This is a genomic window from Borrelia parkeri, from assembly GCF_023035815.1.
In the GTDB taxonomy this organism is placed as follows: domain Bacteria; phylum Spirochaetota; class Spirochaetia; order Borreliales; family Borreliaceae; genus Borrelia; species Borrelia parkeri.
This window is the reverse complement of record NZ_CP073159.1, coordinates 807,402-865,072: the sequence shown is the minus strand read 5'-3', so window position 1 is coordinate 865,072 and position 57,671 is coordinate 807,402. Positions and strand designations below refer to the sequence as shown.

Sequence of the window (57,671 nt, the reverse complement as noted above, 5' to 3'; positions counted from 1 at the left end):
AATGCTTAATATTGTAAATTTCTCTTGCAAAATCCCTAATGATTATATTTCTATCATTTGCACCTTGATTGCCAACACTATTCTTAAGAAAAGCATCCCTTTTAGCAATAGTATCTATAACCAAATAATTATCAAAAAAAAAGAGCAATACTGAGATAAAAACACTAAGCATAATTATTGATCTTAAGATTCTAGAAATAGAAATACCACAACTAAAAAGTCCTATTATTTCGTTTCTCATAGAAAGATTACCAATAAGATTAGAAACGGCAAAAAGAAAAGACAAAGCCAAACCATCTGAAAAACACTTTGGCAAATAAAGATAATAAATATAAACAATATCACTAATACTAAGATTATGATCAAGATAATTAAAAAGATTAGTAAATAAATCGATAAGCACAATTAAGATCACAAAAAGAAAATTCATAAACAAAAAAGTCAATGATATATTATTCACAAAAAGCTTATCTACTTTCATTTCTTTAAAAGTCTCAAAAAAAGTATCAAACCTGCAAAAATTAACATCACATTTGGTAAGACAGTAATAAGAAAAGGATTTGGGGAATACTGAACAGTATAAACTTTTCCACCAATAAACATTACCCAATAGAAAACACAAATAAGAATTGAAATCACAAGTTCAAGAATAATAGAATATTTTTTATTTGAGTACATGCCCATACCAAAAGCCAAAAAGATAAAAAATAAAACAGACAATGGTAAACTAATTTTTTGATAAAATTCCAAACAATAAAGAGCATAACTTCTCTTAACAATTAGATCTTCATAAGGGCTATAATTCAAACTTAAATTATGCATATAACTTAAGTTTTCAAGAACAGATTCTTCATCTAAAAAACTATTCTTATCATATAAATAATTCAAATAAATATTTGAAAAATTTAAATACAAAAGATCTTCCTCTAAATCATTTTTCATATTTAATTCTTTAACTAACTTATCTTGCTTAACAATAAGTTTCATGACATCTCTAATACTCATCTGCGATGGTGCCACATAACTTAATAACCAACTATCACTAAACGTTACTTGATCAATTGAATATTTCATCCGATCAGCATAAAAATAGTCATAAAACCCACTCTCATCCTCTGTTAAGGCAATTGATAAAACATCATTCAAAATAAAATATACCTGATAATTTTCTTTTTGAATATTAAGTTCCCTTGCCATCAATATTCTGTCATAACCTTTAAGTCTAGTATTATCAAAAAAAGTAACATTTTTATACCCTGTTTCAGATTTTTCTCCTGATACAAATATTAAATCTCCATATTGTTTGCTTGAATAAGGCTTTAATATCAAATGAGGTATTTCTTCTTTGATTTCATTAAAAATTTTCAATCTACCAATAGAACCAAGAGGAAGTAAAAAATCATTCGTAATAAATGAAATCAATGCAATAACTATCCCTAATTTAAAAAATGGAATTAATAAATCAAAAATAGATATTCCAATTGATCTAAAAGCCAATATTTCATTATTAAGTTTAAATCTATAAATGGTAAGTATCACTGAGAGTAAAGCCGCAAAGGGAGGTGAAAGAGCAATTATCATAGGAAGTGAATATATAACAAAAATAAAAGCCTTTAAAAACGGAACATAATTTTGAAGAAGTATTCTCATAAAAAAAAGTATTTGGTTTATGAAAAATACAAAGAAAAAAAACAAAAAAGTAATTAAAAAATACTTAAAAAATTCAATAATTATGTAAGATTCATAATTGTTTTTTAATACTCTCATTTACAAAAACCAAACCATTATTTAAAGTCCCAAGTACAACATAATCATCAAAATTTAAAATTTTTACTAAATTTAAACTAATAAGTCCATCACTAGGGCCTAAATAATCCCAACTATCATTTACTGTATCATAAATTAATAAACCATGTTCAAAAGTTGCAAATAACAACTTATTATCCCTAATCTCCATATCAAGAAAATACCCAATGCTAGGATCATTGTTAACATTATATTTTACATATGTATTATTATCTAAACTCAATCTAAAAAGACCACCTCCATAAGTTCCAACGTAATAACCACCATCATGCTTCTTTATAAAATTAATATTTCTCTCACTATCTATTTTGCTAAAAAAACTTAAATGTTTAATTTTATTAAAATTAGTTAGATCAATGCTATAAATAGCCTTATCCATTGTTCCTACCAATAACAAATTTTTCTGCTCATCTAAATACAGTGATGAAATCTTATTAGAACCAAGTTTAATATAAATCCAATCACCTGCATCGGAGTAAAACCATAGTCCAGCATCTAGAGTACCAACAAAAATTCCATCTTTAGCACCCAGTAAAACTTGTATACTATTTAAGTTAACATTTAAAGGTATTTTAACTTTTTTAATAGCCCCTTCCAAATCATCAATATAATAAAGAGCATTATTTCCACCAACGTATATAACTCCTTTATGCTCTGCAAATCCTTTAAGTCCATTTAAAACAATACTTTTTTTATCTTTAATATAAACCTTATATTTATTACTCTTAATATCATATCTTAAAAGACCACCAAATATGTTTGAAACAAAAATATTACTCCCTAAAACAAACATATCAAAAATACTATTATCTAAAAATCCTAAAGTTTCTAGATTTAAATAATTTATTCCAAATTTATTATTCAAGAAATTATAAATTCCTAGATCATAGCCTGACTTAAGAGAAGTTTTATCAATATCCTTTAATGCAGAGATTGCACCTACTTTATCCTTAACAAAATATTTTAATTCAGCAATCCTAAGACTAGCATGAGAATTTTGATAATTTTTTAAAAAATTATCAAAATGATATTCAGCTAGATCATAAGCGCCTATGTTATAATTCATATAACCAAAAAATAAATTTGCTTTAGCAATTAATTCTTTATCATAATTTTTCTCATCAGCTACTATTTTATTCAAGTAGTAACTGGTCATACCAAAATTTTTTTGGGCATAACTCTCTCTAGCACTTTTAAAATAAGAATTATCCTCTTTTAAAAAAGAATCACTTAAGAAAAAAGATTCATCATCTTTAAGACCCAATAAATGACTTCTTCTATTAAAATCTAACTCATCAATATCAAATTCATCAACATTCAATTTTTGAATATCATCGACAAAATTAGGAGATAAATCAACATTTTTACTAGTCAAACATGAAAAAAACAAAAATAAGCTCACAAAAATAAGCTTATTTTTAAAAATATTACTTATATAATATACAAATCTCATAACATTTACTAATCTCTAACTAATTCAAGTTCAATCTTACCAAACTTATCAATATCAGATATTTTAACCTTAACCATTTGTCCTTCCTCTAATCTTGGAGGACGCATAGCAAATGTATTCCTACTATCTCTACCATATCTAGAATGTCTACCACTGCCATATCTGGAATGCCTCATATCACCATATCTATCATCCCTTGATTTTGGTCGATTACTTAAAAATCCTTCTTTGGTAGGAGTAAGCTCAATAAAGGCCCCAAAACTATTAATCTTTTTAACAATCCCTTCATAAATCTCACCAATTTTAGGTTCTCTTACAATACTCTCTATCCTTGCCTTAGCTTTTTGCATCTTTAAGCTATCAGTCCCAAAAAGAGTAATTCTACCATCTTGCTCAATTTGCACCCTAACCTCAAACTCATCTGTAATCGCTTTAACTGTCTTACCAGTAGACCCAATAACAAGAGAAATTTTATCAATATCAATTTGCAACTGAATAATCTTAGGAGCATTAACAGATATATCATCTCTTGATCTTGAAATTACAGAATCCATAATAGATAAAATATGCATTCTTCCAATTCTTGCCTGTGCAAGAGCATCCTTCATCAACTGCTTTGTAACATTTGAAATCTTAATGTCCATCTGAAAACCAGTAATTCCATTCTTTGTTCCTGCAACCTTAAAGTCCATATCGCCCAAATGATCTTCTTCTCCAAGAATATCACTTAAGATAACATACTTATCCCCCTCACTAACAAGTCCCATAGCTATTCCTGCAACTTGCTCCTTAACAGGAACACCAGCGGCCATTAAAGACATACTCCCAGAGCATACTGTAGCCATCGATGAGGATCCATTTGACTCTAATATCTCAGATACTACTCTAATAGTATATGGAAAATCATCTTTCTTAGGTAACATAGCTTCCAGAGACCTTTGAGCTAAATGACCATGCCCAATCTCACGTCTGCCAGTCATAAGTCTACCTGTCTCACCAACAGAAAATGGAGGAAAATTATAATGAAGCATAAAATTAAGACGCTTATCGCCATCAATATCATCCATTATCTGTTCATCAATACTTGTACCTAAAGTCGTTACAGCCAATGCCTGGGTCTCACCTCTTGTAAAAAGAGCAGAACCATGTGTTCTTTTTAAAAGATCAACTTCGGCAACAATATCTCTTATCTGTGTAGAATTACGCCCATCAGTCCTAAGATTATTTTCCAGGATTGATCTCCTAACGATTTCTTGCTCAAAATCATCAAGAGCTTTATAAAAAAGAGTTTCATTCTCTTCATCTACCTGACTTACAGAAGAAAAATGTTCATAGGCTTTTTGCTTAACTAATTTTATAGCCTTATCTCTATTAAGCTTTCCCTTCACAAAACAAGCATCTTTAAGTTCAGAGTAAATAAAATCTTTAAGTTCAGCCTTAAATTCAAATACCCTTTCTTCATAAGCAAGTGGTAATTTTTCTCTCTCACCTACTATAAGTATAAATTCCTTTTGAAGATTACAAATTTGTTTAATATATTCATAAGCTTTATCTATTGCAGCAAGCAACACTTCCTCGCTAACCTCATTAGCACCACCTTCAACCATTGTAATACCATCCAAACTACCCGCAACAACAATATCTAGAATAGAATCTTGTATCTCATCAAAAGAAGGATTTACTATAAACTCATTATTTAAATAAGCTATTCTAACAGCCGCAATTGGACCATTAAACGGAATATCTGACAAAAAAACTGCCGCAAAAGCAGCATTCATCCCAACAATATCAGGAGGATTCATCTGATCTGTAGACAAAGTCGTTGGAACAACCTGAATTTCTCTACCAAACCTCTTATCAAAAAGTGGCCTCATAGGTCTATCTATTAATCTAGAAACAAGTACTTCCTTGTCTTTTGGTTTACCTTCTCTTTTAATAAATCCTCCAGGAATCTTTCCAGCAGCATAATATTTTTCATTATATTCAACAGATAAAGGAACAAAATCCAAATTCTCACGAGCTGAATCTGAACAACATACCGTAGCAAGAACAGTAGAACCACCATAAGTAGCAAGAACCGCACCATTTGCTTGCTTGGCCAATAAGCCTGTTTCTAAAATTAAATCTTCCCTTCCTACTTTCAACTTCAAAATTTTTCTCAAAATTAACCCCTTATTACTTTCTAAGTCCAAGTTTAGCTATTAAGGTTCTATAAGCTTCCAAATTTTTCTTCTGATAATATCTTAACAAATTTCTTCTCTGCCCAACCAACTTTAATAAACCTCTCTTAGAGCTATGATCTTTTTTATTGATCCTTAAATGCTCTGTTAAATACCTTATTCTATCTGTAATTAACGCTATTTGCACTTCAACTGAACCTGTATCATTTGGATTTTTACCAAACTCTGTAATTATTTTTTGTTTTTGTTCTTTACTAATCATAAAAGTGACTCCTATACCATCATAGCAAAGCCTAAAATAGACCTTTTTGCTATAATTAAATCTTCAAAGTAAATTATAATATTTTTTTATTCAAATAACAAAAACAAAACGAAGACTTTTTTACCAAGTTGCATAAAATACCAATCAAATCAATTAAGCTAATTCTCAATCGTGATTTCAGCATACTCAACCCTCTCTTTAAAAGATTTTCTATTTTACTGTTACTTGTAAAAAGTACTGCAATAAAAACTAATAGTCTTATTCTTAAAAAGATTTATACTACTAATTATTTTCCGAAAATCAAATATCAAAAAATAATAACATACTTATATTTATTCAAACCAATACCACAAACTACTGCTAATATCTCTTCATTGCTAGACTTCAAAATCTTAAACTCACCAACACTAATTATAACATTGATATAAACACCATTTTTGACAAGCTTAATCATACTATTATCAACATAAAATTTTTCAAAAAGCCCTAAAGATTCTAAACTCATTAAAGAATTGCTAGTGAAATCTTCACAAAAACAAGCACTATCTAATCTAAAATCCCCAATCTTAATTCTATCAAGGCTTTTAACATAAGCATACGACCCTAAAGACAATGCCAAATCTCTTGCTATACTTCTAACATAAGTTCCCTTAGAGCATTTTATTTGTAGCTTCAAAATACGAGAATCAACATTATAATTTAAGATCTGAATATCATATATATTGACTTTCCTAGACTTAAGATTGAAAGACTCTCCACTAAGAGCTAACTTATAAGCTCTCTTTCCTTTAACATGCACTGAAGAAAACTTAGGTGGAATTTGATAAATCTCACCTACTAAAGACTTAATGCCAAGAGTTAATTCCTCTAAACTTGGAATATAATTTGTAGTATTTACTACTCTACCATTAGGATCAAGAGTATCTGTTTCAATTCCAAACTCAAACTCTGATATATATTCTTTATCTAAAGATATAATATAATTTGCAAGTTTAGTGTATTTGCCAACTAAAACAACCAAAAGACCACTTGCAAACTTATCAAGAGTACCTGTATGTCCAACTCGGCTTGTAGAAAAATATCTCTTTAAAGGACAGAGGGTATTACAAGACGTTATTCCAATTCTTTTATTTAATAAAATAATCCCATTCATTTAATTTTATTGTTCTTCACTAAAACTTAAATTTTCAATTATCTTATTAACATAAAAAGCCTTAGAAATAGTATCATCTCTTAAAAAATTCAATTTTGGAGTATTCCTAACTCTAATACGTTTAATAATTTCTCTTTGAACAAATCCCTTAGCATTATTTAATGCTTTAATAGCATTATCAAGTGATGCACCTTCTTTAATAGAACCAATAAATACTTTGGCATTTATTAAATCGTTTGAAATTTCAACTCTCACAACAGTTAAAAATTCATGAACCCTAGGGTCTTTAATTCCTTTTGATACTATTAAATTACTAATCTCTTGAACTAATAAACTCTCAAGTTTTGATTTTCTTATCGCTTTGTCCATACATAAAAACAATAAAGCAGATGCTTAAGATTCAAAGCGTCTCTTCACTTTCTTAATCTCAAATGCCTCAATTATATCTCCTTCCCTAATATCAAAATAATTATCAATCATAATTCCACATTCATATTGTGCATTAACTTCTTTAACATCTTCTTTAGCTCGCCTTAATGAAGAAATTTTACCAGAATGCACCTGGAATCCTTCTCTCATAACATTAGTTATGGCATCCCGTTTTATGCATCCTTGTGAAACATAACATCCAGCCACTACCCCAACCTTAGAAATATTAAAAACAGCACGGACTTCAGCAAATCCAATAAATTTTTGTTCAATGTCTGGTTCTAACATGCCTTCAAGAACTGATTTAATATCATTAATTGCATCATAAATTATATTATATTTTCTAATTTCAACTTTTTCTTGATCGGCTAACAATTGTGCTTTTGCTGCAGGGCGTACGTGAAAACCAATAATAATGGCTTCACTTGCTGATGCAAAACTAATATCAGTCTCAGTTATTGCTCCTACTGATGAATGGATAACTCTTACTCTAATTTCATTATTAGTTAATTTTTCAAGGGCATGCTTTAAAGCCTCAACAGAACCCTGCACATCCGCTTTTAAAATTATCTTAAGTTCCTTAAGTGCTCCATCTTTAATCGAATCATAAAGATTTGACACAGTAACTTTTTTTACATTCTTAGCATCTTCATATTTTTTAAGATCTTGTCTTTTAGAACTAATTAATTTGGATTCTTTTTCTGTTTTTGTAACCTGGAATGGATCACCAGCCTGAGGAATTGATGAAAAACCCAAAACATTAACAGCTTTTGCAGGACCAACGCTCTTAACAGCTATTCCTCTCTCATTAATTAATGCTCTTACCTTACCATGATAGACTCCTCCAACAAAAGAATCTCCTATAGAAAGAGTTCCATCCTCAATTATCACAGAACAAACTACTCCTCTACCTAAGTCAACTCTAGCATCAAGTACTCTACCAATAGCCCTTTTAGTTGGATTTGCCTTCAATGACATTACTTCAGATTGCAGAATAATCATATCAAGCAGTTCTGTAATACCAATATTTTTAAGAGCCGAAATTGCAACAAAAATTGTATTTCCACCCCAATCTTCAGGAACCAAATCATACTCTGAAAGCTGATGTTTAACTCTATCCAGATTTGAATCTGGCAAATCAATCTTATTAATTGCAACAATAATGGGCACTTCTGCGTCCTTTGCATGATTAATAGCCTCAACAGTCTGCGGCATTACTCCATCCACAGCAGAAACAACAAGCACAACAATATCTGTAACCTGTGCCCCTCGACACCTCATCATAGTAAAAGCTTCATGTCCTGGAGTATCTAAAAATGTTATTTCATGATCATTATAATTAATAGTATAAGCACCAATATGTTGTGTAATTCCTCCAAACTCTGTTTGATTTATATCAATATTTTGCAACACTGATAGAAGTTTAGTTTTTCCATGATCAACATGTCCCATTATTGTAATAATAGGAGGTTTTGCAACCCTTTTGCTCTCATCATCTTCTTCTGCTTCTATAACTGTTTCATCATAGATTGACACAACATTAACTTTAGAGCCATATTCTTCAACCAAAATAGTAGCGGTATCAGAATCAATCTTCTCATTAATAGTTGCCATTACACCTAAAGTCATTAACTTAGCAATTAAATCTGAGGATTTTAAATTCATTTTCCTTGCAAGTTCAGCAACAGTAATAGTTCCCATAATATCAATTGACTTAGGAATTGGATTTGCTAGATTTTCTTTCTTCTTTTTTTGAAGCTGCTCAAACACTTTTTGTTCTATTGTTTTGCTCTCAATTTCTTCCTTTTTCCTCTTGTAACCTTTTTGACTTTCTTGTTGCTGCTTCTTCTTCTCACCAAGTTTCCTATTAAGACCCTTATTATCAGAATCAGAAGGTGAAATTGCAACACTAGAGATAACCTTAGTTCTTATTACTCGTCTAAATGTCTGAGGACCACTACTACCATGAGTATTAGTTCTATTGAAATATCCTCTATTACCTTGTTGCTGGCTACTAGTATTATCCTTATCTACATTTAAAGAAGAACTCCTAACTCCCCTATCTTTATTACCATACGAATATCCTCTATTATCTCTATTATGAGCATTGTTCCTATTGAAATAGCCCCTATTACCTTGTTGCTGGCTACTAGTATTATCCTTATCTACATTTAAAGAAGAACTCCTAACTCCCCTATCTTTATTACCATACGAATATCCTCTATTATCTCTATTATGAGCATTGTTCCTATTGAAATAGCCCCTATTACCTTGTTGCTGGCTACTAGTATTATCCTTATCTACATTTAAAGAAGAACTCCTAACTCCCCTATCTTTACTACCATACGAATATCCTCTATTAGAATGCTGATTTCCTCTTGAATTTGAGAAGTCCACAAAATTATCTTTGGATTTATTCAAACTTTTATCAGTATGGGCTACAACCTTTACTACTTTCTTTCGTAATTTAACAACTTTAATCTTTTTTTCATCTTCAATGCGATCATCATCAATATTTTCTGACAAACTATTACTCCTCTTCAAATTCAAAGCTAAGCCCTATCTTACAACCTGGACAAAAAGTCATATTTTCATTAATAACAGCCCCACACTCAGGACAAAGCAACTCTTCTTCATCTTTCATGCCTTCAATAGATCCATCATCATTAGAAATTATTACCATCCCTTCCTTTAGTATCTTATTTATTTCTTCTTGCTTTTCATAAGCTATTCCCAACTCAAAAAGCTTTTCCTCACTAGCATCCAAAAAACTATCAATATCATCAAAACCTGCTTCAACCAATTTATCAACAATATCATTATCAAGAATTTTAAGTTCACTAATTTTGTTTATTTCCTCAAATTCATCTTCTTGAACATTATCCTGAATAATTTTATCAAACATTTCAAAAGAATCTTGTTTAAACTCTCCACTTGCTTTCATTTCAGCAAATTGACTACTAGTTTTAACATCAATTGCCCAATCAAGCAGTCTATTTGCAAGTCTAACATTCTGTCCCATTTTACCTATTGCAAGCGAAAGCTGTTCATCGCTAACAACCACCAAAGCTTTATGCAAATCCTCATCAACAATATATACATTATCTATTTTAGCAGGGGTTAAGGCATCTCTAATAAATTCTTTAATATCCTTAGAATAAGGAATAATATCTATTTTCTCACCTTCAAGTTCCTTAATTATTGATTGAATCCTAACACCTTTTTGCCCAATACAAGGACCTACAGGATCAATATCTTCTTTCTCAGAATAAACAGCAACCTTAGTTCTATAACCTGGATCTCTTACTATCTTATGAATCTTAATAAGACCTTCCTCAATCTCAGGAATCTCAAGAGTAAGAAGTTCCTCAATAAATTTAGGATGAGTCCTTGATAAGACTACCTCTATTCCATTTTTTCCCTTCTTTACACTGTAAACAAGAACTCGAACTTTATCATTAAGCCCATAAACTTCCCTTGGAGATTGATATTTCTTAGGAATAACACCATCTGTACTCCCAAGATTCACATAAAGATCTCCATTCCTATTTTGCTGAACATACCCAATAACAATTTTATGCAATTTGTGTTTAAATTCTAAATAAAGTTCATTATCTTCGATTCCCTGCAAATCGCTCTTAGTTCTCTGCTTAGCAACTTGAATTGAAAGTCTATCAAAAATCTTTGGATCAATCTCAATATATGCATATCCATCTTCCATTACTTCACATTCTTGAGCATCGTCTTTCAATATCTCAAGTATATCGTCTTGAACTTCCTCTACAATCCTTTTTTTAGAATAAACTATCAAATCCCCAGTATCCTCATCAAACTTAATTAAAGCATTCTCACTCGTTCCAAAATACTTCTTATAAGCTATCATTATAGATTCCCTAACCGTCTTTCGAATAGCATCTATGCTCATTCCTCGCTCATTAGCAATATTGGCAATCATTTGACCAGTGCCCTTTATCATATCCAAGACTCCTTCACGATAATTTAGCCTTCTTAACATCACTATAAAGAATTCTTATCTCTTTAGTATCTGTTTTAAAAATAAAACCGTCTGCCTCTGCTTTTAAGATAAGACCTTCTTCAAAATCATTATCTAACATTAACTTAATCTTCCTACCCTCAAAAATTTTAAATTCTCTATCACTCTTAATTTTCCTATTTATCCCAGGAGTAGAGATTTCTAAACTAAAATTATATTTAAGAACCACTTCTAAACTCAATAAAATCATTTTATGTAAATCACAAAGAGTATCAACTCCAAAATCATCACTCTTATAAAGAACTATTTGAATTCTCCCTTCATCTCTTTTCTTGAAAGTGTTAATTTCTATAATTTCAATTCCTAATTGATCTGTTACATTCTTTATTAAATTGTAAACTTCACTATTATCAATAATTTTAACCAATCATATTCCTAAAAGAATAAGGCTCTTTTTAAAAGAACCTTATTAAATAAAATAATCAATACAACCTAAGAATAACATTAACGACAATAAATGTCAAGAAAACAACAATCAACTAAACTCTCGCAATTGATAGCTTTATCACACTTAAAGCCCCATGTCTTATAAGAATATCTTTACAAAAAGTCATAGAGGCTCCTGTTGTTACAATATCATCAATAAGTACAACCCTTTTAAACTTAATATTTCTATACCTCAAATTTAATTTAACTTTATTCTCCAAATTACTATGCCTTAAATCTCCACGCAATAGCTTTTGACTCTTGCCTAATCCTCGCTTAAAAACATTGATATAATTTATTTCACTATTACTTAACAAGTTTCCAATATATTCCATGTGATCAAAACCATAAAAAATTTTTCTTTTAAAACTGCAAGGAATACTAACAACAAGGTCAAAATCAATACTCATCAAAAAATGTAAAATCCCATTTGCAAAAAACCGACCAAGAAATCTTTGTCCATCTCTCTTGTAAGTAAGAACCAAGTTCTTATATTCATTTTTATAGTCAAAAAAATACCAAATATCATCTCTCAGCTTAACATCGAAATGAAAAAATTTAATACAATCTTTGCAAAGAGCATTTAAGTAAACATAATTTTTATGACAACAAGAACAAAAGGGAAGAAATATGCTTTTTAAAATACCCCAATTCCACACTTATATGCCCCTATGTCTTAGTCTTTAAAATTATTTCAATTAGTAAATTCATTGCTTGAAAAGGAGTAATATTATTGACATCTATTTTAGAAATAAAATTTTTAAGTTCTAAATAATCATTAAGTTCTGACTCATAACTTAAATCTTCTTTCATTACTTCTTCACCATCATTAATAATAAAAGTGGCTGAAGTAAAAAATTCCGGCACATACAAATGCTCTCTACTAGTCAAACTTTTAAGAATAATATTAGCCCTCTTAATAACTTTTAAAGGTATTCCTGCTATGCGAGCAACATAAATCCCATAAGAATTAAGAGAAGGTTTTTCTTCAACCTCTCTTAAAAAAATAAGTTCATCACCTTGTCTTTCAATTTTCATTGAAAGATTAACAAAAGAATCATGCTTAATAGCTGAAAGCTCATGAAAATGGGTTGCAAATAAACTTCTAGCTTGGATATGCTCTAAAATGTATTCAACAATTGAATATGCAATAGCAAGTCCATCATTAGTACTAGTACCCCTACCAACTTCATCCATAATTATCAAGCTATTCTGAGTTGCATTTCTTAAAATATTAGCCGTTTCATTCATCTCTACTAAAAATGTAGACTCACCTTTGGAAATATTATCACTTGCCCCGATTCGACAAAAAATTTTATCTGTAACTCCTATGATGGCCTGATCAGCAGGCACAAAAGAACCAATATGTCCCATTAAAACAACTAAAGCAGTCTGACGTAAATAAGTCGATTTACCTGCCATATTAGGACCAGTAATTAAACAAAAATACTTATCATTGTCAATCTTTACGGAATTTTTAGTAAAACCCTCCACTCCCTTCATATAATGCTCAACAACAGGATGTCTGGAACACTCAAGAATAATTTCTTTATTGTTAGTTAGAGTGGGTCTTACATATTCATTTTTTTTAGCCAAATACGCAAAATTAGAGACTACATCAACATACGCAAAAAATTTAGCAATTTTCTTAATAACCACACTATGCTTAACAATTTTTGAAGCTATGTCATCAAACACTTCTTGCTCAAGAGCCAATAAATTATCCTCAGCATCATTAATATCCCTTTCAAGTTCAATAAGTTTGTTAGTTTTATATCTCTTAACAGAATTTAAAGTCTGACTTTCTATAAAATGAGATGGAACTTGTCCATAATAACTCTTTGTAACCTCAAAAAACAAACCTCGAACATTAATTCTCCTAATTTTAAGGCTATTAATTTTGCTAAAATTCCTCTCAAAATTAAGATAATCATCAACATAGTTGCTTGCATTATTTTTAATTTCTCTTAAACGATCAATCTCAAAATTATATCCATGTTGAATAAGTTCATCTGGCTCCTTTGAAATGGAGCAATCAATTAAAGAATAAATTTCTCTTATATTATTTTCATCATTATCATCAAATATCCAATAACTAAAAGAATGTTCATTAAGGAGCCTCTTTGCTGAAAAAAATGCTGTCAAAGATTCCTTAATCAATAAAAAATCTTTTTTAACATATTTTTTCATTTGAAGTCTTGAAATTACTCTCTCAATATCCCAAACATTACTAAGAATGTCTCTCAATTTCATACTTAAATTAATATTATTGTTTAAAAATTCTACATGATCTAATCTATTGTTAATTGCAACAATATCTAAAAGCGGATTTAATATATATTCTCTTAAAAGTCTCTTCCCCATGGGAGTTTTACAATCATTTAATACTGAATAAAGAGAATAGCAGGATGTTAAATCATTATTGTTTTTAACAAGTTCAAGGTTTATTTGAGTAACATCATCAAGAAACATATATTCAGAATCATTATTAATATGAATTGTGTCAATATTGATTAATAAATTTTTCAAGTTATTCTTTATATAATCTATTATTAAAAAAGATGAAATATAATAAGGCTCATCCTCTTTAAACCCAAGAGCACTCAAACTAAGAACATTAAAATGCTCTTTTAGTGATTTCATGGCAATTTCTTTGTCAAAATGCCAATGAGGAATTTTATTAACTAAAAATCGATCAAGAGCAAGCTTTTCTAAATATTCATAATAAAACACCTCTGAAACTATTATTTCTTTTGGAGAATACTTCTCAATATCCCGTCTTAACCTTTCTAAAAAATTTCCCTCATAAAGGATTATTCCAAGTCTAGATGTCGACAAATCTATATAAGAAAATGAATAATAATCTTTATAATCACTAATAGCTATCAAATAATTATTAATATCATCTTGCAAAAAATCTTCATCGATCACAACTCCAGGACTTATAACTTCAACAACTTCTCTTTCTAAAGGCCCTTTAGAATCAGTTTGCAATCCTTGCTCACAAATTGCAACCTTTTTATCAAGCAAAATCAATTTTTTTATATACTCTTTACTTGTATGACAAGGCACCCCACACATAGGAACATTTTCTCTTTTAGTCAAAGTTAATCCTAAAAGCTTGCTTCCCTCAAGAGCATCATCAAAAAACATTTCATAAAAACTACCTACTCTAAAAAACAGAATAGCGTCTTTATATTTATCTTTAATATTCAAATATTGCCTCATCATCGGCGTAACATCTTTTTTCATATAAACAATACCAAAATTATAATTGATATTATTAAAACTTTACAATATACTTAAAATTATCAAAAAGAATTAACAATGGAAAAAGATACTTCTCAAAGCAATGTCTTTTATGTGTGTAAAGACGATTCTGTTTTCATAAAATTAATTAACAGACTTACTGCATTATATTCTGTCAATTTTAAAACATTTATCAAAAATATATTCATAAATAATAACGATAAGATTAATAAATTATACATAGATTTATCGGAAACAAAATATTTAGATTCAACTTTTATGGGAGTACTAATATACATTGATAATAAGAGCAATGAACACAAAAAAACCTTTAAAATAATAAATTCTAGCAAAGAAGCACTTAAAAATTTACAATCTCTTGGTCTTGAAAAGATATTAAAAATAGAAAATAGAGAAGAAAAATTACAAAAAAGTGACATGAAAGAATATTTTTGTTTCAGTGCACATAAAAATACAATATTTAAATCAATGTTAAAATCACATATTTTACTCTCAAGCCTCAACAGAGACAACAAAAAAGAATTTTGCACTCTAATTAGAAGACTAAAAAAAGAAAACAACAACTAAAAAGCAATTTTAGCAATATACTAATGTTCACTTAAATACTTAATAATATCATCTGTTATATCAACAGTACTATTATAATAAAGAATATATGGATTATCTTTTTTCATAACCAAAGAAATACCATTAGTCTCTGCAATATATTGAATACCATTAAGTATTTTGCCCCAAAGTAATCCATCACTATTTAGACTGTTTATATTAATCTGTTTCTGTTGCTCAAGATTACTCTTAGCCAAGCTCTTAAGCTTCTTAAGCTCATCAATCTTCAAGTTATATTGATTACCATACAATTTAGCACTCTCCAAATCATGAATACTAACAGATTCATCATATATTTTTCTCAAATCTTTAATCTCAGAATTCAAGATATCTATTTTTTCTTGATAATGATTTTTCAATTGCTCAAGATTAGACTTTAATTGTGGACTTAAAAACTCAATTACAACCTTCTCAAAATCTACAATACCCACTTTTGTAACATTAACTGAAAAAAGATTTAATGGAAAAAAACATGCAAACAAAAACACTATAAAAGCCATAAAAATCCTCCCTACAAAAAGCTAACTAAATTATATCAGTATCTCATATCAATGGCTAAGAAAAATTTAAATCCTCCAAAATAATTATAATATCTATTAACACCTTCATTATTAAAATGAAATGGATAAGCTATTACAAAAGATAAAGGCATTTGAGGCAATACACTTCTAATTCCAAAACCCCAACTAAAAATAAAATTACTAAAAGGAACAAATAAAGAATTTTCTTGACCTTCTAGAGAATATGAAGCCATGTCTAAAAACAAAATATCCCAAACCAAAATATTCTTAATCAAAGGCATTGATAACTGAAGAGTATTTACAAACGAACTATAAATATTACTCAAAGTTCCCCATCCTCTTGCAATCATAAAGTTTTCACTAATAACTATAAGGTGATGTGGTTGAACTTCTATCTCAAAACCATTTCCAAGTGGTGGTAAAATATTTGAATAAACACTCCGCAGAGTTAAAATTAAATCAAAAAATGGGGTGAAAACATCCTGATAGCCTAAAAGAGAAAAATATCTCTCAAAAGTTGTTGTGGATTTTGAAAAATGACTCTGTCCAAACAAAAATCCACCAAAAAGATCAAATTGCTGCTTAAGCAAAAAACCATTATTAGATAAAGACTGAGAATTTCTTGTATCCCATGCAACGCTAATACCAAAAGAATTTTCAAATCTAATAGTATTATAATTATCCCTTAAATAATAATTTGAAGGTCTGTTAACATTATCATCATAATACACATATTTCAAGGCAGTTTGTGCAGTTCCAACAACTGATTGCTTTCCAAGATAATTAGAAAAAGTATAACCAGTAAACCCACTAATACTAAATTTAGCTAAAGAATAATTCATAACATTAAAATCCGAAAAATTTTTAGAATTATTATATGATTCCCAACTTACAAACGGATCTGGAACTTCTTTTTTGTCCGTAAATATAGGTCCATTAATATCCTGATACGCTGTATTTATAGAATGTGAAAAATCAAAAAATCCTCCAATAGTCCATCTAGTCTGCATAAACCAATTATCTTCAAACATCAACCTAAAACTTTGCTCTGAAAAAGCAAGATTAAGCCTTGCAGAAAGAGAATACCCTTTACCTAAAAAATTAGATTGCTCCCACTGCCCAAAAACCGAAAATGGAAGCCAAGAATTACTCACCGCACCAAAATTCATACCAAATCTAAAACTTGCTGTCTCTCGCTCTTCAACAGCAAAATTTATCTTCATTAAACCCTCAATATTACTTGGAACAACATCGGGTATAACATTTCCAAAATAGCCAAGTCTTTGTAAATTAAGCATTCCCATCCGAAGATTTTCCAAACTAAAAATATCACCCTCAATTAGCGGAATTTCTCTAAGGATTACATGAGAAGCTGTTTTTTTATTACCTGAAACAGTAATAGATTCAATATGTGCTTTCTCTTTTTCTAATATTTTAATAGAATAATCGACAAATTCATCTCTTATCGTCTGAGAAGGCACAATCTCTGTAAAGATATAACCATCGGAATAATACTTTTCCCTAATTTTTGCAAAATCTTGCTCAAATCTTGAATCATCAAAAATATCTCCTTCCTTAAAAGTAATCAAGGATTGCAATTCTTCTAATTTAAAAACTAAATTACCAGTAATTTCAAATTTACCAAATTTAAAAACATTACCCTCTGAAATAAAATATTTTAAGAAAACTTCTCTTTCCAATTTTTTAGCATCACTGGGAATCCGTATATCTACAATACTATCTACAACTTTTGCATTAATATATCCATTGTTCTTATAATAAGACTCAAGTTTCATTTTATCTTTATCAACATTTGATTTTAAATACTTGCCATCAAAAAATAAAGATGCGGGTTTTGATACTAAATATTTTCTAAGAATACGACTCTTAAAGTTCAAATTCCCCTCAAAAGAAACTTCTTTAACAACATACTTAGGACCAGCATTAATTTTAAACACAATATCTACTAAACTATTTTTCTCTTTAATATCAAATTCAACAGTAACATCAAGATATCCAGCATCTTTGTACATTTCTTCAAATTTAAGAACACTTTTTTTAATTTTTGCAAGATTTAAAGCCTCTTTTGCATTAACACTTGATTTATCACGAAGTTCACTATTCCAAAAAACTCCACTATCATCAATAAAAGTAACAGTCTTTATTAAGGATTTTTCCTTCACAAAAAATGTAATTACAAGTTTATCATTTTCTACTCTAAACTCAGGTCTAATAAGTCCCTCAAAATAATCAAGAGCATAAAGATCAACTTGCAACCTATCAAAAAGTTCATCAGAATAAGCTTGTCCCAAATAAGCATTTAAAATCGAGCCAAAGTCATTTTCTCTTATATTCTTAAGCCCATTAAAATCAATACTTTTTATCACCTTACCCTTATAGTTCTCTTGAGAATACACTAAATTAAATACAAAAAAGAACAAAAACATAACAATAAAGACTCTAAATAACTGCACCCCACACCCCTCACATAACTCAGTATTTAAATTTCCAAAAAATAGATATTTGATTTCCTATTCCGTGACCATGTTTCATAAAATTATAATCAAAAATATAATCAACAAAGAAAAACGGTGAATCAAGTTCAAGACCAAAATTAATACTAAAATTTAAATTCTGAGATAATGGTGTTACTTCTTCTTTTAAAAATCCAAATCCCGCCTTAGCAAAAACACCATCAATAATATATTTACCCACTTTAACATTTGTTTTATCAAGAACACCTGCAAAAGTTGTTGTACTACCCAAGATACCAATAGCGTTCCTTAATATATCCGTTTTTATACTCAATAGGTCTAATTTTAATACAGAACGTATATAATCTTCAATAGGTTGTACTATCAGATCAACAAGAATATCACTAGCTAACCCAAGTGCCATTTCAGCTGTATTTGTGCCCGCTGATTGTAGTCCATGTTCACCCCCAATTATTGCACTTGATAAAAGATATTTGATCTCTTGCTCCGTTCGCACAGGATAAGATGAAAAACTAAGATTCCACAAACTCAAAGGACCATCTATGCTCATTGTTATTAACAAATTTTCATTACCATCTTTAATCACATTTGTAGCCTCTGCCTTTACCCAAGGATCAAATTTGTTCTTATTTTCATTAAAAGATATATATGACCCTCCCCTGAAAACAAATTGTTTATTATGATAATTGAAAGAACCACTTGCAACATTTAAATCTCCCTTAAGGATAAAATCATCCGTTTTAGTATCAGATTTAACCTCAAGCTTATTCCCTCTTGCAATAATAGCATTCAAGAAGGAAATTTTATTATCTGGCCAATGAAAAGCAACATTACTATCAAAATTAATTTTAAGATCTGTAACAACATCTAACCCCTTAGAGCTAACACCAGATGCTCCAACTTTTTTTGCTCTCTTATAAGGATCTATTAATAGATCAACAATCGAATTTTCAAGTAAATAAATCCAAGCATTTGAAACATTTAGATCTCCTCTAAACATAATCTCTTCAGAATTACCTTCAATAAAAAAATCACCTGAAGCATGTCCAACAAAATTTATAGTTACTTTATCAAATTTAATAGGTACTCCAGAGCTACCAGAAACACCAATATCTATCTTATAATAATCAACAATACTATCACTTAAAAAATTTAGATTCAGAAGAGCAGCGACATTGACATCAGAATAATAGTCTAAATTAAATTTGTTCTCAATAATCACATTATTATTTTTAATAATAACTGGTACATTAATTAATTCTAAAATTCTACTCTTTCCATATTGTCTAGACATTTTTAAATATTCACTGCTTACTAAACCATGTACTACTTCAAACTCTCCATTAAGATTTGGATTATATAAATCACCATCAACATCCAACGTTCCAATCACATTAAGATCATACAGAACAAAATGCTCTTTAATATTAAAAAAAGTTTTTGAACCTAATAAATCTTTTGTAATTAATTTTGAGTCAAATTTAATATCTTGAATATTACCAGTAATTTTATTCCCAGAAATGTTACCTGAGGCAAAAAAACTAAAAGGCAAATAATCATTTAACCTAATATCAAAATTACCATCATTATATTCATATAAACAACTAATAAGATCATATTCAATTGATGACATGATAAATCTTTCAGGGTTATTTTTAAATTCAATTGTAAGATCAGAAAGATCTTTGTCTTTATATCTTAAATCTCTTAAAGCAATCTCTCCATCAGTTTCACTCTTTAAAATACCAAATTCTTCCTCTGTTTTATTTTCAAATTTTTGAAAACTCGCATTCACACTTGAAGAAAAAAGCTTGCTATTAACATTCAAATTAGAAATCCCAATAGAATTTTTAATATCATATCTAAAATTACCTGTCAGAATTTCTCTTTCATTCTGACTCGCCTTTATATTATAAATATTAAGATTATTATCAACCAATCCCAAATTCAAAGAGCAATATGTAGGAACACCTACTAAAGACAGGTCATTTGTTTCAAGATACGCACTAAGAGAATAATTAAATAAATCACTATCTTTAAAACTCAATATAAAGTTACCATTAATATTTCCATTTAAGAACGAAAAGAATTTTAAATTATTGAAATTGAATCCCTGAAATCTACCAACAAAATAACTGCCATCTTCATTAGAATCAACACCAAAAAAATAACGCTCTGAATTTACATGCGAAAACAAGTTCAAATTACCACTAAGTTTATCATTTAAATTAAAATGTCCTTGCCCTTGTAAATTTGAAACCCCATTTATAAATCTAATATTTGAAAGACTAACTTGTTTATCTTTATATAAACCTTCAAAGCTAAAATTAAAATTATAAGCAGGATTACCAGCAATCTTACCTAATTTAAACTTAGTAATTTTGACATTTAAATCATCATTCATTCTTTGGTAATTTCCTAAAGAATTAACATTTAACAAAATTTCAGAATCTCCATTATAAAGATAAAAATCATTAATATTTAAAAAATAAACTATAGATGAAGCAGAATAAGTTAAACTGACTTGCGACTTAGGTGACAATTTCAAGTTGGCATACCTATCTTTAAAATTCAACTCAAAATACAAAGGATAATTTCTACTCAAATAATTAAACTCAGTATTTATCTTCAAACTATCATCAAACAACTGTACCAAAAAATTAGAATTTACATTATAATCCCCATTACTATAATTAAAGTATTTTACCTTATAAATATTCTTCTCTCCACTTGCATTAAATATTAAATTAAAATCATCTAATTTTGATAAGACAACAAAATTAAGACTATTCAACTTACTTTTAGTATAATCAACGGTATTTAAATCAAAATCTGAAGTCAAATTTAAATACTTACCCGACAAAAAATATTCAGGAATAACTTTAGTAATAAAAGTTTCTGGAAGAACATCCTTCAAAAAAAGCATAGGAAACTCTTTAACACCTAAATTAAGATTAAAATTTTCCTTATTAAAATCACCCCTTAATGAAATTTTAGAATTATTGTTAGCAAAACTTAATAAATAATTAACATAGATACGATCCTGAACAAAACTCGTTTTCATATTCAAATCTTGAATTTTAAGCCTGCCAACCCTAAAATCATCAGATTTTACGCAAAATTTTTGATTTCTCTTACTAAAATTCAAATGCCCATTAATATCCTTAAAATTAAAAATCTTTGCAGACCTAAAATCAAGCCTTCCTATTGGTACTAAATCTTTTAAAGAATAATAGCCCTTATAACCAATAAATCCTCTCTTAAGTTTTACAAAAGCATTTTGCACATCTATAACTGCTTCATTCCCTTTAATTTGGACTTTTAATCCCTGAATTTCCTTATTTACCATATTAGCATTTGAAGATGAATTTAATAAAAATGCATACCGTAAATCTTTATCTTTAAAATCATAAGAAAATGCTAGTTGACCATTTAAATTCGTATCAAGGTAATCTTTATAATTAATCAAATTTTCATTAAAGCTTATCCAATTTACAAGATTTATATCAAAGAACAAAGCATCCAATCTTAAAAATTTTTTATTAAAATCATATCTTAAATTAAAATCCAAATTCTCTCGGAGAATATTAAAAATTTCAATATTTCCCTTAGAATAATTTATTTGAAAGCCTTGCTCAAGCAAATCAAAATAACTTGTATGTAATTTTAAAAAACTAAAGTTAATATATCCATCTTCAAGATCTTTTTTAAACTTACCTTCAAAATAAAAAGTCGAATCAAGAATATTTTCATGACTAACATCGGGATTTAAAACTGCAAGAGAAGTAAAATCAACAATAAAACTAAATAAAAAATCATCGTCAATAGTCTTTAATGCAAAACTCTTAATCTGAAATTTCAGAAACTTATCAGAAGGTAGTCTAAAATTCATATTAATATCTTCTAAATGCATATGAAGACTATCAAAAAAATTAAACATTTTACCAAATATTGCATGACTAGTACTATCATCATCTAATTTCAATGTACGAGAATGTGAACTCTGAAGGTTAAGAAATTTAAAATCATTTAAATCAAAATTTAAAGTACTTCCCCTTACAAAAATATCTAAAATAATGTTCTTATCTCCTAATAACAGTTTAAACAAATCCAAATTGACTTTAACAGTATTCATCAATATTGTATCTTTATCATTTAAGCTCAACTCCAGATTATCTATTTTTATTGAAGATAAAAAATAAGGGGCAATTTTATCATACTTGATTTTAAAGCCTGTTTTCGATTCAAGGTAACTTATAATAAAAAATCTAGCAGAATAAACTTGGGCTTGAATAAATAAAATAAAGAGCACAAGAATTGATACAAAGACTATTATTGAAAAAATGAAAGATAGAGCAATCTTATTTCTTATAAAAAACAAATTCATATATATATTTATATATATTATATAATACTTAAGTAAGTATCTAATTAGTCAAAACATTTAAGGGGACAATTTTTGTGAATAAGATCCTAAAAAATTTCTATTGCATAGAAGGAATCGATGGAAGTGGAAAAACAAGTATAATTCAAAAACTACAAAAACTATGTAATAACAAACTGAAGTATTATTTTACAAAAGAACCATCACAAGGAGTCATTGGAGAATTTATAAGACAGCAACTAACTAATTTTAAAAATCCCTTAAGAAAGGTATCACTAGCATACTTGTATGTAGCAGACAGATATGAACATTTATACAACACAAAGAATGGAATAATAGAAATATTAAATAAAGGTAATACAAAAGTAATAACCGACAGATATTTATTCTCATCTATAGCATATCAAGGAGAATTGGGATATAAACTAAACAAAGAATTCCCACTTCCTGAAAAACTTTTCTTCATAAAAACGGATCCCAGTATTGCATACAAACGCATTCAAGAAAACAGAATACAAGCTGATCTCTTCGAGTTTGAAGCAGCAAAATTCAAAGAAATCAACTCTAGATATATAGAAATGCTCAAAATTTTTGACGACCTAATTGATATTGTATACATTGAAAACTCAAATGAAAAAGACTTAGAAACAAATACAAGAAAAATTTTTGATTTAATAAAATTTTAATATAATTAAAACAAAGGAAAGGATACAGACATGTTCCATAAAAAATTTTTTATATTATGTCTAATAATATTTTCAATTCTACTAATAACCAATATAAATGCATCATCAAAATTTTTCTATGCTGAACAATGGTATGTCATTTTCAACGAACAAATGAAAAAAAATCCCAATAGCTATAAAAGAAATATATTTTTTTTACAAAATGCATTAAAATATCCATTTGGAAATCCAAATTATTCTTTATCAAAAGTAGAAACAAGAGAAGAATGGGATAAATATAAGCTTCTCTTTAAAATGCATGTAAATTTACTTCTTGTTAAGCAACATCTGTATTTAGGCGATTTATTTGACACAAGATATACATATTTTTATAAAACCCCAAAAAAGAAGGGAATTCTTGAAAACTTAAATAAGTCTACAAATTTTTATAAAATAGCTGCTGAATACTATACAGAAGCTTTAAAGTACCACAAACAATTGCAAAAATATAAATTTACTAAAATGCAAAGCGATGGAATAACAAACTGGGAAGATGAATATCATAGAATTGAAACTAAAGAACTTAACTACTATGATATAATTGAAAGAGAATTAACACGTATTGAACAAACAAAGAAATTCTTTCAAAAAAGACTAAATTATTATTAATATTTTTCTAAAAAATCCATTGATACTCTTTTGAAACAATTACTTTTTGAATATAATCCTTACTAAGAGAAAATTTATCAATAAGCTCTTTAAGATCTCCCTTACTAAGAATATTACATTCCAATGACAGTGTAATTAAAGCTCTTTCTGCTAAAAAAGGCAATCCTAACAAATTTTCTAAAACTGAAATGTCACATCTTCCTCTAGATTCAATCAAAAGAGAATTTTCAAAATTTGAATTCCTCACATTACTGCTCAAATCCATTATTTCTCTCTCAAGCAATTTTTTATCACCTTGCGTATACAACAATGCAAAAGGTTTAAGAATGGTAAAAAAATACTCCCTACCAACAAGATAATGATGCCTAGAACATCTTGTAGCATAATTTGGATAAATAGCAGACTCAACAATCTCATCACCACCAACAATTAACAAAGGATCAAAATAAGGTGCAGCTATTTCCTCTCCTTTATAAAAATAATATCTGTATGTTAAAAAAGATTCATCCATACAATTAACATGCTCACAATAAGCACCAAGACGACAAATCTTATCTGAATATTCTATTAAGAGTTTAGCAGTATTATTAAATATCTCTTTCCTAAAATTATAAAGTAAAGTAGGAAGTATAAATAATACATTCGAATCTAATGCGATTTTATTTAAAATAAAAACCAAACGTTCATCGTAAAAACAAGTTTCATCAATAATAAAGGTTCCATATTCAGGATTATCGTCTATTAATTGGCCTACATCAAAAGAATTACCTGCAAAATCAACCCCATCAATCCTATCACTTCCACCGCCTCTATAAGGAATAACATTTTTAGGATAATCTTTAAACCTTTTCTTATCAAGAATATTTCTAATAAAAAATATATTGGCTCTGTTTCTACGCCCCTTGGTAATGGGATCTAACACTTTAGAAGATTTATTCTTAATAATAAGAGAATCTTTATAAATCTTAGCAGCATATTCTGTCTTACCACTACCCATAGGACCAATAATAAGCATTAAATTTAAATTAGCTTTAAAATCAAAATGACTAATAGACACAATATCATCTAGTTTGGATTTAGTATCTCCACTAACTAAATTCAAATAAAAGCCCATAAAAATCAACTCCAAACACGTTAAAGATTTTTTACACAAATACAAGAGCATCAAAAGGAATAACAAGTTGCAAAGGAGCTCCTAAATATCCTGAAAACAATCTTTTAACATAAAGCAATAAAACAAACACTCTCTTATCCTTAATATAATTAGAAGCATAAACAAAAATTTCATCATTATCCCTAAAATTAAGTTCATCACCAAGACCATTTGAAAACACCTTAGCAACTCTATATTCCCTTCCAGAAACTAAATTCAAATTTAACCCCAAAAAAGCTCCCATCAAATTCTTAAAAGAATCACCCTCTATAATAGTCTCAATAATATTGTTCGGCCGGTCTTGTGGATACAAATAACTCTCATGCTCTTTATTATCTCTTTTATACTTAATTTTAACCATAGATTTTTTTTGCAAAATATAATATTGAAGATCTCTTAAGCTATCAAATTTCAAAGAATCAACACTAAGAATAGAATCTCCACTCCTTAACCCACCAATATCTGCAGGAGAATTAGGAACTACATATGATATCTCTAAATCTTTCAAACTTTCAGAAAAAGTAAATCCCAACCACTTATTTCTTAAAATACCACCTCCATACATAAATGGTAAAACCTTTAAAACCCATTTTGAAGGTATAACGAAATTAAGACCTTGAGAATGTAAAATTCCAGCAAATGTAAGTCCAATTAACTCGCCACTTTCATTTACCACAGGTCCACCGGAATTTCCCTGATTAATGGCAGCATCAATTTGATAAGAATCGCCAACAGATAATAAATTTCTATTCTGTCCAGAAATTATTCCTGATGTAATAGTTTTCTCAAAACCCATAGGAGAACCCATGGCATAAATTCTATCTCCAATATTAATATTCGAAGAATAATTTAAATTAAATTGATGATCTAATTTAAAAGATACCTTAATTAAAGCAAGATCCATTTCCTTTGAATAAGAAATGACTGTTGCAGGGAGTTTTTCACCTTTGCCTCTTGGAAGTCTTACATAAAGATTGGAAACCCCATTATAATTATTATCAACCTGAGAACTAATTACATGATAATTGGTCAAAGCATATCCTTTAAGACTATCAACAACAAAAGCAGAGCCTAAGGCAATATTTGGCAGCCTATGACCGTTTACAATTTTAGTACCCATATCCACCCAAACTGTTAAAACAGCCGTATCAAGCAAAACATTCCTCAGAGGAGATTTTTCATTAATAACGAAATTTTGCAAAGAATCAAAAGTATTATCCAATGAATAATATTTTGCAAAAAAACTCGCAAGCATCGGGTCCTTGCGTTTCACACTCTCAAGATGTTTTAAAATCAATTGTTCTCTACTCTCAGCAAGCATCATACCAAACAAATTTAAAGTTTCAAGCTTAAAGAGTGCTTTATCATAATTTCCTTCCTTACAAAATTTAATATATTCATTTTGAATCCCGGTTAAAGCTTTATCTCTTAAACCTAGAATACCTTGATCCATTTCAAAACCATTATTTCTTAGATTATAATAACTTGAAAGAGCAATCTCAAAATTATTATCTTCAATATGTTTATTTATGCTTTTAGATGGTATATAATAAATTTGTTTGTCATCTATGTCTTTTATTGTGTTGCATGAAAAAATTAACATAAAAATAATAAAAATTTTTCTATGCATCAATCACTCTCAAAAGCTAATTAATGTTATGATAGACATCAAAACTATCATCTAAAATAACTTTCTTAACTTTCAAAACTCCTTTATCATAAATTTCAATATAATTGAATTTTTCAGACCCATTAATTTTTCTATAAATTGAAACCAAATTCCCATAAGAGTAATTCTTCACTTCAATAATATCAGAATTATTAAAAGTTTTTTTCTCTATTAAATTTTTTTGAATATCTAAAACAGAAACTCGTTTTGGATTTAAACTTAACATACTGGGAAGAAAAATTTCTGGAACATTAGCTATTAAAAATTCATTAATACCTACATAATCAAAGTTGTAATTAAAATAATTATCAAAAATTTCATATCTAAAAGAATCTAAAGCAAAAGTATATACATGTTTTTTATCTGAATAATCAACCTCAATCATATTAACATAAGGATAAACAGAATAATTAACCTTATAACCAAGCAAAGCATTTTCATAACAAACAGGGACTTTATCTTTGAAATAAACTTTATTCAAATACTTTTCACCCAGGTTTAAATCCATAGAATAGTCCATTATTTTTGAAAAAAAACTTACCAAAATTCCATTCTCAAATACTGCGGCATTATTTTTATCATCTACAAAATACATACCGGTCAAATTTTTATAATGACTTAAAAATTCATCTCGTATAATAGGATCTCTTAAGAGATCATAAAACATTTTATATTCACCTATTATTTTTGGGGGGGCTTTTTTAAAAAACATATAAGCTTCATCAGGTGTCAAGAGTCTATACTTAAGCAAATACGTACTCTGAAGACCGTTTAACTTTTCGCTCTTATTTTTTAAAAAAGTAAATAAAGCAACAGAATTAGCTTCATTTAATGTTGTATTTTTAAAAATAAAATCAATATTATCACTACTAAAAAAAGAATCTTCTTTTAATTTAAGTTTACCAAAAAGACTTGGAAAAAATTTATCTTCTTTTAAAAACCATTTAAAAAATCTCAAATCATCACTATACATAGCAAAAGAATCGGTTAACACTTTACTAAAACTTCCCTTAAAATCCCCAAGTTTACTGGAAGCTTCAAGCCTCATGTAAATCAAATCTTTATCACTTTGCAGATCCCCATACAACTTATCATAAATAGTAATAATTTCCCTATTTTTATCAATATCCTCATTTTGACTTAGAATCAATGAAAAATATTGATAATACAAATCTCTAGGCTTTATAAACGTAAAATTATTAATATCTATTGCTGCTCTCAACAAATAAATTTTATCCAACAGAGAAATATCATTTCTCAATGAAAGTTCATAAAGAGAATCTGAGTTTCTTAAATTAAACTCAAGAGAACCATAAAGCATATCAAGCCCCCTTTGAGTACCATCAAAATCTTTAGCCTCAATAAAAAGAATGTCTGATATATCTTTATCTCTATTATTTAAACTAGCATTTAAATCATTCAAGTTTACTAAAAAGAAAAACAGAAACATAATTTTCAAGATAACCATAAGACCCCTTCAAAATTTTATTTACCCATTGACTGTCTCCAGTTTAGACTCTCTTAAAGTTTTTTCATGCTCACTCTCAACAATTTCAAACCCTAAGAGCTCTCTTACTTCATTATCTGTCAAAGTTTCTCTTGCAACTAAAGCTTCTGCAAGTTTAACTAACTGATCTTTATGGTTCATCAAAATATCTGAAGCTTCTTTTAAACATCCTTCAAGAATCCTCTTAACTTCCCTGTCTACTCTATCAGCAGTATGCTCAGAATATGCTCTTGACTTAGAAAATTCTTTTGGAAGAAAAATTGGAGCTTCATCATCCACTAAAAATATTGGGCCTACATCTTCCCCCATACCCCATTCTGTAACCATTTTTTTCGCCAAATTAGTAGCTTGCATCAAATCATTTTGCACACCAGCTGTAGTAAAACCCAAATTAATCTGCTCACTAGCATAACCACCATAACATATCTTAATCTTATCAAGAATTTGATTTTTATTTATTGAAAGCCTATCCTCCTTAGGAAGAGAAAAAGCAACCCCAAGAGCTCTACCTCTAGGAATAATAGTAACCTTATGTAAAGGATCCGCATATTCAAGATAATAATGAAGCAACGCATGTCCTGCTTCATGATAAGCTGTTTCAAGTTTCTGTCTATCAGTAATAGTCATAGACTTTTTAGCAACACCCATTAATATTTTATCTCTAGCTTCTTCCAAATCATGCATAAGAATCTCAGATTGATCATTTCTTGCAGCAATTAAAGCACCCTCATTAATCAAATTTGCAAGATCAGCACCACTAACACCAGGAGTAGCTCTTGCTATTACATGCAAGTCAATTTCTTTTGAAAGTTTAGTCTTTTGAGCATGTATATTCAGTATTGCTTCTCTCTCCTTAATATCAGGAAGCGTCACTGTTACTTGCCTGTCAAACCTCCCAGGTCTAAGCAAAGCAGAATCAAGAACGTCAGGTCTATTTGTTGCTGCCATCACAATTACATTAGTATAAGTCCCAAAACCATCCATCTCGACTAATAACTGATTAAGAGTTTGTTCTCTCTCATCATGACCACCACCAAGGCCAGCTCCACGACTTCTTCCAACAGCATCAAGTTCATCAATAAAAATTATGCAAGGAGCATTTTTTCTTGCATTGTCAAACAAATCTCTAACACGACTTGCTCCAACTCCTACAAACATCTCAACAAAATCAGAACCTGACATATGAAAAAAATTTACACCTGCCTCACCTGCAACTGCTTTGGCAAGTAAGGTCTTTCCTGTTCCAGGAGATCCTACTAAAAGAACACCTTTTGGAATCCTTGCACCTATCTTTTCAAATTTCTTAGGATTTTTAAGAAATTCAACTACTTCCCTAAGTTCCTGCTTAGCTTCTTCTTGCCCAGCAACATCTTTAAAGGTAACTTTATTCTTTCCTGCCTCATACTTTTGAGCATTGCTCTTTCCAAATGAAAAAACCTTGCCTCCACCACCCTGAGTTTGACGAAATATAAAGAAAAAGAAAATAAAAAATAATATCCATGGCAAAGTTTGAAGAATAACACCAATTAAAGATGACTGACTCTTTCCAGAACTTACCTCAACTTTCTTTGCTTTAAGCTCAGAAAGCAGATTGATATCAAAATAAGGAATACTAGTAGAGAAATAAGATTTTCCTAAATTTGAATTTTTGACAATAAATTGAATTTGACTTTTATCAATTATTATAGCTGATTCAATTAAACCACTATCTAAATAAGTTTGAAATGTACTATAAGGCACGTTCTTATAATTTTCTCCGCCACGCATAAAATAAGACATGAATATTGCTAAAACTAAAAAGACTATAACAAGAACCAAAATCCAATTCTTATTTTTCTTTTTGTTATTAGATTTACCATTATTATTCAAATTATTATTGTTAATATTCATTCCTTTAAAAATCCTCCGAACAAAGATATATTAATTTTTTTAAGAATACTCTTATCACTCCACATTAAGTTTAAAGTATTTAAATCAATAATGCCAATTACCTTATCATCTAACACTAACAACATTAAATAAAGTGGATTATATCTTACAAACTTAGAAAAGAACTTCTTTGATTGTAACTTACTTTTAAAAAATCTATGCCTAAACTCATAAGAACAACATCTCAATGTTAGTATAGAATTATCTTCACACTCCAAATATTCTAACAAAATCTTACCTAAAGATAAACTATGATATTCATTAAGTCTTAAGAAAAAATCAAAAGGCTCATGCATTTCTTCAGATTCTCTAAAGATAAGGTTAATCTTATCTTGACGTTTTTCCAAAAAAAAATCATTGGTTTTAAGTAATATTTTACTTTTTTTATTAGCAATATTCACCCTAAAAATCTCACCTAAAGTGCCATATGACAAATTTGACACAATTCCTTCTGAATTTAAAATCTTAAAAATACTCCTAAAAACTAAATACTTTGGTAACCTGAAAAAAGTCATAGCATCAAAAGAATAATAATAATTACCCTTACTAGGGGGAAGATAATCTTCCTTATCAAAATAATCTACAAGCTCACTTGAAAAATTAGATATTCTTTTCAAACTCCTTTCATATCCCTTAAAAATTTTCCCAATAACTGGCATAAGATTATTTCTAATTCTATTTCTTAAATACGAATCTTCATGGTTAGTACTATCAACAGAATAAACAATATTATTCAAAGAAAGAAATTTTTCAATATCCTCTCTTGATACCTCAATTAAAGGTCTAATAATATTGCCATTGATAACTGGAATACCAGACAATCCATCCAAAAACGAACCTTGAAAAAATCTCATCACCAAAGTTTCAAATTGATCATTTTGATTATGAGCAAGAGCAATATAACTTGCTCCATTTTCCCTAAAAGATTCTAACAAAGCATCATAGCGATATTTTCTAGCCAACTCCTCAACTGACATACCAAGCTGCCCAGACTTTCTCTTTATATCAACACTACACCTCTTTATTTGAAAAGTAATGCTATGAAAATTACAAAACTTTTTTATATGTTCTATTTCCAGATTTTGCTCGAAATCTGGTCTTATATAATGCGCAAAATAAAGTGCAACAATATTATTATTTAAATATTCCTTTAAACTCAATAACAAGGTAGTAGAATCTGCTCCCCCAGAAAAAGCAACAATTACTTTTTCTTTGGTTAAAGAATTTTTAAAGTAAAAACTTTCTATTTTTGTTAAAATATTATTCCAAAACATCAAAAACTACTAGAATTAATAGTCGCAATTTTATTCTCAAAATTACACTTATCAATACTTAATATCTCTTCACTTAAAAAATTAAATACATTTTTAATACGCTTAAGCTCACTATCGCTAAACTTTGCAAGAACAAAATCTCTAAGACTAGATTCATTATTATTTCCAACTCCAATATAAAGTCTACTATATTTAGTACTTCCAAGGCTCCCAGAAATAGAACGAAGTCCATTATGCGTAGAAGGACCCCCTACCTTTCTAAGTTTACACTTTCCCAAAGGTAAATCAACATTATCAACTACAATCAACAGATTAGTTATTTTCATATCAAATCTAGCAAAAACAGAAGGAAAAATATTACCACTCAAATTCATATAAGTTAAAGGTTTAATTAACACTATCCGTTTATTCTCAAAATTAAAATCAGAGTATTCATAATTTTTTATCTTTTGCAAAGAGAGACTATGCTTTACAACCAATTTATCTATAAGCCCAAAACCAACATTATGTCTAGTATGAAAAAAATTAGACCCGGGATTACCCAGGCCAACTATTAACAAATCCATATTTTTTTATTTTACAAGCAAAATAGACAAATTTTCATCCTCTTCAGCAAGTTTAACATTCTCAGGAAGTACAATATCCTTAAAAGTTATTTGATGTCCCTTCTTAACAGGGGTCAAGTCTACTTCAACAAATTCTGGCAAATCTAAAGGTAAAGCCTTAACTTTGATTTTAGTCCGAAGCACACTTAAAGTACCACCTTCCTTAACACCAATAGAAGCCCCTACAAATTTAATTGTAATATCTCTTTCAACATCTCTATTTTTATCAACCTCATAAAAATCAACATGATAAATAAGTCCCTTGGTAATATTTTCGCTCACATCCTTAATAAAAACACATCTCTCGACGTTTCCGTCACTTAAAATTAAAACAGTATTATCTGTAAATTTTGCAAATCTCTTATTAAATTCATTACTTGCAATTTTGATATGCAGGACATCACTTTCTTTTCCATACACAACAGCTGGTATCTCAGATTTAGCGCGTATTCTACGAGCACACAAAGAACCAAAATCTAATCGACTTTCATATTTTAAAATCCTACTACTATCCACAATGAAACTCCTAACCTAATATAAAATACTGGGACGGAAGGATTCGAACCCTCGAATGCCTGGACCAAAACCAGGTGACTTACCACTTGTCCACGTCCCAAATACTTAATTATCCATAAGTCAAAAGGATACAAAATACAATACACTTTGTCAATAATATTTATTAGCCTAATTCAAGTTCAAGACTTGAAGGATTTTCCTTCACATATTCTTTAAAAATAGCACTTTGCAAAATCTCTCTAAAATTTTGATTAATAGGATGTACAATGTCTTTATACTCTCCGACCTTAGTTCTTCTATTAGGCATAACAATAAAAACACCTTTTTGCCCCCTAATAACCCTGATATTATGCAAAACTAAACAATCATCAAAAGTAACTGTCACATATGCCAATAGCTTCGAACCGGGATTTTTATTATCAACTCTCCTAATTCTTACGTCTGTAATATTCACTCCTAGGCCTCCCTAAAATACATGTTTTAAATCTAGAATATTTTTAATTTTTTGTAAATAATTCTTGCGATATTTTTATTTTTTTTAATTAAATAACTCTCAAGGATAAATAATTTTTCCCTGATCCCATATCTTTTCAAGCTCATAATATTCTCTGGCCTTTTCACTCATTAAATGTACAACTAAACCTTCACATGAAATAATTGTCCAATCATGAACAAAACCTTTACCCTGAATACAATAATTAAAATCCCTTTCCTTAAAAAAAGTTATTAATCTTTCGGTATACAAAGCTTCCATTTGTTTAAATGATGAACATGAAACAATAATAAAAAAATCAGCCCAATTACAAATAGAACTAACATTAATACCTAAAACATCAATTCCGACAAAATCAGATATAATCTTACACAATTTCTTAACATCATCTATTTTTAACATATCTTCCATCAAAATCATCTCCCAAAATGATTATTACATCAGGACTCATATCAGGCACATCAAGTCCTAAAGTATCTACATGAAACTCAGAAATTGGTTTAATATTCCTTGCTCCAATTACATCCCCAACCTTAATGGCAATCTCTAAATTATCTGAATTATTTATTATTAAAGTATGAGAATAATTATGCCTATCTGCATTACCAAACCTTACAACCTTAAATTTTAAAGATTTAAAAATATCTGCCGCATTCCTTGCAAGTCCAGCAGTCTTAGTGCCATTTAAAACAATAACTTTAATTACCTCTTCACTTCTAGTTTCACCCATTAAATCTCTATTTAAATTTTCTATCGATTCCTTAAGAACCGCTCCCCCATAATAAGGAAAAACAACTTTTATTAAATTATCATCATTATCCTTAAATGTTTCCTCTTGCCCTTTAATATTGATAAAAATACATTTCTCATTATTTATTTTATAATTAGCAAGAATATATTTAAATACAGTTTCAGAAAGATCCGTATCTAACATGAAATACATTTTAGAAAAATAATCATACTCTTCTTTAAAATCAGAAAATTGTGTCAAGATTTTCTTGAAAAATTCCTTAAAAAACTCAAATCTTTCATCGTAAGAAGCAATATCTCTGAAATAACTTAAATAATCATAAGATTTATCTCCATCAAAAACAGAATTACCAGAGGGTATTAAGATAGGACGTACTAAACTATATATTTTAACAGGATTTTTAACAAGAAGACGAACCCCACCAATATAGTCAACAAATTTCACAAAATTACTCTTTTTAAAACAAATATAATAATCAGGTTCATGATTCAACTGTCTAGATACTTTAGACAAAAATTCATTAAAGCTATTCTTTTTATATAAATCTTCAAACCAAGACACATTCCCCTTTAAGTCTTCATAACCTGTATAAACAGGAATATCTAAAAATCCAACATTTCCTGTTTTTATATTAATAAAAATCTCTTGCATACTTAAAAGATTGTCATTATCATCTTCTATAAGAAATAAAAAACTAATATTACTCTTAGTATTCAATTCAAAATATATTTGCTCTCTTTTAGAACTATCAACAAAAAAAATCACAATACCAAGAACTATTAAAATAATTAAAACTAAAAAAAATAATTCTTTTCTCAATTATTTACCTTTAACATATAAATTATTACTCTTAATATATCGCAAAACATCAAAGGGAAGCAAATAATCGACGGGTAATCCTTGCTCAATTCTACTTCTAATCTCTGAAGAAGAAATAGAAAATATTCTATTATCAATATAGATATGTTTAAACCGACTAACTAATCTTTCACTGTAAATCCTATGAACCACCACAAGATTAACAGATTCGATTATTTTTTCTGGATTTTTCCATGAATCAAAACTCTCAAAAAGATCATCTCCAATTACCAAATAAATATCATCATGAACATATTTATTCCTAATACAAGCAATAGTATCAACAGTATAAGTTATTCCGCCATGTATAATATCGCATTCATCGATAAACATATTATTTTCATGTTGTACGGCCAACTTAAGCATCGCAATTCTATCTTTAACACTAATATTTTCAACACTCTTATGAACAGGTTTATGAGTAGGAATGAATAATATTTTATCAACATTTAAAAAATGCTCTATCTCCTTTGCTAAAAACATATGACCAACATGAACAGGATTATAAGTACCACCCAATATTGCTATTCGCATAAATCTCCCATGTTATACATTTAATTTACTACATTAATTAAAGTCTGAACAATATTAATTTTGAACTTCTAAAAAATAATGACTTTAAATCCTCGATAAAGCAAAAAGTTCACTAACAAGCTCATCTATTCCCCTATTATCATAAATAGAAATTCCTAAAACTTTTTCGCCATCCAAAGCTCTTTTTAACTGATTAAAATTTTCAATAGCACCTTCTAAATCAAGTTTATTAGCAACAATTATTCGCTTCTTACTTGAAAGGCCAACATCATAAACACTAAGCTCATTAACAAGAATGTTATAAGTACTCATAAAGTCATTACTAGCAACATCAATCAAAAAGACCAAAATTTTGGTCTTTGAAATATGTCTTAAAAATTCAAAACCAAGACCCATTCCTCGACTTGCACCCTCAATTATCCCAGGCACATCAGCAATTACCAAATCATCATAAAAGGACTTCAAAACACCAAGATGCGGAACTTTAGTAGTAAAAGGATAATTTCCAACCTTTGACCTTGAAGCAGTTATCGTAGAAATAAGAGAAGATTTACCTGCATTAGGAAGCCCAACAAGTCCAATATCAGCTATCAATACTAATTCAAGACGTAAGTCCAAAGTAGCACCAGATTCTCCAGGTTGAGCAAACCTTGGCGTCCGTTTTGTAGAACTTTTAAAATTTACATTTCCAAGGCCACCTCTTCCACCCTTTAAAGCAATAACTTCATCATCAAAGTTCTGAAGCTCAAACAACATAGAATCAGTAAAAGCATCATAAACACGGGTATTGGGGGGAACAAAAATAACTAAATCTTCACCAGAAGCCCCACTTTTCCTAGAACCCATCCCAGGCTTACCATTATTAGCAGCAAGCCTTTGACCATTTTTATAAAGAGATAAGGTTTTAAGATCTGCCTTAACCTTAAAGATTACATTTCCACCCCGACCTCCATCACCACCATCAGGACCTCCTTTAGCTTTAAATCTTTCACGCAAAAAAGAAACACATCCTGCACCCCCATTACCTGAAGACACAGTTATGTTTAAAGAATCCTTAAATGTATGCAAATCAACCTCAACTATAACAATATTAAATAATATTTATATATTTTCGGCCCTTAGAAGTTTTAAACTCTACTATACCATCCTTTAATGCAAATATTGTATGATCTCTGCCAAGTCCAGAATTTTTACCTTTATGAAATTTTGTACCTCTTTGACGTACAATTATTTCTCCAGATCTCACAAATTGCCCACCACTTCTCTTAACACCAAGCCTCTTAGATATAGAATCTCTTCCATTCTTAGAACTACCACCACTTTTACTTGTTGCCACTAGTTTCCTCCAAAATCAATTTAATATCACAAGGATATTCAAAACACAAATCCTTTATACCTTGTATTAAAAATTTACTATAATAAAAAAGATTCTGTCTATCCAAATCTTCAAAAAAAGCCTCAAATTTCAAGCAACCTCTTAAAGAATTGTCCACAGTAAAATCTTCTTTCTCACAATCAAGAACACTTAAAAAAGTCCTTAAAATAAAAGAAAAGGAAGAACAAACTATATTAACATAATTATTCCCTCTAGCATGTCCATTAGCTAAAATATAAATAATTATATCATTACGAGTCTTTATTAAAACATTAATCACTAACTAACAACTATATCATCAACCAAAACATAAGAATAGGATTGACGGTGGCCGACCTTTCTCTCACTTGACTTTCTTCTTCTATATCTGTAAGAGATAACTTTTTTATCTTTTTTATCTTCTATATAAGTACATTTTACACAAGAACCTAAAACATAAGGTTTTCCTATCTTTACATCTCCATCCTTGTTTACAAGCATTACACTGCTAAATTCTATTTTATCCCCTTCACTAGCCCCAATTTTATCTATCTTTAACATCTCTCCCATAACAGCCTTGTACTGCTTACCCTTTATTTCCAACAACGCATACATCACAATCACCTCTCAATGTTCAGCTAAGTATTATAAATTTAATGAAATTTAAAGTCAATTATTTAAGCTTAATTAACTTATTTAACTCATTCAATTAATAACACAAATTATTTATTAAATAACTATCAAAAATACTTAACAAGAGAATTTAAACTATATTCCCGTAAAGCATCTCTACCATGAATACTTACAAGTTCAATAAAGCAAAAGATATCAGATACCACTCCACCCGCCTTTTTAAGCAACATAGCGGCTGCTTTCAAAGTGCCTCCGGTAGCTAAAACATCATCAACTAACAAAATATTTGAATGTTGTTTAACATCATCTTTATGTATTTCAATGCTGCTAAATCCATATTCAAGATTATATTCCTCTCTTAAGACTTGCCTTGGAAGTTTACCTTCTTTTCGAATTAATAAAAGAGGTAATCCCATTTTTAAAGCCAAAGGCGCACCAATAAGATAACCTCTTGATTCAATAGCAGCAATGTAATCGATGTTTCTTGATAAATAAAAAGCATGAACATCTTCAATTAAAGATTTATATGCTTCTGCTTTGAGTAAAACATTAGTAATATCATAAAAAAGTATACCTTCCTTTGGAAAGTTAGGTACTTTTATAATAAACTTATCATAATATTCCGTTTTATCTTTCATTAAAATTTCCCACAAAAAATTAAATATTTATTTTTTATTCTTCCGATATAGGGGGTTTTGGCACTATACCTTCTACATCTAATTTTGGAATCTCATCTTCACTAGCTCTTGTCCAAATCTTACTTCTACCAAAAATCCATACCTTACCTTTGGTAATAAGATTACCCGTTTTTGGATCTACCCTCATTTCAGAACTATAAATTTTACCATTCTTAGGATCAATAATTTTACCCTTATCCCACTTGCCAGAAGACTTAATATATTTAAGCCCCCACATAAAATCAAGACCTTCGGTACTTAAATGTTCAAAACCTACAACCCTATAACCAGAAGGATCATTAATATCATGCACCTTCCCATCCTTTATTACATTTAAAATTCTACCATAGACTTTATCATTATACTTATAAACATAAATTACAGAATTTTTAACATTCGTAGTACCATCATATCCAACCCAATATCCTAAAACTTCACTACCGTCTTTTTTATTGTCTGTTTTTTCAGACTCTGCAAATGCAAAAAACGAAAAATAAAATAAAAGAATAATTCTCAATACATTCCTATCCATATAAACTCCTAAAATTAATATCTGAGCCAACAATTTAAATAGATCATGACAAAGAAAAATTATACATTTATTTCATACTTTTTGCAAAAGGAATAATTTACTTACATAATTTAAATTACTCAATACAAATTGATAGTTTAAATAGTTTAATATTAGAAAATCTAAATATACAAAACAATAAAGAGATCAAAATTGATATATACTAATTTTAGTGATAATATATAGTATATATCAATGATAAATAAGATAAATAATGGGGTTTTAATGTGGTAAGAGGTATTTATACTGCTGCCAGCGGAATGATGGCACAAAGACACAGGTTAGATGTTATTGCGAATAATTTAGCAAATATTGATCTTACGGGATACAAAAAAGATTTATCTGTCCAAAAAGCATTCCCCGAAATGTTAATTAGGCGAATCAATGATGATGGTCTTTACAAATTTCCCAAAGGATACCTGGAGACAGCACCCGTTATTGGCAAGCTTGGTACAGGAGTTGAAGAAAATGAAATCTATACTTCTTTTGAACAAGGACCACTAAAAATCACTGGAAATCCTCTTGACTTAGCATTAACTGATGAGGGCTTTTTTGTTGTTCAAACACCAGAAGGAGAGAGATATACAAGAAATGGTTCTTTCATACTCGGACCAGAAGGCATACTTGTTACAAAAGATGGATATCCTGTAATTGGAGAGAAGGGATACATATATCTAAAAGATAATAACTTTAAAATAACAGCTAAAGGACAAATATTTCATAACTCAACATTTGAAAGAAATCCCAAAAAGCTTGTAAGTGAATATGAAAATTCATGGGAAAACTATGAACTCCTTGACAACTTAAAGATTGTAAATTTTGAAAAAACAAGATTTCTACAAAAACAAGGAAGTTCACTATGGAACAGTACAGAAATATCTGGACAAGCTAAAAATATCAAAATAAATTCAAGGCCCAAAATTGAAACTGGTACTTTAGAAGGCTCAAATGTAAACGCCATTAATGAAATGGTATCAATGATTACAGTTAACAGGGCCTATGAAGCAAATCAAAAAACAATACAAACCGAGGACTCACTTCTTGGTAAATTAATTAACGAAATTGGAAAATTTTAAGGGGATTAGTTTATGATGAGAGCACTCTGGACAGCAGCCAGCGGAATGAAAGCACAACAATATAACGTGGATACAATTGCCAATAATCTTTCAAATGTAAACACTACGGGATTTAAAAAGATAAGAGCCGAATTTGAAGATCTAATATATCAAACACAAAAAAGAGCAGGCACTCCTGCAACTGAGGATACAGTAAGTCCTCTTGGCAATCAAGTTGGACACGGAACAAAAGTATCAGCAACACACAGAATCTTTGAACAAGGCAATCTGCAAGCCACCAATTTGAAAACTGATGTTGCAATTGAAGGTGATGGATTTTACAAGATTCTCTTACCAGACGGCACTTACGGATACACAAGAGATGGTTCATTCAAAATAGACGCAAATGGAGATCTTGTAACAAGTCAAGGATACAAATTATTGCCTGAAATATCCTTTCCTGAAGAATATATAAAAGATTCTATTACAATATCTCAAGAAGGAATAATATCTGTCAAAGTTGATGGAAGCCTTGATCCAATTGAACTTGGTCAAATGGAAATTGCAAGATTTATAAACCCAGCAGGTCTTAATGCTATTGGAAACAATATATTTAAAGAAACCATTGGTTCTGGAGAAGAAATATCAGGAACACCAGGAAGTAGCGGAATGGGCAGACTAAGGCAAGGCATCCTTGAAATGTCAAACGTATCAATTGCAGAAGAAATGGTAACAATGATCGTTGCGCAAAGAGCTTATGAGATAAACTCAAAAGCAATTCAAACCTCAGATAATATGCTAGGAATTGCCAATAACTTAAAAAGGTAGTGAAAACACTCACAAATAAATTTATATTCTATCTATTTACAATAAATGTATCACAAATAATGCCTTATGATACCTGTTTTACAATATCTCCTAGTAAAACATATTTTTTCTCAAAAGAATACTCAAAAATGTGCAATGATAATAACTTATCACAAATTTACATAAGCCCACATTTTAAGCAAAAACAAATAATATTTGAAATGATTAGCCATATCACAAAGAATCTAGCAAGCAAAAATATTTACATATTACAATTCAGTTTTGATGAATCAGAGATCAATATAGAAGATAAATTTTCAACTGATATAAAATTTAAGGCAATAAAAAGCACATCATATAAAAATATACCAATACAAAAAACTTTGGTTTATTATGCAAAAAAATTTGAAGATTATAAGAAACATAATAAAGTAAATATGTATATTGACATAATAGAACCAATTGTATTTGCAAAAACAGATTTAAAGGTGGGCCAAAGCTTAAATGAATATAATGTTTATTTTAAATATCAAATAAACACAACTAAAAACAACGAAACGCTCAGCCTAAACGAATTAAACCAAAGTAACTACATGGTATTACAAGATATAATAAAAAATGAAGAGCTTAAGCTAAATAAAATACAAAAACAACAATAATACCATATTCAAACATATAAATTCCCAATTGTGTTATTAGCTTTACTAATCGATTATAATGACAAAAAAATTATAGGAATTTTTCTCTTTATTTTATAATTAAGCTTTAAATTGTCAAGTAAACCCAAAGAAAAAATGAATAAACTAAAAGCAATTGCAATAATATTAAAATAAAGGTAAACTATATTGCCATACAAAAGGAACAAAATCATGAAACTATTGATAATGTTAGCCATCTTAAACTTAAAGATAGTCCTAAGCTCATTCGCACAAGAAAATCAACCTTTAAAAAATTTTGCTAATGAAAATAGCACTATAAATCAAATAAGTGAGCAAATAAAATTAAAAAATATCGCTGAAATAAAATCTACAGGTTCATATACGTTAACAGGAATTGGAATAGTAGCAGGCCTTTCTGATAAAGGAGATTCTCTACAGAGAAAAGAAATTTTAAATAAAGCTCTAAATAAAATTGGCATAAATGAAATAGATCTAACAAACATAGGAAGCAAAAACATCGCATTAGTAAGCACAACGGTCAAAATAAATGGAAACATGATTAAAGGTACAAATCACAATGTTTACATAGCATCAATGCTAGATTCAAAAGACTTAACAAATGGGATACTTTTAAGAACAGAACTGAAAGATAAAGAAGGAAAAGTACTAGCAACAGCCTCAGGTCCAATAATAATTAATGAAAAATCAAAAGGTACAGGATATATACTAAAAGGAGCAACAATACATGAAAATAAAAACTATACAAATTACAATATAATTCTTAAAAAAGAGGATTATGTCTTAGCAGATTCAATAAGTAAAAAACTAACAAGTAAAAACATAAAAAATAATATAAAATCAGGAAATATCATAGAAATTGAGATCAACGAAATTGGATTGCTAGGCGAAATTGAAAAAATAGAAGTAAAAACTATGCCTAAAGTTCTAATAAATGAACAAAACAAAATCATTATAGCAAGTACAAATGCAGAAATAGGACCCCTTATATTTTTAATTGAAAGAAATGGGGAAAACTTATTTAGCAATAGAAGCAATGAAAAAATAAAAATAGAAATACAAAAGATGAAACTAAATGAATTTATATCAAAAAATTCAAATACGCTTAGCAATGAAGAATTAATAAAAGTAATCAAGGCAGCTAAAAAAATTAATAAATTACATGGAGAATTAATTCTAGAGGAATAGATATGACAAGTAAAATCAATTTACAATACTTAGAAACAAAAAATCAAACAAAACAGGTAAAAATCCTAAAAGACAAAATAGAAAAAACAAATCAGCACAAAAATGACAATAAACTCTATGAAGCCGCACTAGAATTTGAGTCAATCTTTATAAATCAAATGCTTAAGAGCATGAAAAATTCTTTAAAAAAAGAAAATAATCTAATTAATGGAGGTCAAACAGAAGAAATTTTTGAAGATATGCTCTATTTAGAAAGAGCAAAACAAATAGCCAAATCTAAAAGTTTTAGACTTGCTGATTTAATTTATAACCAAATAGCAGAAGTAAATAACTTTAGAAAATAGTTCATATTTAATAAAAAATATTAATTATTTTCTAAGTTGGCATGATTTTTGCATCACATCAAAAAGAGAGAAGGATGTTGATACGCAAATTTCAAAAATGGGAGAAGTATTGTGATGAATATATTTAGCAATGAAGATTTAAACATATACTTAAAATCCGTAAGAGAACACAGACTAATAACTCACGAAGAAGAAATTGAACTTGCAAAACAAATTAAACTAGGAGACCTGAAAGCCAAAAACAAAATGATAAATGCCAATTTACGTCTTGTCTTAAAAATAATTAAAAGATATGCTGGCAAAGGATTAAAAGTCGAAGACTTAATACAAGAAGGAAATCTGGGTTTAATTAGAGCAGCTGAAAAATATGATCCAAGTAAGAACACCAAATTCTCAACTTACGCCTCATTTTGGATTAAACAATCGCTTCAAAGAGCATTAAATACCAAAACAAGACTTGTAAAGGTGCCATACAGAAAAGAAAATTTAATACTCCAAATAAATAAATATCTCATGGAAGAAGAAAAATCACCAAAAAAAGAAGACATAATGGAAAGATTTAACTTAACAACTGCTCAATATATAAAAATCATTCCCTATCTTGAAAAAGAATATTCCCTTGATAAAAAGATCGAAGGTTCAGAAAATTCTACACTACTAAACCTCTATGAAGACAATTCTTTTAATCCTGAGAGTACTCTTGAACAAAATTCAACATTAAAACATCTCAATCACATACTAGAGACCAAACTAAATGAAAAGGAAAGATACATCATAATAAAAAGATATAACTTAGACAACAGTGATAAAAAAAGCACCTTAAAAGACATTTCCAATGAACTTGGAATCTCCTCAGAAACCGTTAGACAAATTGAAAAAAGGGTACTTAAAAAACTCAAAGAAGAACTTTATCAATAAACGTTCACTTAATACCAGATTTTGATATAATGGAAGCTACTGGACATGAGTATTCACAATGTTTCTATTTTTCTAAAGAAACATAAATTAAAAATCACAATATTATTTGTTATTATTACATCTTTTGTCTCAATAATTATGATATTTTCTAGCCTTGTATATATAAAATCAAATGAAAAAAAATTCAATCTAAACTTTAAGAACAAATTAGCAAAACTTAAAAAAGAAAATTTAATAAAAGTACAAAAAAATTTAAAACTCAATAATTCAAAACCTGCATTTTATCTCATAATTGATGATGTTGGCTATGACGAATTTATGTTAGACGAATTTATAAAAATTGACCTAAACATCAATTTTTCAATTATTCCCTTTTTACCAAAATCAATGGATTTTTATAACAAACTAGCAAGTAAAAATAAAATTATAATGATTCATTTACCAATGCAATCAAAATATAAACATTCAATAGAAAAATTTCACATAAACATCAACGATAATGAATTTGCAATACGAACAAAAATTGAAAAGATATTTCAAACATACTCCAATGCAAAGATTATGAATAATCATATGGGGAGTCTTATTACTGCAAATGAGAATATAATGCAAATCATTTTAATCAAACTTAAAGAAGAAAATAAATACTTTTTCGATAGTCTAACTACACAAAAAAGCATATCCGCAAAAATTGGTAAAAAAATTGGGATTATAGTAGAGCAAAGAGACATATTTCTTGATAACAAAGATAATGAAAAATCCGTAATGAAAGCACTTGAGAGAGCAAAACAAATAGCTAGAACAAAAGGAATTGTTAAAGTAATAGGACATATTTGGTCAAAAAATACTCTTAAAATACTCAAACAAGAAGCAGTAAACCTAAATAAAGAATTTGAATTTAAAAATTTAATCAACCTTTATCAAAAAGAGGAAAACAATGAGAGTGCTTGGAATAGAGACTTCATGCGATGATTGCTGTGCAGCTATAGTAGAAGATGGTATTAAGATTTTAAGTAATATCAAGCTTAGTCAAAAAGAACACAAAAAATATTATGGTGTAGTGCCAGAAATTGCCTCAAGACTACACACAGAATTTATCATGTCTGTTTGTCAACAGGCGATAACAAATGCTCAAATACATGCATCAGAAATTGATTTAATAGCAGTCACATCTAAACCTGGTCTTATTGGCTCCTTAATTGTTGGGGTAAACTTTGCTAAAGGTTTATCCATTGCACTGAAAAAGCCTCTAATTTGCATTGATCATATTTTAGGACATCTTTATGCTCCTCTAATGATTAAAAAGATAGAATATCCATTTCTATCTCTAATATTAAGTGGAGGACACACAATACTTGCAAAACAAAATAACTTCGATGATATTGAAATACTTGGACGAACGCTTGACGATGCTTGTGGAGAAGCATTTGACAAGGTAGCAAAATACTATAAAATGGGATTCCCAGGTGGGCCAAACATAGAAAAATTAGCAAAAAACGGTAACCAATATGCGTTTAATTTTCCAATTACAATTTTTGACAAAAAAGAAAATAGGTATAATTTTTCATATTCAGGCCTCAAAACAGCATGTATACATCAACTTGAAAAGTTTAAAGACAAAAATGAAAACATAACAAAAAATAATATTGCTGCAAGCTTCCAAAGAGTAGCTTTTGAAAATTTAATTATTCCAATTAAAAGAGCAATAAAGGATACTAATATAAAAAAATTAATAATATCTGGAGGGGTTGCAAGCAATCTTTATTTAAGAGAAAAGATCAAAAAACTTGAAATAGAAACATACTATCCCCCAATCGACCTTTGCACAGACAACGGAGCAATGATTGCAGGAATTGGTTACCTTATGTATTTAAAATACGGGGCAAGTCCAATTGAAATTGATGCAAATTCAAGAATAGAAAACTATAAACATACAAAAGGAAAGACATTATGAAACGAGTATTAGCAATGCATGACATTTCGACTATAGGTAGAGCATCACTTACAATATGCATACCAGTCATATCATCATTTAATATGCAAGTTTGTCCATTTGTAACTGCAGTTCTCTCAGCAACAACAGATTACAAAGAATTTGAAATAATAGATTTAACAAATAACTTAAAAAAGTTTATTTTATCTTGGAAAAATCAAAATGAAAACTTTGATATATTCTATAGTGGATTCCTTGGAAGCAACACCCAGCAAAAAATAATAGAAAATATGTTCAAACTACTCAATTTTGAAAAAATAATAATTGATCCTGTATTTGCAGACAATGGTGTACTCTACCCTACTTTTGATGAAAAAATAGTTAATGGATTTAGAAGCCTAATAAAACATGCAAATATCATAACACCTAATATCACAGAATTGAAAATGTTAGCTAAAAATGAAAAGATAAACAATAAAGATGAAATAATAAAAGCAATATTAAATCTTGAAATAAATGGAATAATCGTAGTTACAAGTGTAGAAAAAGAAAATCTTATAGGGAATGTTGTTTATAACACGAAAACAAAAGAATATTCAGAAATCTTTTTAGAAAAACTAGAACAAAACTTCGGTGGAACAGGAGATTTATTTGCAAGTCTACTAATAGGATATCTGGAAAAATCGGAGATAGAATATGCTTTAGAAAAAGCAACGAAAGTAATTCATTCAATAATCAAATATTCTACTGAAAATAATACTCTTAAAAATAAAGGTATTCAAATTGAGCAATTTTTAAAAAATATTTTCTAACCTATTTCAATATAAGATTCTCTATTAGCACAGTCAAACCGTGATTTTAAAGAAAAACATAATTTGATATAAATGAATTTGTAACATTTTTTTAAATTCAATAAAATTTAGAATAGTCACTGTAAAAGTAAAAAAATATATAATATTTGCATTAAAATGCATTGTTAAATTACAATGTATATAAAAGAGGTATATGAAAGCTAAAAAAAGAATATTTTTTACAGGAGGAGGGACAGGGGGTCATGTTTTCCCAGGAATAGCAATAATTTCAAAATTAAGAGAACTTGATACAAATATCGAATTTTTTTGGTTAGGACAAAAAGACTCAATGGAAGACAAGATCATAAAAGAGCACGCATATATCAAATTTATCGCAATTCCATCGGGAAAACTTAGAAGATATTTTTCATTACAAAATTTTACTGACTTTTTTAAGGTCATATTTGGAATAATCAAAAGCTTTTTCATAATAAAAAAGTATAGACCCCAAATTATATACGCAACTGGCGGTTTTGTATCAAGTCCACCAATTATTGCAGCAAGTCTACTTAAGGTAAAAAGCATAACCCACGAAATGGATCTTGATCCTGGGCTTGCAACAAAAATCAATTCAAAATTTGCAAACAAAATACATATCAGCTTTAAAGAAAGCACAAAATATTTTAAGAACAAAAATGTCTTATATACAGGCTCACCAATCAGAAAAGAATTCTCAAATCCAAATCCAAATATAATAAAAAATTTAACTCAAGATACAAAAAAACCCATAATTAGCATACTTGGAGGCTCTCTTGGAGCAGAAATTCTAAATAAATTAACACTCAATATCAAAAACAAAATTAATGCGTATTTTATCCATCAATGTGGAAGAAATCTAGATGCAACTAGAGAGAATAATTATTTAAGAAGTCAATTTTTTAATGCAGAAGAAATGGCAAGCATAATAAAATTTTCAAATATAATAATAAGCAGAGCAGGCTCAGGTGCTATTAAAGAATTTGCCAATGCTGGTGCATGCGTAATATTTATTCCATTTGTAAAAGGCTCAAGAGGAGATCAAGTCAGAAATGCAAAACTATTAGAAAAACAAAATGCATGTTTCAAAATAGATGAAGAGAATTTAAGTGAAAGCAAAATCATAAATATGATAAAAGAGATTCTAGAAAATAAAGAAAAGTCCAATATACTAAGAAATAATATAAAAGAATTTCACAATCAAGACTCATCAAGCCTAATAGCTAATCTATTGTTAAAAGATTTTGGGGAAATAAATGCTGGTTAACGATCCTTTCAAAATAACTGGTATAGTCGACATACTAATAATAATAATTTTTATATCACTAGGATTTAGAGGATTTTTACGGGGTTTCATCAAAGAAATTGCTGGATTTGTTGAAATTTTTACTTTAATATTTTTACTTTATAATAAAACCAATGATTTTAAAATATTAATATCACCTATTCTCGATTTATCATATGTTCAAGCACTACTAGTATTTTTTTTAATAATACACATAGGATTCTTAATCTTACAAGCACTAATCGAATCAATAATAAATCATCTTAAGTTATTATTTTTTAACAGGTTACTTGGACTAATACTTGGTTTATTTGAAGCCTTTGGAATAATTGCAATTGTAGTATATATAATATACTCTCAACAAATCTTTAATCCCAGCTACTTCTTAGAAGAAAGCAAATTGCTTAAATATCTAAATCCTAGCATAAACTATTTGTTTAAAATATCAAAAACACAGTAAAGAGAATCACATGGAAAGCTTATCCGAAATAACTTACGAAATAATTAATGAGCATGAAAAAGGAAGCCTACCAAATGCAATACTTTTTTGGGGAGAGAGATTTTCTTCTAAAAAAATAACTGCAATTGAACTTGCAAAAAGAATCTTAAATACAAAAACTTTAACAAACCCAAATTTAATAATTTTCTCAAGTCTTAACATAATAGAGGCAAAGGCATATCTTAATGTAAACTCAAAGAAAGTTATAAATAAATATCTAGAATATGTTAAGAATATCATTTTTACTAAATACAATTTCAGCAGTGATAAAAACCTTAAAAAAATAGAAACAGACGTCAATTTTATTAATAATACCTATTACAAAAACGAATATAATGAGACAATCACAAAAGAACTTATTAAAAAAATTGAGGAAATAATTAAAAACATAAATTTTAACATTACCATTAGCGATGTTAGAAAAATTAAATCCTGGGTATTATCAGAGAAACATAAGATAAAGGTAATTTACATTAATGAAATTGAAAATCTAAATTTTAATGTCTATAATGCACTATTAAAAATACTAGAAGAACCACCTTTAAACATTTATTTTATTTTAGCTACAAGAAACAAAAACAAGATTCCAAAAACAATCCTTTCAAGACTAAGACTATACAAATTCAGAAAGGAAAATAGAGATTTTGAGATCAAAAAATTCAAAGAAATCTTTAATAAAAATGATGAATTAACAACAGAAGAATATTTCGACTCATTTTATAGTGAAGAACACACAAAATTAAAAGAAGAAGTCAAGCGAATTTTAAATATAATAAAAGAAAAACAGGGTATATCTAATCTTGACACATTTAATTTCCTAAAAGATGAAAATATATTTAAATTATTCTTACAAGAACTTACAAACCAGCTTAGACATGAATTTTTAAGCCAAAATTTAGACACTAATACATATCTAAAAAGATTAGAATATCTAAAATACATCTCAAAATACAGTCCATACAACCAGAATAAAAAATTAATAATCGAAAATTTAATGCTAAATTACGAGGATTAATTAATGAGCAAATTTTTAAAAAAAACCTTGACCAAATTAAATAAATTATCAAGTGATCAAAAACTTAAATTTATTCAAGATATCTATAAAAAAATAGAAATATACGATGGTATTTTTGCATCCATTAATGAAGGGATCCTAGTTCTTGATAAACTTAATAACATAATTTACCTAAACAAAATGCTATTTCAAATTTTAGTTATAAGTCCTAAATACAAACTAGAAACCCTTAAAGATATTCAAATTCCAACTCTAACAAACTTAATAGAAGAACTAGTAACAAACGAAGATAAAATAATAGGATTTGAGGTACAAATTTCAACAAACATATACATTAAAATATCATTTATGCCATACGTCAGAGATCAAAAACTTGAAGGAAATATTATTTTAATTGAAGATATTAAAGATAAAAAACATAAAGAAGAACTTTTTAGAAGAGCTGAGGCTTTAGCTGCTTTTACAAGACATGCAAGAAATATTGCTCATGAGATTAAAAATCCGCTAGGAGCAATTGATATAAACTTACAACTACTCAAAAAAGAAATAGATAGACAAAGTATCAAAAGCACAAAAGCAAATAATTACTTCAAAATAATAAAAGAAGAAATAAATAGAATGGATAAAACTGTAACAGATTTTTTATTAACAGTAAGACCAATAAAAATAGTACCAGAAAAAAGAAATATTACTGATGTTATAAAAAGTGTCTATAACCTATTAAATCCAAAATTAAACAATAAAGATATTAAATTCCTACTCAATCTAAAAAAAGTAAGTCCTGCATTAATTGACGAAAAACTCATCCGGCAAGTAATAATCAACATAGTAAAAAATGCAGAAGAAGCACTACTTGAATCAAATAAAAAGACAAAAAAAATAGAAATTTCTATTCACGAAAACACAGAAAAAATATACATTAGTATTAAAGATAATGGAAATGGAATAAAAAATGAAACAAAAGATGATATATTCAAGCCTCAATTTAGCACAAAAGAAAGTGGAAGTGGCATAGGACTAACTATTTCTTATAAAATAATTAAAGAACATGGAGGTGAAATTTTTGTGGAAAGTAAAGAGATGAAGGGAACATCTTTTACAATTACACTTCCAAAATTAAATACGGGCAAAATTCTAATTGAAGGATGTTTAGAGAATGAGTAAACTACTGGTAGCAGATGATGAAAAAAATATACGAGAAGGAATAGCAACTTATCTTGAAGAGGAAGGTTATTTTGTATTTACTGCTAGTGATGGAAAGGAAGCACTTGAAACAATTAAAAATGAAAAGATTGATGCTATAATATCTGACCTTAGAATGCCCCAAATATCAGGAGAAGAACTACTCAGAATCGTAAAAGATAAAACCCCAAATATTCCCTTCATTATCCTTACAGCTCATGGAACTGTCGATTCAGCAGTAGATGCTATGCGAGAAGGTGCTTATGATTTTTTAACCAAACCTGTTGATCTTGAAAGACTGTTACTCATAATAAAGCGAGCCTTAAATGGTAAAAATGACAAAAGACATGAAAACATATCCCAAGATAATGTCATAATTCGAAAAGATTTAAATTATTATGAACGTATATTTGGAAAATCACTTATAATGCAAAAAACTTTAGAACTTGTAAAAAAAATCGCAAAATCAAAAGCATCTGTCTTAATAACTGGAGAGAGCGGAGTTGGAAAAGAAGTAATAGCAGATGCCATATTTGACTTATCAAATAGAAATGATAAACCCTTCATTAAAGTCAATTGCGCTGCACTCTCTGAGAGCACACTTGAGAGTGAACTCTTTGGACATGAAAAAGGAGCATTCACAGGTGCAATATCTCAAAAAAAAGGAAGATTCGAATTAGCAGATAAAGGAACGATATTTTTAGACGAAATAGTAGAAACATCACCTGAGGTTCAAGTCAAACTACTAAGAGTGCTTCAAAATAGAACATTCGAACGAGTAGGTGGAGAAACTACTATGCAAGTTGATATTAGATTATTAACAGCAACAAATAAAAATATTGAAGAAGAAATTAAAAAAGGAAGGTTTAGAGAAGACTTATTTTATAGGCTTAACATAATAAATATCAATATTCCTCCCTTAAGAGAGAGAAAAGACGACATACCAAAGCTAACAAAAATACTAATTAAAGGTGTTGCAAGTGAAAATAATAGAGAAGAGAAAAATCTCTCCAATGATGCACTAAAAGCCCTTTATGCATATGATTGGCCAGGAAATATTAGAGAGCTCAAAAATGTACTAGAGAGCGCCTTAATATTATCTAAGGGAAAGCAAATTGTAAAAGATGATTTACCTCCCAAAATTAGAAATAACACAAACCAAATAGTTAAAATTACCCTACCAATAGGTATAAGCTTAAAAGAAGCAGAAAAAGAAATCATTAAGCAAACACTTTTACATTCTAAGAACAATAAAAGCAAATGTGCCAAAATACTTAAAATAGGAAGAAAAACCTTGCACAATAAAATAACAGAGTATGATATATCTTCAATAAAGCACAATTAATTAATAATTAGTACAAAAATATATATACAAAGTATGGAAAAAAACTATATCCTTATATTTAAAATCGACCTATCACATACTGATAAAATAAGTATCTATCTACTTCAAAATCTTAATAGGATTAACAGGTGCATCTTTTTTCAATATTTCAAAATGCAAATGGGGACCTGTTGAACGACCAGTTCGACCTACCCTACCAATAATATCCCCTGTTTTTAAAACATCTCCTTTCCTTACAATATAAGAACTAAGATGGCCATAAAGGGATTTAATATTGTTTTTATGTTCAACCACAACAAAATTGCCATAAATATCATTATAGTCAACTACAACTACAACACCATAAGATGAGCAAAAAACCAAAGAATTCATTGGAGCTGCAAGATCTATACCTTTATGAAAATTTTTAATACCAGTAAACGGATCTGCTCTAAATCCAAAATCAGAGCTAATAATAAAGCCCTTTAAAGGCAAAATAAAATCAGAATTTAAAAAGAAAATCATTTCTGTGCTTGAGAGGTAACTTAACTCTGGTTGTATCAAAGAATCAAAAAAATAAAACTCATAAATCTTATTATTTTGTCTAACTTTTATCTTTTCTGCTTTTGTTAAATCCCTTGTTGCTAAAAGTAAACTATTAAATCTATGTTCCTTATTATCAATAATAAAAATGCCTTTTTTACTAGGAATTAAGATCTCTTTTCCTGCCTTTAAAAAAGGAGAATCTAATAAATTAATTGTTGAAATGCTAGTTTGCCAACCATTTACCTTATTTGCAATCTTAAAAAAAGTATCACCTTCTTTAACTTTATATGAATAAATAAATAAAGGAATTTGTACTCTTTTATTATATTTAGCAATTTTTGACTTAAGATCATAAAAAATAGGATCTTTATTTGAAAAATTCTTTATCACAGGATAAGAATAGGCAAAATCAAACTGCAAAAAGAAGAAGACAAATTCTAATAAAAGAGCAAATTTACTCACAGATAAACTCCAATTAATATATGGGGTTAATATAATAAAAATTTAAAAAAAAGGAAATAATAAATAAACTTGTAAATAAATAAAAACTATATTAAACTAATCTTAATTATGAAATTAAATGAATATCAAATAAAGGCTAAACAAACTGCTAAATATAAAAATAAAAAAGAAGAACTAATCTTAACAACCCTTGGGCTTGCTGGTGAGACAGGTGAAGTTGTAGAGAAAATAAAAAAACTAGGTCGTGATAAAGAATATATCCTTGATGATGAATATTTATTGGCAATTAAGAAAGAACTTGGTGATGTGTTATGGTACATTTCAAATTTAAGTAATAATCTTGGAATAACACTTGAAGATGTTGCTATTACAAATTTAGAAAAATTAAAAAAAAGACATGAAAACGGCACAATTAATGGCGAAGGCGATGAAAGATAAAATACATTAAGTTCTACGTTTAAGTATATAAGAAATAATGATAAGCATTTATATAAAAGGTTTACTAATTGGTATTGCAAGCATAATACCAGGAGTTTCAGGGGGCACTCTAGCCTTCATGCTAGGGATCTACTACAATATAATAAATTCATCTGCAAATTTAATAAAATTAAAAAAGGTAAAAGAAAACACAATTTTTCTTGGAATATTATCACTTGGCATATTAACTTCAACAACCATCCTTGCTAAAATATTTAAAAGCTATATTTTAGATGGAGAAATAAGAGAAACATACTTAAATGTATTTTTTATAGGATTAACCACAGGAAGCATATTCACATTAAAAAAAGAAATAGATACAAAAACAAAAATTAACAAGCATAAAGAAAGTACAAACTATTTATTATTTTTAATTGGATTGCTCACTATACTATGTTTATTGATACTAAGAACTTACGATATATCACTAAACATATCAGCATATCAAGATAAAAGCTCAATTAAATATTACTCACTCATTGCTAGTTCAGGAATAATAGGTGGCAGTGCAATGATTCTACCGGGCATTTCAGGTTCACTCATATTATTAAGTCTTGGAACTTATAAAGAAATTATCAACATCATTTCACAACTCAATATAAAACTATGCATAACATTTGGAATATCCACAATAATAGGAACAGGAATTACAATACTAATAATCAAAAAAACAATAGACAAGCATATTATAAAATTCCTCTACTTATCTACAGGTTTAATCTTGGGATCAATCATAAATATGCTATTCGTTATAACAAAACTCAACGTACAACCTAATTTAATATTTAATCTATCTTTAAGTAGTCTATTTATTACAGGAATCTATATAAATAAACTACTTGAAGATAGATTAAGCAATCTGAAAACTTTAAATACCGAAAACCGGACTTGAACCGGTACGGAGCTTCCTCCTCAGGATTTTAAGTCCTGTGTGTCTACCATTTCCACCATTTCGGCATCGCTAGTAATGATATAATAATGCAATAAGGATGTCAAGAACTAAATATTTACAAAATTTATTTAATCAAAATACTTTTTGGAAAGCTATTTATATAAAAATCATCATATAAATAACTTAAAATAACATAAATCAAAGAATGAAGGGATATTTGAGCTGAAAAATTAGAATAAACTCGATCATCAATGGTATTAATTATATGCAAAGGATTAATTGAATCATAAATCAAACTAAAATAACCATTCCTAATAATGATATCTAACATACCAAGCTCATGCTTACCCAAAATAAAAAGTAAATTTTTATACCTATAATTTAAATATGTTATTTGATCATTAAGAATAAAAATATCTAAATTATTAGCTATTTCTTCATCAAAATTAAAAACAACAATCCCATAATGATGATCTTTAAACATAAAATCAATAACCACACCTAACCTGAACTCATAAAGCCCTTCGATAAAATCTAAAATTTGAATCTTAATCTTTTCTTTAGCAAGAATACTAATAGAAGATCTATTATTTTGCCTAATAAAATAGGTATTTTTAAAACTTCCAAATGAAACTCTGTTATTAACTAGATCCAATTCCTCTTTATTACCTAAATTTTTAATAATGACTAAATCAAAACCTGACAAAAACATATTATAAGCAACATCTACTAATGTATCCAAAGAAGTAAAATTCTTTGGAAAACTAGTAATACCAAATTCCAAAATGCTAAAATTCCTCCTTGGAAAGCTACAAGATAATACTAAAAGACTAAGAAATAAATTCTTCAAGCTCAAGTCTAGTTGTAACAATTTTAAAGACAAGACCATATTTCATTGCAGATTCACTACCTAACCAAAAATCTCTATCGGTATCTTTTTCAACCTTATCAAGTTCCTGTCCCGTCTCTTTTGCAATAATATCATTAAGTTCACTCTTAACTTTATTAAGTTCATTTGTATAAATTTCAATATCTGTAGCAACTCCTTTAAAACCACTTAAAGGTTGATGTAATAAATATCTCGCATGAGGCAAAGAAAACCTACTCTTTGAATCTGCAGCCAAAAAAATTAAAGCACCAGCACTTGCCACAAGTCCAACTCCAATTGTAAAAACCTTAGGCTTTACAAAACGTATCATGTTAAAAATAGCAAACCCAGCATCAATATCACCACCCTCCGAGTCAATGTAAACAAATATCGGTTTATTGCAGTCCGATGCTTCTAAAAATAATATTCTTTCCTGAAATAGCTTAGAAGTATCTTTATTAATCTCTCCTGTAATAACTATTGATCTACTCTTTAATGCAAACTCCAATGATTGCTGTATTTCTGTTTGCATCTTCATATCTTTAAAATCCATAAACTTACCTTTTCAACAAATATAATGTGATACATATTATAATTAAAAACAAAAGGTTTTTAAATGTCCCCATCAACATATGACAGACATATCACTTAAAGATCGATCAATATTTGAAAAAAAACAAGCTAACAATTCTAATAATGAAAGATTTGAGAATAAATTACAAATAAATTGCTTACTCAAAAGTAATTCTTTAAAATTACAAAGAAAACAGAACTTAAAAAAAGGAATATTTAAATGGAATATGAATTTGCAATCATTGGTGGTGGCATTGCTGGGAGTACTTTAACTTATGAAATACTTCAAAGAAAAAAAAGTGTGATTCTATTTGACAATGGAGCTGAGAAAGCAACAACCGTAGCAGGAGGGCTTATCAACCCTATTATGGGAAGAAAAATGAACATTGCTTGGAGAGAACCTGAAATTTTCACATTTGCAATTCAATACTACAAAGAAATGGAAAAAAATATTAACTGTGATTTCTTAAAAGAAAATCTTATTTTTAGACCATTTACCACAAAAACACAAAAAGATGAACTGATTTCAAAAATCAAAAATAATGAAAATATAAAAGACTTCATCACGGAAATAAAAAATGGAAAAGTACACGATTTTTCCAATGACAATGATGGAGGCATACTAATAAAGGGTGCAATAATGAACACAAATTTATATATACAAACCCTTAAAAAGTACTTTATAAAGTATAACGCATACATAGAAGCAGAAATTAATGAAGATGAAATTAAAATAAATGACAAATCTTTTATAATTAATGAATTTAAATTCAAAAAATTAATATTGACAAGAGGATACAAAGAAAAAAATGCAAGGCTTTTTTCATATCTTCCATTCAAACTAGCAAAAGGAGAAATACTGATAATAGAAATACAAGGATTAAATCTTAAAGAAATTTATAATAGACATGTATCCTTAATACCTTTACAAGATAACAAGTTCTACCTTGGCGGAACTTACGAATGGCAAACGTTAGATACAAGCACAAATGAATGGGCAAAAAAAGAATTATTAAACAAGCTTAAAAAGATTACAAACCTAAATTACAAAGTAATACAACACAAAGCGCACATTAGACCCTCTACACTTGACCGAGAACCCTTTCTTGGTGAACATCCAAAATACAAAAACATATTTATATTAAATGGATTTGGAACAAGAGGAATATCAATGTCAGCATATTTATCCAAAAAGATTTTAGATTATATTGAAAATAAGTCTAATATTCCAACTTATTATGATATTAAAAGATATGAAAATTTATATAATTTCTTAAAATAGACAAAATATCCTACAACTTCATCTTCTTTAAATTTTTATTTCAATAAATAATTTTCACTTGAAATATTTCTAAATTTACAAAAAAATAATATAATATCCAAGTGTACAAAAAATTAAAATCTAATAATCAAAATAATATTTACCTACCCTTTATCAAGATAGAGATTCTACATAAAATATCAAGGAGCATGTATTATTAAATTAAAAAATAATTTTAAAATAATAAAAGATACCAATATAAATGCCATGCTCACTTTCAAAACCAGTTTTGGAACGTATCTTTGCACATTGCTAACAAAAAAATTTTGGGAGATTATTTTTGAACTTTAATATCAATATTCTTGGCACAGGAGGAACAAGACCACTACACAACAGATATTTAACTTCTGTTTTAATAGAATACCATGGTGAAAGCTTTCTCTTTGACTGCGGAGAAGCTACTCAAATGTCTCTTAGAAAACAAAAAATATCATGGCAAAAAATCAAAATGATTTGTATTACACACTTACATGCCGATCACATCACAGGTTTACTTGGAATAGTAATGTTGATGGCACAAAGTGGCAATACAAGGAAAGAACCTTTAACCATCATTGGACCTACTGGCATCAAAAAATATC

Annotated in this window: 56 protein-coding genes, 2 tRNA genes and 1 pseudogene (2 of these 59 cut by a window edge); 22 read left to right on the top strand and 37 right to left on the bottom strand. The window is 28.6% G+C overall.

What is annotated here, in order from left to right; genetic code table 11:
* The 12 genes from bpSLO_RS04130 to mutS all read right to left on the bottom strand — a co-directional run.
* Nucleotides 1–481, bottom strand: partial view of an LptF/LptG family permease gene (locus tag bpSLO_RS04130; RefSeq protein WP_025375787.1) — the beginning only. 587 nt of this gene lie to the left of the window's left edge; the window shows 481 of its 1,068 coding nt (coding positions 1–481); it begins with the start codon at nucleotides 479–481; the stop codon falls past the left edge of the window.
* Nucleotides 478–1,767 carry an LptF/LptG family permease gene (locus tag bpSLO_RS04125; protein WP_025375786.1) on the bottom strand — a complete coding sequence of 430 codons (1,290 nt, stop codon included), beginning with the start codon at nucleotides 1,765–1,767 and terminating at the stop codon, nucleotides 478–480. The genes bpSLO_RS04130 and bpSLO_RS04125 overlap by 4 nt, the downstream gene beginning before the upstream one ends.
* Complete coding sequence (locus tag bpSLO_RS04120) at nucleotides 1,742–3,259, bottom strand: hypothetical protein (protein WP_025375785.1); 1,518 nt, start codon at nucleotides 3,257–3,259, stop codon at nucleotides 1,742–1,744. Before bpSLO_RS04120 ends, bpSLO_RS04125 begins: the two co-directional genes overlap by 26 nt.
* 8 nt (nucleotides 3,260–3,267) lie before the next feature.
* Nucleotides 3,268–5,421 (bottom strand): polyribonucleotide nucleotidyltransferase, encoded by a 2,154-nt coding sequence (gene pnp / locus bpSLO_RS04115; protein ID WP_025407283.1) that lies wholly within the window; start codon nucleotides 5,419–5,421, stop codon nucleotides 3,268–3,270.
* Between the two features lie 13 nt (nucleotides 5,422–5,434).
* Nucleotides 5,435–5,701 carry a 30S ribosomal protein S15 gene (gene rpsO, locus bpSLO_RS04110; protein ID WP_025407284.1) on the bottom strand — a complete coding sequence of 89 codons (267 nt, stop codon included), beginning with the start codon at nucleotides 5,699–5,701 and terminating at the stop codon, nucleotides 5,435–5,437.
* A gap of 307 nt (nucleotides 5,702–6,008) precedes the next feature.
* Entirely contained in the window at nucleotides 6,009–6,854 is an 846-nt protein-coding gene (gene truB, locus bpSLO_RS04105) for a tRNA pseudouridine(55) synthase TruB (protein WP_025375783.1), read from the bottom strand.
* Nucleotides 6,855–6,860: 6 nt separating this feature from the next.
* The gene (gene rbfA, locus bpSLO_RS04100) at nucleotides 6,861–7,223 is read right to left on the bottom strand and encodes a 30S ribosome-binding factor RbfA (RefSeq protein ID WP_025375782.1); all 363 of its coding nucleotides are present in this window, start codon (nucleotides 7,221–7,223) and stop codon (nucleotides 6,861–6,863) included.
* A 24-nt stretch (nucleotides 7,224–7,247) separates the two neighbouring features.
* Nucleotides 7,248–9,809, bottom strand: a complete 2,562-nt coding sequence (infB, locus tag bpSLO_RS04095; RefSeq protein WP_025407285.1) for a translation initiation factor IF-2 — start codon at nucleotides 9,807–9,809, stop codon at nucleotides 7,248–7,250.
* Nucleotides 9,810–9,813: 4 nt separating this feature from the next.
* Nucleotides 9,814–11,259, bottom strand: coding sequence for a transcription termination factor NusA (nusA, locus tag bpSLO_RS04090; RefSeq protein ID WP_025375780.1), 1,446 nt, complete (start codon nucleotides 11,257–11,259; stop codon nucleotides 9,814–9,816).
* Nucleotides 11,260–11,272: 13 nt separating this feature from the next.
* A complete protein-coding gene (gene rimP / locus bpSLO_RS04085; protein WP_025375779.1) occupies nucleotides 11,273–11,704 on the bottom strand; it encodes a ribosome maturation factor RimP in 432 nt (143 codons plus the stop codon).
* 112 nt (nucleotides 11,705–11,816) lie between these two features.
* A complete protein-coding gene (locus tag bpSLO_RS04080; protein WP_025407286.1) occupies nucleotides 11,817–12,422 on the bottom strand; it encodes an amidophosphoribosyltransferase in 606 nt (201 codons plus the stop codon).
* 10 nt (nucleotides 12,423–12,432) lie between these two features.
* Nucleotides 12,433–15,015, bottom strand: a complete 2,583-nt coding sequence (gene mutS, locus bpSLO_RS04075) for a DNA mismatch repair protein MutS (protein WP_025375777.1) — start codon at nucleotides 15,013–15,015, stop codon at nucleotides 12,433–12,435.
* 75 nt (nucleotides 15,016–15,090) lie between these two features.
* Here mutS and bpSLO_RS04070 point away from each other — a divergent pair, with 75 nt between their 5' ends.
* On the top strand, nucleotides 15,091–15,600 hold the full coding sequence (locus bpSLO_RS04070) for an STAS domain-containing protein (RefSeq protein WP_025375776.1): 510 nt from the start codon (nucleotides 15,091–15,093) through the stop codon (nucleotides 15,598–15,600).
* 20 nt (nucleotides 15,601–15,620) lie between these two features.
* Here bpSLO_RS04070 and bpSLO_RS04065 read toward each other — a convergent pair whose 3' ends face one another.
* Genes bpSLO_RS04065 through bpSLO_RS04055 form a run of 3 tightly spaced genes read right to left on the bottom strand, consistent with a single transcriptional unit; the run spans nucleotide 15,621 to nucleotide 23,042 of the window.
* Entirely contained in the window at nucleotides 15,621–16,139 is a 519-nt protein-coding gene (locus bpSLO_RS04065) for an OmpH family outer membrane protein (RefSeq protein WP_025407287.1), read from the bottom strand.
* 35 nt (nucleotides 16,140–16,174) lie between these two features.
* Nucleotides 16,175–18,607, bottom strand: coding sequence for an outer membrane protein assembly factor BamA (bamA, locus tag bpSLO_RS04060; RefSeq protein WP_038447823.1), 2,433 nt, complete (start codon nucleotides 18,605–18,607; stop codon nucleotides 16,175–16,177).
* Between the two features lie 46 nt (nucleotides 18,608–18,653).
* A complete protein-coding gene (locus bpSLO_RS04055; RefSeq protein ID WP_025407289.1) occupies nucleotides 18,654–23,042 on the bottom strand; it encodes a translocation/assembly module TamB domain-containing protein in 4,389 nt (1,462 codons plus the stop codon).
* Nucleotides 23,043–23,116: 74 nt separating this feature from the next.
* Between bpSLO_RS04055 and tmk the strand changes: the two genes are divergently transcribed.
* A complete protein-coding gene (tmk, locus tag bpSLO_RS04050; protein ID WP_025375772.1) occupies nucleotides 23,117–23,725 on the top strand; it encodes a dTMP kinase in 609 nt (202 codons plus the stop codon).
* A gap of 30 nt (nucleotides 23,726–23,755) precedes the next feature.
* A complete protein-coding gene (locus bpSLO_RS04045) occupies nucleotides 23,756–24,373 on the top strand; it encodes a hypothetical protein (RefSeq protein WP_025375771.1) in 618 nt (205 codons plus the stop codon).
* Nucleotides 24,374–24,380: 7 nt separating this feature from the next.
* Here the strand turns inward: bpSLO_RS04045 and bpSLO_RS04040 are convergent, their stop codons facing one another.
* From bpSLO_RS04040 to bpSLO_RS03955, 18 genes are all read right to left on the bottom strand, one after another.
* Nucleotides 24,381–25,487 (bottom strand): thymidine kinase, encoded by a 1,107-nt coding sequence (locus bpSLO_RS04040; protein WP_025375770.1) that lies wholly within the window; start codon nucleotides 25,485–25,487, stop codon nucleotides 24,381–24,383.
* A gap of 31 nt (nucleotides 25,488–25,518) precedes the next feature.
* Nucleotides 25,519–27,156, bottom strand: coding sequence for a S1C family serine protease (locus tag bpSLO_RS04035; protein ID WP_241763476.1), 1,638 nt, complete (start codon nucleotides 27,154–27,156; stop codon nucleotides 25,519–25,521).
* A gap of 16 nt (nucleotides 27,157–27,172) precedes the next feature.
* Nucleotides 27,173–28,663 carry a hypothetical protein gene (locus tag bpSLO_RS04030; RefSeq protein WP_025407290.1) on the bottom strand — a complete coding sequence of 497 codons (1,491 nt, stop codon included), beginning with the start codon at nucleotides 28,661–28,663 and terminating at the stop codon, nucleotides 27,173–27,175.
* 21 nt (nucleotides 28,664–28,684) lie between these two features.
* Nucleotides 28,685–30,592 carry an ATP-dependent zinc metalloprotease FtsH gene (gene ftsH, locus bpSLO_RS04025; protein ID WP_025375767.1) on the bottom strand — a complete coding sequence of 636 codons (1,908 nt, stop codon included), beginning with the start codon at nucleotides 30,590–30,592 and terminating at the stop codon, nucleotides 28,685–28,687.
* The gene (gene tilS, locus bpSLO_RS04020; protein ID WP_038447825.1) at nucleotides 30,589–31,905 is read right to left on the bottom strand and encodes a tRNA lysidine(34) synthetase TilS; all 1,317 of its coding nucleotides are present in this window, start codon (nucleotides 31,903–31,905) and stop codon (nucleotides 30,589–30,591) included. Before tilS ends, ftsH begins: the two co-directional genes overlap by 4 nt.
* The gene (pth, locus tag bpSLO_RS04015; RefSeq protein WP_025375765.1) at nucleotides 31,905–32,471 is read right to left on the bottom strand and encodes an aminoacyl-tRNA hydrolase; all 567 of its coding nucleotides are present in this window, start codon (nucleotides 32,469–32,471) and stop codon (nucleotides 31,905–31,907) included. Before pth ends, tilS begins: the two co-directional genes overlap by 1 nt.
* Nucleotides 32,472–32,477: 6 nt before the next feature.
* Complete coding sequence (locus tag bpSLO_RS04010; protein ID WP_025375764.1) at nucleotides 32,478–33,026, bottom strand: 50S ribosomal protein L25/general stress protein Ctc; 549 nt, start codon at nucleotides 33,024–33,026, stop codon at nucleotides 32,478–32,480.
* A 28-nt stretch (nucleotides 33,027–33,054) separates the two neighbouring features.
* Nucleotides 33,055–33,126, bottom strand: a tRNA-Gln gene (locus tag bpSLO_RS04005).
* A 63-nt stretch (nucleotides 33,127–33,189) separates the two neighbouring features.
* Nucleotides 33,190–33,480: a septation regulator SpoVG gene (spoVG, locus tag bpSLO_RS04000; protein WP_011772717.1), complete on the bottom strand. Its 291-nt coding sequence runs from the start codon at nucleotides 33,478–33,480 to the stop codon at nucleotides 33,190–33,192.
* Nucleotides 33,481–33,579: 99 nt separating this feature from the next.
* Nucleotides 33,580–33,930, bottom strand: coding sequence for a ribosome silencing factor (rsfS, locus tag bpSLO_RS03995; RefSeq protein ID WP_025375763.1), 351 nt, complete (start codon nucleotides 33,928–33,930; stop codon nucleotides 33,580–33,582).
* Nucleotides 33,905–35,089 (bottom strand): LCP family protein, encoded by a 1,185-nt coding sequence (locus tag bpSLO_RS03990; RefSeq protein ID WP_025375762.1) that lies wholly within the window; start codon nucleotides 35,087–35,089, stop codon nucleotides 33,905–33,907. Before bpSLO_RS03990 ends, rsfS begins: the two co-directional genes overlap by 26 nt.
* Nucleotides 35,090–35,662, bottom strand: coding sequence for a nicotinate (nicotinamide) nucleotide adenylyltransferase (nadD, locus tag bpSLO_RS03985; RefSeq protein ID WP_025407292.1), 573 nt, complete (start codon nucleotides 35,660–35,662; stop codon nucleotides 35,090–35,092).
* Nucleotides 35,663–35,746: 84 nt separating this feature from the next.
* Nucleotides 35,747–36,730 carry a GTPase ObgE gene (obgE, locus tag bpSLO_RS03980; RefSeq protein WP_025375760.1) on the bottom strand — a complete coding sequence of 328 codons (984 nt, stop codon included), beginning with the start codon at nucleotides 36,728–36,730 and terminating at the stop codon, nucleotides 35,747–35,749.
* A 22-nt stretch (nucleotides 36,731–36,752) separates the two neighbouring features.
* Nucleotides 36,753–36,998, bottom strand: a complete 246-nt coding sequence (gene rpmA, locus bpSLO_RS03975) for a 50S ribosomal protein L27 (RefSeq protein WP_025375759.1) — start codon at nucleotides 36,996–36,998, stop codon at nucleotides 36,753–36,755.
* Entirely contained in the window at nucleotides 36,985–37,317 is a 333-nt protein-coding gene (locus tag bpSLO_RS03970; RefSeq protein WP_025375758.1) for a ribosomal-processing cysteine protease Prp, read from the bottom strand. Before bpSLO_RS03970 ends, rpmA begins: the two co-directional genes overlap by 14 nt.
* Nucleotides 37,317–37,631, bottom strand: a complete 315-nt coding sequence (rplU, locus tag bpSLO_RS03965) for a 50S ribosomal protein L21 (RefSeq protein ID WP_025375757.1) — start codon at nucleotides 37,629–37,631, stop codon at nucleotides 37,317–37,319. Before rplU ends, bpSLO_RS03970 begins: the two co-directional genes overlap by 1 nt.
* 125 nt (nucleotides 37,632–37,756) lie before the next feature.
* A complete protein-coding gene (locus bpSLO_RS03960) occupies nucleotides 37,757–38,287 on the bottom strand; it encodes an adenine phosphoribosyltransferase (RefSeq protein WP_025375756.1) in 531 nt (176 codons plus the stop codon).
* Between the two features lie 34 nt (nucleotides 38,288–38,321).
* Nucleotides 38,322–38,858, bottom strand: a complete 537-nt coding sequence (locus tag bpSLO_RS03955; RefSeq protein WP_025407293.1) for a DUF2147 domain-containing protein — start codon at nucleotides 38,856–38,858, stop codon at nucleotides 38,322–38,324.
* Nucleotides 38,859–39,124: 266 nt separating this feature from the next.
* On the opposite strand from bpSLO_RS03955, the gene flgF reads away from it, so the two are divergent.
* From flgF to bpSLO_RS03885, 14 genes and pseudogenes are all read left to right on the top strand, one after another.
* Nucleotides 39,125–39,973: a flagellar basal-body rod protein FlgF gene (flgF, locus tag bpSLO_RS03950; RefSeq protein WP_025375754.1), complete on the top strand. Its 849-nt coding sequence runs from the start codon at nucleotides 39,125–39,127 to the stop codon at nucleotides 39,971–39,973.
* Between the two features lie 12 nt (nucleotides 39,974–39,985).
* Nucleotides 39,986–40,780 (top strand): flagellar basal-body rod protein FlgG, encoded by a 795-nt coding sequence (flgG, locus tag bpSLO_RS03945; protein WP_025375753.1) that lies wholly within the window; start codon nucleotides 39,986–39,988, stop codon nucleotides 40,778–40,780.
* Between the two features lie 59 nt (nucleotides 40,781–40,839).
* Complete coding sequence (locus tag bpSLO_RS03940; protein ID WP_422385942.1) at nucleotides 40,840–41,418, top strand: hypothetical protein; 579 nt, start codon at nucleotides 40,840–40,842, stop codon at nucleotides 41,416–41,418.
* A 210-nt stretch (nucleotides 41,419–41,628) separates the two neighbouring features.
* On the top strand, nucleotides 41,629–42,624 hold the full coding sequence (locus bpSLO_RS03935) for a flagellar basal body P-ring protein FlgI (RefSeq protein ID WP_025407295.1): 996 nt from the start codon (nucleotides 41,629–41,631) through the stop codon (nucleotides 42,622–42,624).
* A 2-nt stretch (nucleotides 42,625–42,626) separates the two neighbouring features.
* A complete protein-coding gene (locus tag bpSLO_RS03930; RefSeq protein ID WP_025375749.1) occupies nucleotides 42,627–42,968 on the top strand; it encodes a rod-binding protein in 342 nt (113 codons plus the stop codon).
* Nucleotides 42,969–43,082: 114 nt separating this feature from the next.
* Nucleotides 43,083–43,886, top strand: a complete 804-nt coding sequence (locus bpSLO_RS03925) for a sigma-70 family RNA polymerase sigma factor (RefSeq protein ID WP_011772702.1) — start codon at nucleotides 43,083–43,085, stop codon at nucleotides 43,884–43,886.
* Nucleotides 43,887–43,931: 45 nt separating this feature from the next.
* Nucleotides 43,932–44,858: a divergent polysaccharide deacetylase family protein gene (locus bpSLO_RS03920; protein WP_025407296.1), complete on the top strand. Its 927-nt coding sequence runs from the start codon at nucleotides 43,932–43,934 to the stop codon at nucleotides 44,856–44,858.
* Nucleotides 44,824–45,862: pseudogene (gene tsaD / locus bpSLO_RS03915) on the top strand (tRNA (adenosine(37)-N6)-threonylcarbamoyltransferase complex transferase subunit TsaD). The gene bpSLO_RS03920 and the pseudogene tsaD overlap by 35 nt, the downstream one beginning before the upstream one ends.
* A complete protein-coding gene (locus bpSLO_RS03910; protein WP_025407297.1) occupies nucleotides 45,837–46,631 on the top strand; it encodes a PfkB family carbohydrate kinase in 795 nt (264 codons plus the stop codon). The pseudogene tsaD and the gene bpSLO_RS03910 overlap by 26 nt, the downstream one beginning before the upstream one ends.
* A 193-nt stretch (nucleotides 46,632–46,824) precedes the next feature.
* Entirely contained in the window at nucleotides 46,825–47,913 is a 1,089-nt protein-coding gene (gene murG, locus bpSLO_RS03905) for an undecaprenyldiphospho-muramoylpentapeptide beta-N-acetylglucosaminyltransferase (RefSeq protein ID WP_025375745.1), read from the top strand.
* Nucleotides 47,903–48,391: a CvpA family protein gene (locus tag bpSLO_RS03900; RefSeq protein WP_025375744.1), complete on the top strand. Its 489-nt coding sequence runs from the start codon at nucleotides 47,903–47,905 to the stop codon at nucleotides 48,389–48,391. The genes murG and bpSLO_RS03900 overlap by 11 nt, the downstream gene beginning before the upstream one ends.
* A gap of 10 nt (nucleotides 48,392–48,401) precedes the next feature.
* Nucleotides 48,402–49,445: a DNA polymerase III subunit gamma/tau gene (locus tag bpSLO_RS03895; protein WP_025407298.1), complete on the top strand. Its 1,044-nt coding sequence runs from the start codon at nucleotides 48,402–48,404 to the stop codon at nucleotides 49,443–49,445.
* Between the two features lie 3 nt (nucleotides 49,446–49,448).
* Nucleotides 49,449–50,609, top strand: coding sequence for a two-component system sensor histidine kinase NtrB (locus tag bpSLO_RS03890; protein WP_025375742.1), 1,161 nt, complete (start codon nucleotides 49,449–49,451; stop codon nucleotides 50,607–50,609).
* Nucleotides 50,602–51,972, top strand: coding sequence for a sigma-54-dependent transcriptional regulator (locus bpSLO_RS03885; protein WP_025375741.1), 1,371 nt, complete (start codon nucleotides 50,602–50,604; stop codon nucleotides 51,970–51,972). The genes bpSLO_RS03890 and bpSLO_RS03885 overlap by 8 nt, the downstream gene beginning before the upstream one ends.
* A 99-nt stretch (nucleotides 51,973–52,071) precedes the next feature.
* On the opposite strand, the gene bpSLO_RS03880 is transcribed toward bpSLO_RS03885, so the two are convergent.
* Nucleotides 52,072–52,959, bottom strand: coding sequence for a LysM peptidoglycan-binding domain-containing M23 family metallopeptidase (locus bpSLO_RS03880; protein WP_025375740.1), 888 nt, complete (start codon nucleotides 52,957–52,959; stop codon nucleotides 52,072–52,074).
* A 108-nt stretch (nucleotides 52,960–53,067) separates the two neighbouring features.
* Here bpSLO_RS03880 and bpSLO_RS03875 point away from each other — a divergent pair, with 108 nt between their 5' ends.
* Both bpSLO_RS03875 and bpSLO_RS03870 read left to right on the top strand, forming a co-directional pair.
* Nucleotides 53,068–53,397, top strand: coding sequence for a nucleoside triphosphate pyrophosphohydrolase family protein (locus bpSLO_RS03875; protein ID WP_011772692.1), 330 nt, complete (start codon nucleotides 53,068–53,070; stop codon nucleotides 53,395–53,397).
* A 37-nt stretch (nucleotides 53,398–53,434) separates the two neighbouring features.
* A complete protein-coding gene (locus tag bpSLO_RS03870) occupies nucleotides 53,435–54,328 on the top strand; it encodes an undecaprenyl phosphate translocase family protein (protein WP_025375739.1) in 894 nt (297 codons plus the stop codon).
* Here bpSLO_RS03870 and bpSLO_RS03865 read toward each other — a convergent pair.
* The 3 genes from bpSLO_RS03865 to bpSLO_RS03855 all read right to left on the bottom strand — a co-directional run bounded on the left by bpSLO_RS03865 (nucleotide 54,310) and on the right by bpSLO_RS03855 (nucleotide 55,749).
* A tRNA-Leu gene (locus bpSLO_RS03865) sits at nucleotides 54,310–54,393 on the bottom strand. The genes bpSLO_RS03870 and bpSLO_RS03865 overlap by 19 nt on opposite strands.
* A 59-nt stretch (nucleotides 54,394–54,452) precedes the next feature.
* Nucleotides 54,453–55,112: a hypothetical protein gene (locus bpSLO_RS03860; RefSeq protein WP_025407299.1), complete on the bottom strand. Its 660-nt coding sequence runs from the start codon at nucleotides 55,110–55,112 to the stop codon at nucleotides 54,453–54,455.
* 46 nt (nucleotides 55,113–55,158) lie between these two features.
* Complete coding sequence (locus bpSLO_RS03855) at nucleotides 55,159–55,749, bottom strand: ATP-dependent Clp protease proteolytic subunit (protein WP_011772690.1); 591 nt, start codon at nucleotides 55,747–55,749, stop codon at nucleotides 55,159–55,161.
* Between the two features lie 79 nt (nucleotides 55,750–55,828).
* Between bpSLO_RS03855 and bpSLO_RS03850 the strand changes: the two genes are divergently transcribed.
* The 3 genes from bpSLO_RS03850 to bpSLO_RS03840 all read left to right on the top strand — a co-directional run.
* Entirely contained in the window at nucleotides 55,829–56,041 is a 213-nt protein-coding gene (locus tag bpSLO_RS03850; RefSeq protein ID WP_246989804.1) for a hypothetical protein, read from the top strand.
* The gene (locus tag bpSLO_RS03845; RefSeq protein ID WP_025407300.1) at nucleotides 55,990–57,051 is read left to right on the top strand and encodes an NAD(P)/FAD-dependent oxidoreductase; all 1,062 of its coding nucleotides are present in this window, start codon (nucleotides 55,990–55,992) and stop codon (nucleotides 57,049–57,051) included. Before bpSLO_RS03850 ends, bpSLO_RS03845 begins: the two co-directional genes overlap by 52 nt.
* Nucleotides 57,052–57,370: 319 nt before the next feature.
* Nucleotides 57,371–57,671: the start of a ribonuclease Z gene (locus bpSLO_RS03840; protein ID WP_025375736.1), read on the top strand. 659 nt of this gene lie beyond the right edge of the window; only the first 301 of its 960 coding nucleotides appear in the window; its start codon is at nucleotides 57,371–57,373; the stop codon falls past the right edge of the window.

Excerpts from the sequence above, each read along its gene's own strand:
- bpSLO_RS03870 (WP_025375739.1), top strand. The coding sequence starts at position 53,435 with ATGATAAGCATTTATATAAAAGGTTTACTAATTGGTATTGCAAGCATA.
- tilS (WP_038447825.1), bottom strand. The coding sequence starts at position 31,905 with ATGTTTTGGAATAATATTTTAACAAAAATAGAAAGTTTTTACTTTAAA.
- flgG (WP_025375753.1), top strand. The coding sequence starts at position 39,986 with ATGATGAGAGCACTCTGGACAGCAGCCAGCGGAATGAAAGCACAACAA.
- bpSLO_RS03935 (WP_025407295.1), top strand. The coding sequence starts at position 41,629 with ATGAAACTATTGATAATGTTAGCCATCTTAAACTTAAAGATAGTCCTA.
- murG (WP_025375745.1), top strand. The coding sequence starts at position 46,825 with ATGAAAGCTAAAAAAAGAATATTTTTTACAGGAGGAGGGACAGGGGGT.
- truB (WP_025375783.1), bottom strand. The coding sequence starts at position 6,854 with ATGAATGGGATTATTTTATTAAATAAAAGAATTGGAATAACGTCTTGT.
- bamA (WP_038447823.1), bottom strand. The coding sequence starts at position 18,607 with ATGTTTTTGTTCTTTTTTGTATTTAATTTAGTGTATTCTCAAGAGAAC.
- bpSLO_RS04030 (WP_025407290.1), bottom strand. The coding sequence starts at position 28,663 with ATGGTTATCTTGAAAATTATGTTTCTGTTTTTCTTTTTAGTAAACTTG.
- bpSLO_RS04120 (WP_025375785.1), bottom strand. The coding sequence starts at position 3,259 with ATGAGATTTGTATATTATATAAGTAATATTTTTAAAAATAAGCTTATT.
- rsfS (WP_025375763.1), bottom strand. The coding sequence starts at position 33,930 with ATGGAAGATATGTTAAAAATAGATGATGTTAAGAAATTGTGTAAGATT.
- bpSLO_RS03930 (WP_025375749.1), top strand. The coding sequence starts at position 42,627 with ATGACAAGTAAAATCAATTTACAATACTTAGAAACAAAAAATCAAACA.
- bpSLO_RS03855 (WP_011772690.1), bottom strand. The coding sequence starts at position 55,749 with ATGGATTTTAAAGATATGAAGATGCAAACAGAAATACAGCAATCATTG.
- bpSLO_RS04040 (WP_025375770.1), bottom strand. The coding sequence starts at position 25,487 with ATGGGCTTTTATTTGAATTTAGTTAGTGGAGATACTAAATCCAAACTA.
- bpSLO_RS04055 (WP_025407289.1), bottom strand. The coding sequence starts at position 23,042 with ATGAATTTGTTTTTTATAAGAAATAAGATTGCTCTATCTTTCATTTTT.
- bpSLO_RS04065 (WP_025407287.1), bottom strand. The coding sequence starts at position 16,139 with ATGGCTTTTATAGTGTTTTTGTTTGCATGTTTTTTTCCATTAAATCTT.
- nadD (WP_025407292.1), bottom strand. The coding sequence starts at position 35,662 with ATGCGAATAGCAATATTGGGTGGTACTTATAATCCTGTTCATGTTGGT.
- nusA (WP_025375780.1), bottom strand. The coding sequence starts at position 11,259 with ATGATAAAGGGCACTGGTCAAATGATTGCCAATATTGCTAATGAGCGA.
- bpSLO_RS04035 (WP_241763476.1), bottom strand. The coding sequence starts at position 27,156 with ATGCATAGAAAAATTTTTATTATTTTTATGTTAATTTTTTCATGCAAC.
- bpSLO_RS03920 (WP_025407296.1), top strand. The coding sequence starts at position 43,932 with ATGAGTATTCACAATGTTTCTATTTTTCTAAAGAAACATAAATTAAAA.
- bpSLO_RS03955 (WP_025407293.1), bottom strand. The coding sequence starts at position 38,858 with ATGGATAGGAATGTATTGAGAATTATTCTTTTATTTTATTTTTCGTTT.
- bpSLO_RS04045 (WP_025375771.1), top strand. The coding sequence starts at position 23,756 with ATGTTCCATAAAAAATTTTTTATATTATGTCTAATAATATTTTCAATT.
- bpSLO_RS03900 (WP_025375744.1), top strand. The coding sequence starts at position 47,903 with ATGCTGGTTAACGATCCTTTCAAAATAACTGGTATAGTCGACATACTA.
- ftsH (WP_025375767.1), bottom strand. The coding sequence starts at position 30,592 with ATGAATATTAACAATAATAATTTGAATAATAATGGTAAATCTAATAAC.
- bpSLO_RS03885 (WP_025375741.1), top strand. The coding sequence starts at position 50,602 with ATGAGTAAACTACTGGTAGCAGATGATGAAAAAAATATACGAGAAGGA.
- bpSLO_RS03925 (WP_011772702.1), top strand. The coding sequence starts at position 43,083 with ATGAATATATTTAGCAATGAAGATTTAAACATATACTTAAAATCCGTA.
- bpSLO_RS03845 (WP_025407300.1), top strand. The coding sequence starts at position 55,990 with ATGGAATATGAATTTGCAATCATTGGTGGTGGCATTGCTGGGAGTACT.
- bpSLO_RS03850 (WP_246989804.1), top strand. The coding sequence starts at position 55,829 with ATGACAGACATATCACTTAAAGATCGATCAATATTTGAAAAAAAACAA.
- bpSLO_RS04070 (WP_025375776.1), top strand. The coding sequence starts at position 15,091 with ATGGAAAAAGATACTTCTCAAAGCAATGTCTTTTATGTGTGTAAAGAC.
- bpSLO_RS03875 (WP_011772692.1), top strand. The coding sequence starts at position 53,068 with ATGAAATTAAATGAATATCAAATAAAGGCTAAACAAACTGCTAAATAT.
- bpSLO_RS03890 (WP_025375742.1), top strand. The coding sequence starts at position 49,449 with ATGAGCAAATTTTTAAAAAAAACCTTGACCAAATTAAATAAATTATCA.
- bpSLO_RS03960 (WP_025375756.1), bottom strand. The coding sequence starts at position 38,287 with ATGAAAGATAAAACGGAATATTATGATAAGTTTATTATAAAAGTACCT.
- pth (WP_025375765.1), bottom strand. The coding sequence starts at position 32,471 with ATGGATTTGTTAATAGTTGGCCTGGGTAATCCCGGGTCTAATTTTTTT.
- bpSLO_RS03895 (WP_025407298.1), top strand. The coding sequence starts at position 48,402 with ATGGAAAGCTTATCCGAAATAACTTACGAAATAATTAATGAGCATGAA.
- rpsO (WP_025407284.1), bottom strand. The coding sequence starts at position 5,701 with ATGATTAGTAAAGAACAAAAACAAAAAATAATTACAGAGTTTGGTAAA.
- rplU (WP_025375757.1), bottom strand. The coding sequence starts at position 37,631 with ATGTATGCGTTGTTGGAAATAAAGGGTAAGCAGTACAAGGCTGTTATG.
- mutS (WP_025375777.1), bottom strand. The coding sequence starts at position 15,015 with ATGAAAAAAGATGTTACGCCGATGATGAGGCAATATTTGAATATTAAA.
- bpSLO_RS04125 (WP_025375786.1), bottom strand. The coding sequence starts at position 1,767 with ATGAGAGTATTAAAAAACAATTATGAATCTTACATAATTATTGAATTT.
- rbfA (WP_025375782.1), bottom strand. The coding sequence starts at position 7,223 with ATGGACAAAGCGATAAGAAAATCAAAACTTGAGAGTTTATTAGTTCAA.
- bpSLO_RS03940 (WP_422385942.1), top strand. The coding sequence starts at position 40,840 with ATGCCTTATGATACCTGTTTTACAATATCTCCTAGTAAAACATATTTT.
- bpSLO_RS03910 (WP_025407297.1), top strand. The coding sequence starts at position 45,837 with ATGAAACGAGTATTAGCAATGCATGACATTTCGACTATAGGTAGAGCA.